Genomic DNA, 57,671 nt, shown 5'->3' on the forward strand with positions numbered 1-57,671 from the left:
ACCAAACCAGTCGCGCGCTTTCCGGCTGTTCAAGCCGGTTCTTGCCGGAGCAACGCTGCGGGAACGATCCATTGCCTGCCTCGGCGCCCTGATCGGTATTGCGCTGACCGGCTTCATATCGAGCATATTGCTGGGAAACGGGCCGCATCTTCCTTTGATCGTAGCACCGATCGGTGCGTCGGCAGTTCTGCTCTTTGCCGTTCCGACCAGCCCGCTAGCCCAGCCCTGGTCGATCATCGGCGGCAACACGATTTCGGCTTTCGTCGGTTTGGCCGTCACGCAGTTTGTCGATGATCCGGCGCTGGCAATCGGCCTTGGCGTGGCTCTGGCCATCGCTGCCATGTCCGTCACCCGCAGCCTTCATCCGCCCGGCGGCGCAGCCGCGTTGACCGCGGTTCTGGGTGGATCGGCGGTCGCCAAATGGGGCTTGCTGTTCCCGCTGGTGCCGGTTGCGCTGAATTCCTGCCTTCTTGTCGGGCTGGGGATTTTGTTTCACAAACTGTCGCGCCGGAAATATCCGCATGTGGCTGCCGCCGCGCCGGTCAATAAGCACAGCACGGAAGACCTGCCGCCTTCGGTCCGCATGGGCATCCGCGAGGACGACATCGACCGCGCCTTGTTGGCGTTGGACGAAAGCTTCGATATTGATCGCAACGATCTTGGACGTCTGCTGCGGCAGGTGGAGCTTGAAGTGTCCACTCGCTCGCGCGGGGACCTGACATGCGCCGATATCATGTCGCGGGATGTCGTCAGTATCGACGAAGGTGCAACCGCCAGCCAGGCGCGCGAGCTGATCCTGCGGCACAATCTGCTGACGCTGCCCGTGCGCACATCGGATGGGCGCCTGAAAGGCGTGATCGGTTTGCGCGAGTTGATGCATCCGGGCGATGACTTCAGAAACTACATCGTGGAGGCTCCCACCGCGTCACAGTCTGATCCGGTGATGAGCCTCGTACCGAGCCTCACCGATGGTCTGGCGCATGCCGTCGTGGTCATTGATGAAATGCGCCGCATCATCGGGCTCGTATCGCAAAGCGATCTTCTGAGCACGCTTGCGCGTTCGCGTCCCAATGAAAAGCTGGTGCCTCTGAGAGCGGCATGATCGGCCGGCCCGTGCTTCCCTATTGAATTGGAACGGTTTTCCGGGCAGGGTTTGCCGACCCGGAAATCTGCAGCAGGTGTTCATGTCGGTCCAGCGCGCGAGCTTCTATATTCTTCTGGCACTGGTCACCATCGCCTTTGCGTGGTTGCTGCTGCCCTATTATTCGGCAGTCTTGTGGGCTGTTATTCTCGCCGTGGTGTTCTCGCCGGTGCAACAGCGTCTGGAACGTTTGCTCGGGGGCAGGAAGAACATTGCGGCCCTGCTTTCCGTGTTGATGTGCATCTGTCTGGTCATCATTCCGATGCTGGCGATTTTCGGTTCGCTGGTTCAGGAGGGTAACTCCCTCTATCAACGCCTGAGCAGCCGCGAGTTTGACCTGAACAGTTATATTTCCCGCATCCTGGGTGCTTTGCCGGATTCGCTGGAGGAGTGGCTGACCCGGTTTGAATTGGGGGACTTCGCGGAATGGCGCTCGCGCATTTCCTCCGCCATCATGCAGGGCAGCCAGCTTTTCGCCGGAAGGCTGGTGAGCTTCGGCCAGAATACACTGCAATTCTTCATCGGTTTCGGCATCATGCTTTATCTGCTGTTCTTCCTGTTTCGCGACGGTGCGGAGCTGGGGCGGAAGATCAGGCAGGCCATTCCGCTCAACGACGATTACACCCGGCAGTTTCTGGAAAAATTCACCGCCGTCATCCGGGCGACCGTGAAGGGAAATATCATCATCGCCATCATTCAGGGAACGATAGGCGGGGTGACTTTCTGGCTTCTCGGCGTGGAAGCAGCCTTGCTCTGGGGCGTCATGATGACGTTCCTCTCCATGCTGCCGGCCGTCGGCGCCGCCCTTGTCTGGATACCGGCGGCGGCCTGGTTCTTTGCAAGCGGGGAGTGGATCAGCGGCGCTGTTCTGGTCTTCGTCGGCGTATTCGTGATCGGACTGGTCGATAATCTCCTGCGACCGCCGCTCGTCGGAAAAGGCACCCGCATGCCTGATTACGTCGTTCTGATCTCCACGGTGGGAGGAATTTCACTGATCGGGATCAATGGTTTCGTGGTCGGCCCGCTGATTGCCGCGATGTTCATCGCCGCATGGTCGCTTCTGGCAGAAGAGCAGAAGGGCAACGGTCCTGCCCAACTGCCGAAGAGCTGAACTCACGCCACCTTCAATTCCGCGATGGGAAGCCCGGTTTCGGTCATCTTGTTGTCGACGCCGTTTTCATCGAGGAAATGCTTCATTTCGGCATAGGTCTCGAACCAGGCCCGGTTATATTTGTCGAAAAGAGACTGGTCCCAGTAGTCTTCCAGCCGGAAGGGCTTGTCGCTGAAGACGTCGTAGCTCGGTATCTTGAAGGTCTCTGCAAATTCTGCCGTGCGGCTGTCATAGGTAAAGTAGATAGACGGAACGCCGTTGGCCAGCGCCATCAGGTTGCCGTGCAGACGATAACCAAGGACGAGTTGCTGCTTGCGCACGAGTTCCTCGTAATCTGCAACGACATCCGAGTAGAACATGCGATGGCGATAGAGGTTTTCTATCGTTTCGTCGAAATACCAGTCTGCTGTCCAGCGATGCGCCTTGAGGGCCGCAATGGCCTCTTCCTTCTGCTCCGCTGTTCCGAAGACCATCTTCTTTTCATCGATCTCGCCCTGCGCCATCAAGGTTACATCGAAGCGTTGGGCCATGGATTTGATGAGGCCGCGGTGCCGGGTCAGATATTGCTCGATATCCTGCGCATAGGCAGGGGACACCTCGCGGCGAACCGTAACGCCGACTTGCGCAACGTTTTCCAGCGGCGGCAGTTTGATGCGCAGATGCTGGTTGTTGCGGCGAAACGCGGTCGGGCAACCGATGACCCGCACATTGCGGATGCCAATGTCGTTGAGCACTTGGGCCGTATAAGCACCGCGCACACCGATGGACGTTGTGGAATCCGCGATAATGCGCAGGACCGCCTTCGTCTCTTCGGAAAGCTGTATTTCCCCTCTGACCGGCGCTTGCGCTCCAACGCCGAATGCGATGACCGGCAGTTTCAGCCGCTGCAATACCGGGATCGTGTCGCGCCAGTTCATATCCTTGTTGATGTAGTTCGAGCCACGCAGGATCACATAATCATATTCTTCGCGCAGCTGATCGATCTTTTCCGGGGAAAAATTGGTGATCGGGAGCTCGGAAGCCTTCTCGTAATCCATGAGCTTCAACGATGACTCGAAGACGAAGGCGTCGCCGATGTTGTGATAATGATTGATGCTGCCCTGAACGTCGGTATGACGATACCAGCGGACATTGTCGTGATCGTACACTTCTCCCGCAGGGATCATGACGAGGGCGCGTGCCATACGGTTTTCCTTCTGTTTCAATAAGGTCAAGCCAGGCTCAGCTTGCCTGTGAAAGAGCAGTTTGCGTAACTGCCGGTTTCTGTCTGCGCGGTTTTGACTCCCGCAACCGGTTATAGAGATCGAGGTGCTCCTTCGCGCAGTCGATATAATGGACCGGATTGCGGATGGATTGATGCAATCTGTCCCACACGCCCGGTTCGCTCAGCACTTCCGTAAAGCGGTCGGCCAGATCCTCGGCGCTGCGCACCCGGAAATGCAGGCCGTCTTCGCCGTCGCGAATCTTCTCCGCCATGCCGCCGATGTTCGAGCAAATGACGGGGCGTCGATGATGCAAGGCCTCCTGAATGACGATAGGTGAGTTTTCCCACCAGATCGAAGGCATGACCACCCAGTCCACAGACTGCATGAGGCGCGGCATTTCGGCATTCTGGTAAGCGCCATAGAAGCGCACGCGCGGACCAGCCTCCTCGATCAGTTTATGCATGCGCTCCTGAAAGGCGGGTGGCTGCTTCTCCAGATTGCCTCCGAAGATCATCAGCCGGGAATCCTCACCCCAGACCTGTTCCGGGACACGGGATACCGCATCGACCAGCACGTCTATGCCCTTGAAAGGATTGATCTGACCGAAAAAGGCAAAGCGGTTGCGGCGCGGGTTCGGCCCGGTCAGCTCACGTGGAAGGGTGACATCGCGGATGGCTATGCCGTTTTCGATGACTTCCATCTTGTCCGGATTGAGGCCCCATTCGAGATAGCGATTGGCGAGGAATTCGCTCGGTGAAACGAAGGCGTCGGCAAGTTCCAGCATGCCGCGCACAAAGCGCTCCCGCTTGAGAAAGCGCGCCGGCGGTATCTGCGGAAAACAGGCGTGGCAATCGATGGGGGACGCCTCGCTGCACAGCTTCGATGTGCCGGCTTTGACCATCTGGCCGTCATTGTTGCAGATGGACAGAAACTCGTGAAAAGTCACGAGAATGATCCGGTCCGGCAACGCTTCGCGGATGGCGTAGAGGGTCTCCAGCCCGAGGCCCAGGACATGGTGGAAATGCACGATGTCAGGGTCGTAGTCTCGGACGAAGCGCAGCAGGTCGCGGCGGATTTCATCGGTGTTCTTGTTCGACAGATAAAAATGGTCGTATTCGTCGGCATGAAACAGGATTTCATCGCTGGCGCGCCGCATGCTCATGAGTGCTGTCGTGCCATGTCGCGGGATCGGATGGGCCGCACGCGCCAGATAGACAGATTGCACGTCGGGAATGCTGTTCAACCCCTTGTGCAGATTGTAGGAAGCGATTTCACCGCCCCCAAGAGAGATCGAAGGGTGGGCGTGCGAGATGACGAGAACCCGGAGTTTATCGCTCATGCAAGTTCCTCCGCCTGAGCCTTGCGCCTGCCAGCGAGAATGGAGGACCAACGCGCATCGAAGACCTGCCGGTCAATGCGCTCGATGAGTGCGATGGTCGATGCCCTGTCGGTAACGGATGTGTCGTCCGCTCCAAGCATCTGGGCCGAAGGCAACCAATAGGAGCGCAAGCCTGATTGTTTCAGTTTCAATCCGAGATCCAGTCCCTTTTCGTGGGTGCCGAGATAGCCGCGCGTGAAGCCGCCGACCGAAAACAGCGCTTCGCGGGGAAGGATGCAGCACTCGAACGTCGCCGTTGCGACTTCCGTCAACGACATTCCCGATACGGCGTCGATGGGATAACCCGCATAGCGGCTGATCAGGGCCCGATCCGCCGACATGCCGGAGGGGGGACCCGCAACCCAGGTTCCAGCCCAACGGATTGAATCATCCTCATAGGCAAGGGTGGGTGACAGGACGCAGTCCTTGTGCGCTTCATAGGCGCTGACGAGCTTGTTCAGCCATCCGGCGCGGCGCGGCAGCAGCGATCCGGCCAGGAATATGACCTGATCCGTTGTAACCGTGCGGGCGCCGACTTCCAGCGCATCGTAGAGGTCCTCGGAACCGGTCGCTGAAACGAGCCGGATGCGCAGGCGGTAGAAATCCGCAAGGCGTCTGATCTGTACGCCGATGCGGTCGATGATCTCGCTTGCCGCCGCGATCACGATCGGGGCGATCCGGGTTTCCGGATCGAGCGCGAGCAGTGCAAGCAAGGCTTCGATCTCCTCGACGCGTTCATCGATGCCGATGATGATCGCAGGTCCCATCGCATCTTCGAAGGGGCCGAGATCGACAACGCCGAAGACTTCAGGCGCAGGGCGGCTGACTCCGCGCAGCAATGGAACGAGTTGCTGGTCCACGATATGGCGCAGAGCCCAAGCGTTCGGATCGGTTGCCCGGATTTGCCGGACGATGGCCTCGCGGGACGTGACGCGGGTGGGCGTCAACGGAAAAAAGGCACGCCGACCATCGCTGATGGCAAGTTCAAGGTAGAACGGGGAGGTGCTGTCACCGGCAAGTTCCGGGGCGAAGGCGACGAAACCATGGGCATGACGGCTGGGGTCGAGCCCGGCATTGAACGGCGGCTGATTGTCGAATTCGCGGGTTACGTCAGGCCTGTCTATACGGGTCCAGCTTGTGTCGATCTGGATTTCACCGCGATGGCGGCGCAGTTTCACGCTTTCCACATGGCTGTCGGGATCGAGCAGCCAGCCGGAAACAAGCATGCCACTTCCTTCCACACGGAAGACATTGTCTATTCCCATCCGGACGGGAAAGGGTAGGCCGGATACCGTGTCGGCGCCATCGAAGCGGTTGGCGGCAGACCGCATGCGCAGCAGAATGTCGGTCGAGCTGCGTACCCGTGGCAGGATCGCCCGTATGTGGCCCGGCGTCTCACGCGAGCCGGACAAGAGCCTGCGGTCATAGACTTCGGTAAAACGCCAGCCCCGCCGCCCGCGAAACAGAAGCCGTTCGATATCGGTCGGCTCGACCGGCTCATTGGCAAGCAGAAGCCCTGCAAATCCGGATGCTTCATCATTCAGGTCGGGCCGTGCAAAGACGCTGATCGCGCACTCCGCGAGGGATGGATTTTTGCCGCTGATCAGCAGCCGGGTGACGGCAGGCGTAAGGTCCTGTGCCCAGCCCTGAACGAAAATCTCGCCTTCGTCGCTCCCGCCGATGAGTTCGATACAGCCGTCGGAGCGGGCTCCGGCCTGCAACAGAACGGTGATCGCCGAAAGTTTCTTCCGGCTGATAGGGCCGGAGATCAGCCCTTCCACCAGTTCATCGATGACGCCCGGCAGGCTCGGTCCGGCCAGATCGCCAATCATGGCGACAAAATCCGCGATAGAAGCAGAACGCGACGCGAAATTGTAGCGAGCGACCTTCGCCCGATGCTGGAACATGATGGTCTTCAGGACGCCACGGCGCAGAGCAGCCGTTGGCACGATGGCGACGAAACCATGGGTTCCCGCAGGGGAAGGTTCCTTCAGCGGCCATGTGATCAGGCTTGTTTTCACGCTCATGGCAGGATCGCCATTGAGAAAGGCCGTGACCTGATCGTTTGCGGCGCTGCCGATGCCAAGCACCAGCACCAGCGTGTCTTCGATCACGCTGCCCACGACCATTTCGCCCTCCATCATCATGGGAGGACGATCCGGAGACCGGGAAGGTCTTGCAGCCGGCTGCTGTGCGACAGGTCTTTCGTCTTGCGCCATGGACGTCCCCTCAGGGCATGACTGCAAGGGTCAGAAGGGCACCGGCGACGAAACCAGCCAGCACGAACATCAGCATGAACAGAAGCTTGATGTCGCCGCTGCTGCGCTTGCGCACGTCTTCCATGCGCTGTTCCAATCCGGCGACAACACCGTCCATGCGCATGATATGCACATCAAGCTCGGTCATGCGCTGATGAAGATCGGTGCGCAGGCCATCGACGGAGCTGGCAATGTCCAGCAATTCCGCGGGAGCTGCATTGCCGGATGCGTCGAGGGTCGGCGCGACGCGCTGCAACGAACGCTGGTTGACCTGCAACTGGCGTTGCGCCGCCATCAGCATGTCGAGCTTGTCCAGAATGCGCGTCATGGGTGCTGCGATAAGCGCTTCGGCAGCCTGTTCGTCGGGCTTCGGCACGCGCAGTTTCTGCTCGCCGCCTGCGGCGTTGGCGGCAACGACGACGAGTTCGCCAGCCCGTGCAGCGGCGAATTGCGGCAGCATCACTTCAAAGGCGTGCTTGCCATCGCCGATACCATTGCGCTTCAGGTCGGGGCGATCCTTGTCGGCCGGAGCTTCAGCGATAGGCTTGTCATCCAGCAGAACACGGATCAGAAGCCGTTCGGTCGGGACCGAAGGATCGAAGGCCCAGCCATAGAGGCGGCCTTCCTCGATGGCGTCAACGCGTCCTTTCATGGCTTCGGTCCTTTGAGGTCCGGCGGCGGCATTGGGTGTTGCTGCCTGCTTTGCTTCCCCCTCGGATGGAATTTTGGTCGCGATGTTCATGATTTACCTCTCATGCTGCCTCGACACGCGCGATCCGCAATGTCCCGATCAGATCGAGATAGCGTGCTGCCGTGGTGTCGATGGTGTCCGGATGACGTGCATTCGCGCTGAGCGAGTGGCGCAGATCCGGGTTTTCCGCCATTCGACGCATCGCCTGGGCGAGCGCGAGCGGATCGTTCGGCGGAACGGTGAGGCCATTGACCTCATGTTCGATCATTTCGGCCATTCCACCGATATTGCTGCATATGACGGGACGGTTCTGTCCCTGCGCTTCCTGAATGACAAGCGGAGCGTTTTCCCACCAGATCGATGGCATGATGGCGCAATCGACGGTCTGGATCAGTTGGGCGATGTCATCGCGCTGATAAGCACCGCGCCGCTGGACGAAAGGATATGTCTCGGCAAAGAGCTGCTCGATTTCACTGACGAAGCTTTCGCTTTGAAAAGGCGCTGCACCATGTACGCGCAGTTCGAAATCGAAGCCTTCCGATATAAGCTGCCGTGCTGCTTCAAGCAGCACTGTTGCGCCTTTCCATGGATTGAGATTGCCGAAATAGCCGAAGACCGGCCTCCCGCGCTCCACATGCCGTGTTTCGAGGGAAGGGCGCTCCGGTTGACCATTGTGAATGACGCTGATCAACTCTTCCGCGAGACCCCATTCCACATAGCGTTGCTTGAGAAACTCGCTCGGTGAAACGAATGCATCGACAGCGCTCAGGAGCGATTTGATATGCCGTTCGCGCAGCACGAATTTATCGAGCGCAATGTCCTTGAAACAGGCATGGCAGCGGTCGGGACTTGCACCATGGCAGAGCTCCTTGCCCGTGGTGCGGACCATCAACCCATCATGGTGGCAGATGGGATAATAGTCGTGCAAAGTCAGCACGATACGGCAATCCGGCAAAGTGCGGCGCACAATATGCGGGAATTCGGCGCCGAGCAAAAGCAGATGGTGGAGATGCACGACGTCGGGTCGGAAGTCCTGCAGCAGTTCGACAATGTCGGGAACAATCCCGTAAAGGTCGATCTGGCTCATATAGAAGCGGTCGAAATGACCAGACCAGAGCAGGATTTCATCGCCGCCATTGCCAATGCTCTGGAAGCTTGTTCCGGGGCGGGCCTCGCGGTGCACCTTGTTGGTGGCGCCCATGAAGATGGCTTCGCAACCGGCGCGCTGATAGGCGCGAAACAGGTCGTGCGCAAAAATTTCCGTTCCGCCGGGATGAAGCGACGGGTGATTATGTGCCGCGATGAGGACACGTTGGGCCATCAGGCAGCACCTCGCGAAGCGATGAAAATATCCTGATAATGATCTGCCTCGATGCCGCGCCAGTGACCGAAGGATTTTGCTTCGAGCGACAGTTTTGCACCGGCAAGTGCACGGTCCAGAAAACCATTTTCAAACCCGACTGCCGCCAGCGGCGGCAGTTCCGGCACGAACCAGCATGGTCCGCTGCCATGGCGCTCGAATGCAAGTCGCTTGTCACGTTTACCGTGACGGTCGCGCGCCGCCACATCGTCCACGACGAATGCGGTCATGAACAATTTTCCGCCGGGAGCGAGAACGCGGGAAACCTGTTCGAGATAGGTTTTAACTTCGTCGGACGGCAGATGGGTGACGACCGACGTCATGATGACGAAGTCGAAACTCCTGTCAGCGAAAGGGAGGACGAGACTGAGCCCGTTGACCGCCCCTTTGGGATTATAGAGGTCATGTGCGATATCGATATGGCGGAACTCGAAGTTCGGGTAGCGCGACGTGATGTTCTGGCGGCACCAGTTCACGCCGCTTGCCACGGGATCGATGCCGGAATAGAGGGCTTTGGCCGGGTCGAGATATTGCGTCAGCGGCACCGCCATGCGACCGATGCCGGAACCGATATCGAGCACGCGCGCGTCGGGCCGAAGGCCGCCCTTGCGAATGAAATGCCCGAGAAACTCTGCTCCGACCGCGCGATAATCGCCATCGCCGACGAACACGCTGTTCGGATCGGGCGAGGGCAAGAAGCGGTTTTTCAATACCGACTGCATCAGCCAGTCGATCTGCGCATCCGGTATTGCTGGTTTGGCTTCCGGTTCTGGCTGTTTCAGCGCTACCACGTCCGTCAAGCGGCGCTCCTTTCAGATTTGGTCATGATGACATTCGACAGGTCGACAGTGCGCTCTTGTTCCTGCGGCAGAGCCATCAATTCGGTAATGTCGTCGTCCCAGCGCTGCGTATGGAGCCAGGAATTGTATTGGCTGGCGAGGCCGCGCATGTAATCCGCGCTGCGGCGGATCGAGCGGCGCTCGAAATGGTAAAGCGCTACGGAGGGCTCGTAGAATATCTGGAAGCCAAGCTGCCTGATCTTCAGGCAAAGATCGCTGTCCTCATAGTCGCCGATAACATAGTCTTCCGTATAGCCACCGACGAGATCGAAGATATCCTTGCGCGTTATGAGACAGGCGCCGGTAACGCCCGGCACTTCACGCGGACGGAGTGCCGGTGGATAGTTACCCGGCATGCCCTTGTAATAGTGATGGTTGAGCCAGATGCCCTGACGGTCGCGGGCGAAATAAAGCCCGCCATGCTGAAGCGAGCCGTCCTCGAACAGGAGGCGAGGGCCGATTGCCCCAAGCTTGGGCTGATCGAACAAAGGCTGGATCAGTTGCTGCAACCAGCCATGTTCCGCAGGCACGACGTCGGAATTCAACATCACGATGGTTGTTCCGGTCGCAATGCTGGCACCTGCATTGCAGGCCCGCGCATAGCCGCCATTGCGGTTCATGATTGCCAGCTTAAACGGCATATCGTGCAGAATGTGCAGCCCACCCAGCATGTGCTCAGTGTCGTCCTGAATTTCAGGAGAATCCAGCACGAAGATGAACTCTGCATTCTCCACCAGCCACGGGTCTGTCGCCATGGATGAAAACTGGAAACGCAGGAAATCAAGGTTGCGATAGAGCGGAATAACGATGGACGCGAGCGGGGAGGCAGGCGTTGTTCCAAATTCCTTCACCTCGGATATGTGCACCGTTGCAGCGAGCTTCTTTTCAACTTCGGTGAGGGCCGGTCCCAGAATATGGGAGAATACGTGCGGCCTTGCCTGTTGCGGCGGCACGGATCGCAAAATGCGGTTGCGCTGCGCTGATGGCTCGAAGGGCTGCGGTGCGGGCACCAGAGGAGCGGTCGCGCCGGAAGCAAGGCGCAACTGAAAACGTGGCTGCAAGAGGGGGCCAAGATTCTGCACGGAAGGAAGCCAGGCGACGAAACCCGTCACATCCTGCTGGGGGACGTCTTCGCGCTTGGCCACCTTGCCGGGAAATTTGTGGAAGTTCGGCTTCAGCGACAATGCGCTTCCGTTCTCCGGGAGATATTCGATATCCGCAAGCATGGCGGCGGGATCATGCATCCATCCACCCACGATCAGTCCGCCATCGAGCGCCAGAGCGAGATCGATTTCAGCGGCCGGATGGGTGGCAGACTGTGCAATCTGGCGGACGGGCAGCGGCGTGCGCGTTTGCAAATCAATGGCGACTGCCGCACCCGCAGGGCTTAGCTTGCCGAGCTGGCGAACAAGAAATTCCCGCAATGCGCCATTGCCCTGCCATTTGGTCCACCATTTGGCAAAATCCGTTTGTTCGCTAACGCTCGCAAGCTTGCGAACGGCGACACCTTTCTGACCCGTGAGCACCAGCAGCAGCGATGAGGGCAAGTCTTGCGCTGCTTCCAGCAGAAGATGGCATGGCTGCCAGGCGTTGCGCGCTTGCCTGCCCACCACAAAGCGTGGTGGAATGACCATCACGCTGCCGGAAGTGATGCCATAGATAGCCGAAATCTCGCCCAGCATCGGGTCGACCGCTGTTTCAAGGAGGTGATGTCCCTGAACAGGTTCGCCGCAATGCTGGGCCTCGCGCGGTTCCGGCGTCAATGCGAAAGTCAGGTCCCGCACGAGGGATGCGAAAGTCTGGTTTCGCGAAAGCCGGAAAGTGCTGCGCCACGTGGTCAGAATAGTGGTGAGAAGCTTGATATGTCCGGGGAGCGTCAGATCGCTTACGACATATTCAACATCGAAAGGGGCGAGTTCCTTGGCCGGATATACGACCGCATGCGCCGTCGGGCCAAGAGACCCCGCCGAGAGCGAAAGTTTCGTGGGTTCACTGCCGGTACGCATGGCCCAGAACATGCGCAGGCCGCCATTTTCGAGCGGAATGCCGACGCTCAGCAAGGGGACCGGCTGAACCGGCATTTCAAATGTGCATTTGGTGGTCGTGCGAGCCGGGCCTGGAATATCCCAGATGACCACAGCCACATCGGCGCAAAGACGGCAAATGGAGAGGTTCTCGGTTTTGCTTTCAATGTCCGCCGAATGGTCGAGGTTCAATGTGTGGCCCTTTCATTCTTGCAGAAAAGTTCAGCTTGCAGGAGGTCCGGATACCCAACGGGGAAGTTGGGTATCCGGCGAAGTCGAAACGTGCCCGGCGGGAGGATTGCCGGGCACGCTCTCAATTGTTCAATCAGTGAACAGTGAAGTACTGGTCGGGATGAGCCTGTACATCGTCTGCATTGGTGTTCACGAGGGTAACGGTGTCGCCATTGCCGAGGTCGACAACGACATTGCCACCAACCTGCGTGACACGGTCGGCAAGATCGTCTGCGGAAGAGATATCAAGACCATTGATACCCTTCTGAATCTGCAGAATGTCTTCGCCGGGATTGAAGTCGAGAATGACGTCGTTTCCGCCGCCACCATTGAACAGGAATGTATCGCTGCCATTTCCGCCGATGAGAACGTCGTTTCCAGCACCGCCATCAAGGATGTCGTTGCCGTTCCCACCGTAGAGAATGTCATTATGTGCGCCGCCATAGAGCAGGTCGGAGCCGTTGCCGCCCTGGAGAATGTCATCTCCATTGCCGCCATACAGCACGTCGCTGCCATTGCCGCCGCTCAGGACGTCATTTCCTTCATTGCCGAAGAGAATGTCGTTCCCGTTTTCGCCGAACAGGGTGTCGTTACCCGTGCCGCCGAAAAGGATGTCATTCCCGTTGCCGCCGAAGACGGTGTCGTTACCATCGCCTCCGAATACGAGATCATCACCGCCATGGGCACGGATGAAATCGTCAAAGCGGGAGCCGAACAACACGTCGTCGTAGGCGCCGCCTTCTAGAGTGGCCATCTGCTTCTCCTTGTGTTCCTGTAGGGGTTTCCACAAGCCGGAATGCTCCGACCATTATGCTCTTAGTAGTCTGCTCTGCATTATGTGGAATTGCAACATCGTCATTTGGTATAATTACGGCATGTGTAAGTAACAAATTATTACCATTAATTTATATTTCAGTTCTGTAAACATAAATATGAAATCTATTTGCAGTCATTATAATTTATATTTGTTTTGTGTTTACGCAGAAATTGATTCTAAATTTGAATTATCTGGCCAAGAAGAGGGGAATGTGAAAATATTTCAACAAGATGACGCCGCGCATGTCATTTCATGCGCGGCGACGCTTCTTTCGGGAATTTCAACCTATGATCGAGTTTTACTTTTCAATTCTCTGGATATTAATCTTCGCGGAAGGCCCGGTTCAGGCTGTCCGTGATGGGGGAAACCAGATAATCGATGGCGCGACGTTCCTTATGCACGATGATGATTTCAGCCGGCATACCGGGATAAAGCCGGGCGGTCGGATTTGCGGCGAGCGATGCCGGAGTGATTTCGGCACGTGCCACGAAAAATGCGGTATCGGTCTTCTCATCAAGTGACTGATCGGCGGCGATATAGGTCAGCTTGCCATCCAGCGGCGCCATTGACCGCTGATTATAGGCGGTCAGGCGGATTTGCGCACCTGCGCCAACCGAAATGCTGTCGATATCACGCGGGCTGATCTTCATTTCGACGACGAGGGGTTCGTTTTCAGGAACGATATCCATGATCGCTTCGCCCGGTGCGATGACGCCGCCCGGCGTACGCAGCCGGATGTTGGCTACAATCCCGTCTTGCGGCGAGCGGACTTCCACGCGCCGCATCACATCCTTGGCCGCGACGATACGTTCCTGCACATCGGAAAGCTCGACCTGGCTCGATGTGATTTCGCCTGCAATTTCGGATTGGAGATCGCTTTCGATTCCAGTCAGGGCAAATTCCGCCCCGGCTTTCGCCTGCTCGGCTTTCGCCTTGTCACCGGCATACTCGCCTCTGTCGCCGGCGAGCTGGCTGAGACGCGTATCGATTTCCGTAAGCTTCGATTTCTGGGCAAAACCCTTTTCGACGAGGCTGGCAATCGCCTTGCGCTGATCGCTGATGAGTTCGATTTGCCGGTCCGTCGCGGCTATCTGCGCGGTCGATGCCTTGGCTTGCTCCGTATATTGCTCGATAGTTTTCTGCTGTATGTCGATCTTGCTCAGTTTTTGGGCAAGTCGCTTCTGAAAGAAGATGTTTTCGGCGCGAATGGCATTCTGCGCGTTTTCACCGCCCTCGGCAAAGCTGGCGGGAAAGCTGATCTCCTTTTCCCCCGCCTGTTCGGCGCGCAGACGAGCGAGTTTTGCGATCAAGCCGATGCGCCTGCTTTCAAGGGACTGGAGGTCGGAACGCGCCTTTGTGTCGTCCAGTCGCAGAAGCGGTTGGCCGACCTTGACGACATCGCCTTCCTGCACCAGCAGGCGATCAAGAATGCCGCCTTCGAGATGGCTGATGGTCTTGCGTTTGGAATCGACGATGACCGTGCCCATTGCTACCGCCGCACTTCCAAGATTGGCAGAATAGGCCCAGGCGAAGAACCCTCCGAAAGCGACGCCGATCGTTGCGAGGCCTGCAATGATCAGCCCACGCAGGGGCGATCTTGAATCCTCGCGCTCCAGATCGAGCGCCCATTCAGGTTTGACGCTGCCAAAACGGGTAAGAGCTTGGTGATCAGACGATTCTGCCCGCGGCGCGAGCAGGCTGGAAACACGACGAGGAATAATCGATTTGCCCATCATGCGTTTGCTGCTCCCATTTGCGGGCCATTATTGGCAGGTGTCAGTGAGGCGACCACATCCGTGCGCGGCCCGAACTGCGAGATACGGCCGTTTTCGAGCACAAGCAGTTTGTCGGCGACCTGCATGATAGATGGCCGATGTGCGATCATGATGACAATGGCGCCATCGTCGCGCGCGTGTTCGACCGCCCGGATGAGCGCGCGTTCGCCGACCGCATCGAGATTCGAATTGGGTTCATCGAGAACAATCAGCCGCGGGCGATTGTAGAGGCAGCGTGCAAGGCCGATTCTCTGGCGCTGCCCCCCGGACAATGTCAGGCGGCCGTCGCCCACCGGGGTATCGTAGCCAAGCGGCATGCGGCCGATCATTTCATGCACATCGGCCAGACGTGCGGCTTCCAGCACGCGATGCGGATCGCTGTCACCCATGCGGGCGATATTGTCCTTGATCGTTCCATCCAGCAGCGAGACGGACTGTGGGAGATATCCCGCAATCTCACCGAAAGAACCGCGTTCCCAGAGATAGACATTGTTTCCGTCGAGGAAAACGCCGCCGGAGGTGGGTTTGACGATGCCTATCAGCAGTCGGGCAAGCGTCGATTTGCCTGCGGCTGATGGGCCGACAACCCCAAGGACTTCACCCGGCGAGATCGAAAAGGAGATGCCCTTGATGATGGGGACATCCACGCCGGGTGCGGCATAGATGAGCTTGTCGATCACGAGGTCGCCGTTGGGGCGCGGCGTCGGCATGGTCTGGCGTACAGCCAGGTTTTCCGAAAGCAATGACTGGACGCGCTTCCAACTGGCGATTGCACTGACCCACTGGCGCCAGTTTTCCACGATTCGGTCAAACGGCATCAGCAGGCGACCGATGATGATGCTGGTCGCGATCATTGCGCCGGGCGTGATTTCCTGCTGCATGGCAAGCAGCGTGCCTATGCCGAGCGATCCGATCTGGATGATGAAACGCGCCGTGCGGGCAATCGAGGAGAGGGCACGGGCGCGGGTTCCGCCAAGATCGAGCACTTCAAGCGCCTGAACCTGCATCGTGCGCCAGCGGCGAGCGAGGGCCGGAAGCATGCCCATGGCTTCGATGACTTCGGCATGCCGCAAGCTGCTGCCGATCTTGGACACCGCTTCGATGTTCGCCTGGTTCGCCTCCTGAATGAGATTTCGGGTAAGGAGGTCGGTCAGCACGCCGCACGCAATCAGGATAATGACGGCGACGAGACCGATCACGCCCAGCATGGGGTGGAGCAGGAACAGGACGCCGAGAAAGATCGGCGACCACGCGGCGTCGAGTGGAGCATTGATCGCCGGTGAGGTGAGGAAACTGCGCAACTCGTTGAGGTCGCGAAGCGTCTGAGTCGCTTTGGGCATACCCTGATTCACGGATGCCTGCACCGCTGCCGTCAAAACCGCCAGATTCAGGCGGCGCACAAGTGCGCTGCCCATGGCCTGAAACGACAGGGAGCGGATGAATTCCAGCACCCCGAACACGAGCATGGCGCCAATGGCGAGCACGGTCAGCATGGTGAGCGTGTCCATGCTTCGGCTGTTAAGCACCCTATCATGAACCTGCAACATGTAGAGAGGTACAGTGAGTTGTAGCAAATTGATACAGGCGCTCAGCACCACTGCATAAAGTAGTCCCGACAGGAAAACGCGGCGGGCCTTGAAAATCAGGCCTTTCGGCGTAGTTACCGAATCGTCCTGCCCCTTTTTGTGTGCAGGGCTCTTGCCAATCGAGTTGATTTCGCGAGTATCATTCATACGCTATCTGCCTTGGAATGGTCACAGGTGGCGGATATCCCTAAAAACTGTGTGCTAGTTCTCAAGATCAGTAAAGTAATACTGCAGAGAATGTGACAGAAAAAAGGTTCTTACGGCGGGGAAATGCGAAAGGAGCAAAGAAAATATAACTGCAAATTTCTTCAAAATTTGAAGTAAAATTGAAAATGGAGAGCAAAAGATGCAAAAACTTCTACACGAGGGAGTGGAAGTCGAAACATCAGTCGATGGCTTTACTGCCGTTGATTTTCCTGAAGTTACCGCCGAAAAACAGGAACGCAGACATCCGGTTCATACAGTCGTTATCACGCATTTCGAGCTGGCCCGGATGATAGAACGAGTGAACCGCCGCTTTGTAAGCTTGCTGAAAACCGAGCTGACGAAGTTAGGCGTGGAAGATATCGGTCCGGCCCAGACCCTGGTTCTGATGGCTATAGGCGATGTCGAGCTCACTGTGGGTGAACTATTGGATCGCGGGCATTATGTCGGGTCCAACATTTCCTATTATCTGAAACAGCTTACCGATGGTGGATATGTCGACCGTGTAACCTCGCAGAGAGATAAACGGTCTGCCCGTATTCGCCTGACGGACAAGGGTGAAAGGCTGTGTGCAAGCTTGCGGAATGCGAGCCGGTCCTACAACCATATCCTCACCCGCGATGATGACGATCTTCGCAATCTGGAGATTGCCTATCAGACACTGCACAGACTGGAACTCGTGTGGGGTAATGCCGCACGGTTTGGCATTTGATGTGTTGCGATTATTTTCGGCTGCCAGCCGAACACGTTTCGTAACATGCGTATAGCATTTGTGCACAGGCGCGGTTTCGGTCAGTTCGCTGCGTTAGCCGAGAATCTGGCTACGAGTGGACATGATGTAAGCCTGATCTGCGAGACAGTGGACCGTCGCCTCCCAGCGGTCCGCGTCATTCGCCACCGAGTAGAATCTGGTCCTCGCACCGGCGGTGCGATGGCCAGATATCTGGAAGTACCCGATCACCACACGAGGATCGGGTACCGTGTGGCCGAAACCCTGGAATCCATGGCCCATCATGGTCAGGCACCCGATATCGTCGTCGGTCATATTGGCTGGGGCAGCATGATGTTCGTCAAGGACGTGCTGCCCTCAGTTCCCGCACTTGGCTATTGCGAGTTTTTCTACCGCGCCAATGGTGCCGATGTCGGTTTCGCACCGGGCGACCGGCCCGATATTGAAACCCGCAAGCGCCTGCGCCTGCGTAACATGGCGCAGCTGGTTACCCTTGAGGGTATCGACGGCGGATTCAGCCCGACGCATTGGCAAAAGAGCCTTTATCCGCGTTCCGTTCAGAACCGCATTGCCGTGGTTCACGAAGGGGTCGATACCAAACTCTTCTATCCGGATCGTCACGCAACGATCCAGCTGCCGGACGGACGGACGCTGAGGGCAGGAGAATCGCGCGTAATCACGTTTGTCGCGCGCGATCTCGAACCCTATCGCGGCTTTCCTCAAGCGCTGGAAGCTGCGGCCAAGGTCATCCGGCAGAACGATGATGCGATCTTCGTTTTTGTTGGCGGCGATGGCGTCAGCTATGGAACCCCGCCGCCCGGCGGCGGCTCGTGGCGCGAGCATCTCGTCAGGAATCTTGATCTGCCGCCGGATCGAATCGTGTTTGCCGGCACGATCCCGCATGCCCAGTTGCGGAAACTCTATCAGATATCGACTGCCCACATCTATCTGACTTATCCGTTTGTCCTGTCCTGGTCGGTCGTGGAAGCGATGGCATGCGGCGCACTCATCATCGGTTCGGATACGCCCCCCGTGCGGGAGTTGATCCGCTCGGGCCAAAACGGGCTGCTTGTACCGTTTTTTGAGCCGGACGTGTTGGCGGAAGTGATCATGAACGTGCTTCGAGACCCCGATGCATGTCTCCAGATGAGAGCTGCAGCACGACGAACCGTGGAAACCCGGTTCAGGTTGTCGGATTGTTTACGGCAGCAAAAAACCTTGATCGAGGCAGTATTGAACGGGCGGTAGCTGGTATGTGGCGACAATCGGGCGTGCAAGTCCTGTAACGTAAATATAAAACTCCGTGTTTCTGCGTGTTTACGCTGTTATTGTAATATATATGAACATTGTTTCAAATTTTGAATTAAACTCGTTCCAAATATTCGTAATATTATCATATAGTTGATGCTATAAGACTGTTGACAATACATAGACTGTATTTTCTCATTGCAAGTGCAGGCCGAGACTCCCAAGTCGGCCATCACACAATGGATGATTATGTTGAGCACACCACTTCCTGCGATCTCGGCGCGGAAATCCCGCCGATATGCCATTGCTTCGATGCGTGATCGTGAAGCGCTGGAAGCGACGTCTCTGGGCGAGCTGACCACCTTTGTCGAAGGAGACGGAAAACGCCTTCGTCTGGCGAATACATTTCCACTCATTGCTGTCGCCGCCTCGCAAGAGGGCGAGAACGAACTCAAAACGGTTCTGCAGCAGATTTATCGTCTGAGCACCATTCCGGAACTACCCGTTGTGCGGGTCGATGAAGCGTCCCCCGAAACAGCTCCGCTGCTGGTTACGCAGTTGCTTGAGAGCAGCCTGGATCGCCTTGTCGGCCATGTCAGCAAGGTTCACACCGAGCTCGCCATGCTGCGCCGCGAGCGCGAGACCATGTTTGAGAATTATCGGGCGATTGAAGACGCATTCCACGCCCGCAACTGGGATTCCTCGACGGAGATTTTCAGCCATGCTCCTCTGGTCGATCCAAAGGATGAGGGGTTTGCGCGCCTGCTGCGCGAATCGGAGATCGAACAGCTTTTTCCGGTTTCGAGCTATGCCGTTTCCGGTTTCGCCCTCCATTTCCGCGATCTGCCGGCCAATCGCAACGGCCAGCTGATCGTAACGCTGGACTATCTGGAAAATGGCGAGGGAATTGCCGAGTGGCTGGTGCCCTACAGCGCGCTGCATTCGGAATGGAATTTCTTCTCGCTTCCCAAGGCATGCGACGGCAGCCATCGGACGCTCCGGCTTCGCATCTCCGCCTCGGGCGGTGTGCCGCCGGAACTGTCGCTGGGCAATGTGATCGCCAACGAGCGCTATGCGGCGCGTGCCCGTATTCCGCACGCCGATCTGGACATGCGCCCGCTGGCATTGAGGATTTTCACCGGCTTGCCGGGTGTGCGCCCGGCATCGTTGCCGAACGCCATCGTGCCGACTGCGTTGATCAATGGTCGAAAGGTTGACGACTACCGTCTGCCGGTCGAATTGCTGCGCAACGTGGCCAACGTGTCCGTTACGTCCATTAGTCCGGACTTTCCGACTGTGCGTTTTCTGGAACATGAGGATGCCATCGGCTGTCATCCGCTCGAGGAGGGCGTCACTGCGGCTGCCATTCGCCGTGTGGTTGCTCCGGGTACGGTCCGCGTCTCCGCGCGAGCTGTGATTGACCATCCGGAGGGCAAGCCCTGTGCCGTCGGTCTGTTGCTGGTCAATCTGGCATCAGACGTGAAGGAGGAAATCGACGCGATTTCCAATCTTGATCGACGACGCCAGCAGGTTTTGTTCAGCGGTTGGTCGGAGGTCGCGCCCAATCGCCCGATCGATATCAATTTCATGCTTGAGGGACCGGTCGACCGGACGATGGATCTCGTTGTGCTGAGCAAGGCCGCTGCCGATTCCGTCGATTTTTCCTGGCTCAAGGTCTTCAACTTCCGGCTGGTCAAGCACATTGAGGCCGGGCCAGCTCAGGAATTAGCCAAAGAGGCCGCGAATGTACGATAGGTCCAAGGATTTGATCGTCGTTGCCATGCCGCTTTACGGCCACGCGGCGCTGGCGCTTGAAGCACTGGAAACCATTCTTGCATCAGAAACGGTTTTCCGTACCCAGATCGTGGTGTCGGTAGATGGCGATCCGCGCCGCGAAGTGTTCGACAGCCTGACGCTCTATGCGGCAGCGCATTCCAACATCCATATCATCTTTGGCGAAAACGCCGGTCCCGGCGGCGCACGTAACCGCGCCGTCGACTATATTCTTGAAGAAATGCCGGACGCGAAGGCGGTATACTTTGTCGATGCAGACAACCGCGTGCAGCCGCACACCATTGACACGCTCTATCGTCAGCTGCTGGCGTCAAATGCCGGCTGGGTCTACACCAATATCGACACTTTCTCGGTCAATTGGCGCGCACATTATGGCAACAGCTACTCGCGCCTGATCCACTGCATCACTGACAATATCTGCGATACGGGGTCGATGATTTCAGCGGATGTTTTCCGTAGCGGTGTCCGTTTTGATGATGATCGCCAGAATGGTTTTGAAGACTGGGAGTTTTGGCTTTCGGCGATCGAGGCGGGGTTTGTCGGGACGCCATGCCACGATACCGGCTTTGAATATCGCCTGCGTGCGGAAAGCCGTTTCAAGGAAGCCAATCGCGACCGCTCAGGCTCGATCAGTTTTCTGCGCAAGCGGCACAAGGCGCTGTTTCGCCGTCCGACGCTCGTAGGTTTCGAGCATGATGAGTGCCCGCGCTACGGCGTGATCCGCGCAGGCGAGGGGACGGTCAGCCTTTTCACCGATCTCAGCCTTGGCACTACCGATCTCAAGTTCGATGATGCGATCCGTGCCTTCTGGGGCAGTGTGTCCGAGCCGGATAATTTCCATTTCCCGCCGTTTCTTGCCTCGTCCAACACAGAGACGCTGAAACTTCTGGCGCGTTCGCGCCTGTTGCCGAATATCCTGTCGCGGCTTGAGAAGCTGGCGGAACAGGCCAACATCGTCTTTGTGGAACTCACCAATGTCGAGGACGAGCGGCGCATCGACACCGAAATCATGCCGTCGGGTACGCGGCAGCCACATGCCGACCTGATTTTCGTTTCGACCCGGCTCATAAAGGAAATCATTGAAAACGATGCGCTCGATTGGTTCGCTTCGTTGGGTACGCAGCAACTATGGCCCACATCGGCGCGCATGAAGGTGCGCTTTCCGTTCCCGCGCGTTCGCCAGCGCCGCGCTCTCTCACGGCCAGAACAATCAATGCTCAATCTGGTGACGTCGATTGCAACAAGCCCGCTGAAGCAGAGCGCGGCCACACGCTGGACATGGCGCCCCCGTCGCCTGCCGGCCCTTTCCGAAATGTACCAGGTGCTGCGCAATGAACTTGGCGGCGGACCCGTTCTGCCGCTTGCGCATAACCCCGCAAGGAAAAAGACCGCGGCCGTTCTCGTGCCGAATGCTTCTTTCGGCGGGGCGGAAAAGGTCGCTTATGCCGCCGGGCGGGAGCTGAAGAACCAGGGGTTTGAAACCCATCTCTTCGTGCTCGGCAATGAGCGGATGGACGTGCTCGATGAGTTCGACCAGTCCTTCGATTATCTGCATTTCTGGAAGGATGGCATTCCCGCCTGGGGAGACACAAACCGCTTCCTCGGTCAGGACTTCATCACCGAAGATCATCCGCTCGACTGGAGTATCCTGCGCGGCCAGCTTTCCGGTTTCGATCTTGTCGTGAACAACCACGTCATGGCCGCTCACCCCCTGATGGGTAAGCTTCGCTCGGAAGGCACCCGCACCGCCTGCTATCTGCATGTGGTGGACGAAACGGTCTTCCGCCGTCAAGCAGGTCAACCCTATGCTGCGATCGCCTTCGAACATGCCTATGACGCTTTTCTCACTTGTTCGGATCAATTGAAAATTTATCTGCACAGCTTTGGCGTACCGTATGAAAAAGTGTTTTCGGTGCCAAACGGGGCCAGTTTTTCAATCGATACAAAACAGCGGGCGCAAGTCACCGCCGCGCGCAAGCAGGGGCGCCAGGGCGAGCCCATGCGTATCCTTTACATGGGACGGCTCGACCGCCAGAAGGGTATCGACCGTTTGCATGATGCAATCGTCAAGCTGAAAGAGCAGGGCATTCCTTTTGAAGCGCAGGCCATCGGCGGCGAAATTCTCTCCGACGATCCGAGCGCATCGTGGATGACACGTTTGAAGGATGCGGGCGTGAAAGTCTCGCCGCCGGTTTTCGACGGCAAGGACATTGCCAACCATCTGGCCTGGGCCGATGTTCTCCTGATGCCGTCGCGCTGGGAAGGCGCGCCGCTGATGATCGCCGAAGCGCAGCAACTCGGCTGCGTGCCGGTCGCCACGGCGGTCGGCGCCGTCGATGAGCTTATCAATCACGGACGCGATGGCATTCTCATCCGCAATGGCAACGATGCGCAGATCGTCTCAGACATGACACGCATTCTGACGATCCTTGCACAGGATCGCGAAGCCTTGATGCGGACCGCCGAAGGCGCTCTCGCTTCCGCAGCACATCGCACATGGAGCTCGGCGTTCTCCGAATTTACCGATTGGGCGAACGAAATAAGCCCCGTTTATCCGAAATCCCGGTTCTCCCAGCCGGATGTTGCAGACGATGCCAGCGCGACCGCCGTTCTCCCCGGCCGTGCAGTTGCCTGATTATACCAGAAAGGTCGACCTATGAGCCGCCCAACCAACCCAAGAATCCTCGTTACGGGCATTCCGAGCCATCTGACCCGCCTCATTCAGCGTGCGGATAAGGCGCAGGTCTATTATTCGGAGAAGCAGCGGGATTCCGAAACCCGGGATAATTTTATCCAGGAGCTGAAGAACATCAGCAATACCGGCAATTATCTGATCGGCGAAGGTGCGATGACAGCGCTTTTGCCGTCTGCCAAGCACATTCCGTTCTGGCACCTCTACAATTGCGTGAACAACGGAACGGGGCTTGAGGAGGTCAACAAGGAGTTTGATATCTGCGTCTTCACCTGCGCAAACCTTCTGCGCAAGGGCTTGTCGGCGGATGCAGAAGCGCTGGTTCTGTCGAAACTCGACATGCCTGTCGTAATGCTCGGCATCGGCATCCAGAACCGCCCCGACATTGAAGGCGGGGACGGCCTGCCAGCGGGTACGAAGAAGCTTTTGGAAGTGCTGAAAAGCCGCGAACACTATTTTCTCACGCGGGGTGAAAATGCAGCCGGCTATCTCCGCGATCAGGGCTTTTCCTATGTCCGCCCGGTCGGTTGTCCGTCGCTTTATTTCCGTCCGGACAATATGCGCAAGGCGATCAGTCGCCTGCCAGACGTGAAGGTGGGCGAGGGCCGTACCGTCTTCACCGGCTATATGGGAGCGGAACTCGAAACTATCGGCGATATGAACGCGCTCGGTTCCGATGATGGGCGTTCGGCTTATGTGGTTCAGGATGAGCTCTTGCATTTCGACATGCAGCTTGAATCGGATGCGAATGGCCGCGCCTATGACTCCACTACGGGCGAACTTGTCGGCCCGTTGACGTATAAGGGCTCGGGCGATCTGAAAAAGAAGGTGAGTGTTCACGCCTTCCTCGATACCAATCAATGGCGCGCCTGGTGCTCGACCATGGACTTTTCTTTCGGTCGCCGTTTCCACGGCAATATCATCTCCATGCAGGCGGGCGTGCCGAGCCTGATGGTCGCTGTCGATGACCGTATGCGCGAGATGCTGAATTTCTCCGGCCTGCCGAAGATCGATGCCCGCGATCTCAACGCCGCCAACGACAGGCGGGCTTTCGTCAGCGACCACATCGCTTCGATGAACATTCCCGAAGTCATCGAAACTTACTCGGCGCGAGAACGCAATTTCCGGAGCGTGCTTTCAGAAATCGGCATCGGCTGATCTCAGGCACTCTTCACCAGTTTTCTTAATTCCAGCGAAGATGGATCACCATGCGCATAATGATCACCGGCATCCCGTCATATCTGATGCGGACCGTCGAAAGCGTTTCCGGGGCAAGAGTGAAGCATCGCCCCTATTTCGAGCCCATCCGCACCAAGAAGGATGTGATCGATCAGGTCAAGAAGATTGCCAATACGGGCAATTATCTCATCGGTGAGGGCGCGGCCAACGCAGTGCGCGGCCACGATGTGACCTACGTTCCCTTCTGGCATCTGGCCAACAGCCTCAATTCGCCGGACACCTATGCAGAACTCAATGAGAATTTCGACCTGTGCCTGTTTGCCTCCGCCAATCTTTTGCGACCCGGCTATGCGGCGACGACGGAATCCTTCGTCTTTGAAAAGCTGAACATGCCAATCGTGGTCATGGGCATCGGCATTCAAAAGAAGGAAAACCTGAAGGCGGAGTTGCCGGAAGGCACGCGCCGTTTCCTCGAAATTCTGCGCCGCAAGGAAAGCTTCTTCCTCACGCGCGGGCATTTCACCGAGGAGTTTTTGAAAGATGCGGGCATGAAATACGTCCGCCCGACCGGCTGTCCCTCGCTTTATTATGCGCCGGACCAGATGAAACGCTCGCTGAGCCGCCTTGCCGACCCAACTCTTGCCGATGCGCAGAAAATCTCCTTTGGCGGTTATCTCGGCAGCGTTGCCGATACGATTGTCGATGCGCATGCGCTCCTCGAAAAGGACAGCGTTGCAAGCTATGTCATTCAGGACGAGGTGATCGTCTACAACATGAACATGGCAGGGGAAGACCATGCCGAAGCCTATGATCAGGCGGCAAGCCGCATCACCGCGACCGTCGATTACAAGCATATGGAAAAATGGCAGCGCAAGAACGAGCTGCTGGTGTTCTTCGACACGCATAAATGGCGCAGTTGGATCTCCAGCCAGGATTTTGGCCTGAGCCGCAGATTCCATGGCACGATCATCGGCATGCAGTCGGGTATTCCGGGCCTGATGATCGCAGTCGACGACCGCATGCGCGAGATGCTGGGCTTCGTCGGTTTTCCGCATATCGAAGCGAGCGTCTGGAACCGCGAGCCGCAGAAGAAAGCCTACCTGCGCGACTTCCTTTCCAAGATCGACGTGCCTGCGGCCATCAACCGTTATTCGGAATGCGAGGCCAATTTTAACGGTGCGCTGAAAGATATCGGTATCCGATGATGAAACTTCGCGAGAGCACCGGGGGCAGGAAAGGGGTAGTGGCGGCTTTCTTGGCCGCTGTTCTGCTCGCGGTTGCGCCCGACGGTGCTCTTGCGGATACGCGCTTTGGCGTCAACCGGGTGAATATGGCCTGGCTCAAGCCAGCCGAGCGCGAGCAGATATTCGATCAGATGGTGGAGAACGGGGTAGTGGCGGTTCGATTGTCGCTCACCCGACCGCTCGATCAAAGCATCGATGCCGCACGCCTTGCTCACGAGAAGGGTCTGGCGATCCTGCTCGAAATCTCGCTCAACAATGCGGATTTTTATCCGGATGGAACAAAACCTCGGTCGGGGCGCGGGCGTATATGGGACATGTATCGGCTTTCCGACATATCTCCTGAGCGGTTCCGGAATGCTATGGCGGATGCCTTGCAGAAGATCGATGCGCTGGGGGTTCCTCTTGTGGCGGTTGAACCCGGAAACGAGATCAACTGGGGCGCCTATAATGGCGACCTTGCCATTCTGCCCAAGGAGAAGATGAAGACCGCGCGCTCGTTGACCGAGATGGAGGAGCTTCCTCTGGTCGAAAAGGGTGCGGAAAAATACGTCGAACTTTTGCGCATTTTGCGGGCGGAATTAGCGAAAACCAGGCACAGCGCCAAGGCAAAGGTCGTATCTGCGGGTCTGTCCGATATCCCTTTCATCGATGCAGACCGGCGCGGGATAGACACTGTCGAACCTGCGTCTTTTACCGATCTTTTGAAGAAATATGGTCTGGACGACGTTGCTGACGGCTATGGTATTCATATCTATCCCGGCAGCAGCGGGACGCGCGCTGCTCGGGCAAAACACATCAATAATGCGCTTTCTTTTTGCGGTGGTGTGGACGGCAAGCCTTGCTGGATCACGGAATGGGGTTTTGCCAATACATCAAAAGCCTGTCCTGCCAATGACGATAATCGCGAGCAACTGGTCGAAAAGACGCGCGACCGTTTTCGACAGATGATGGACAGCGGCCAGATCGCCGCTGCTTATTATTTTGATTGGGATGCAAGCACTTACGGTGTTTGGCGTTGCGGTGCGCTGACGCCAGCGGGTAAAGCTGCAACGGGGACGAAATGAAACTCAAGACTGTAATTATCGGCGGTTCGAACACCGTCATGCTTCCGGGCTATCTGCCCACACTTCTATCGACGATGGCGCGGCGCGGTGTGGAACTTGATATTGTTGCCGATCTCGCGGTGGGGGGCACGACGAGTGCGCTCGGCCTTTATCAACTCAAGCAGTTCGAACAGCTTGAAGATTGCGAACTGCTGTTGATTGAATATGCGATCAACGATGCCTTCGTATATGGGGATGAGCGGCGGCCATTCCGCCATTGGGCCCGGTTTTACGAAGGGATCATTCGCTACGCGCTCGAACGCAATCCGAATTTGCGGGTTGCAACGCTTGTATTCGGCGCTCGCAATGGCTCGTTTCTGAATTCAGTTCCGTCGATCGACGCGGGGATCAATTATATTTCGCAATGGTATGGAACGATCTCGTCGATATCTCCCGAATGCTGATGCAGCAATATGGCCGCGATGTCGTGGGTAATCCGGCCTTCTATCTCGATCAGGGTCACTATGCGCGACCGGTTTCGACGACTATCGTTGCGAATTTGATTGCGGATGTTCTTGAACCGGCCCTTTCTGTTCCGCATCGCGCAAAAGCACTGCCATTCGCCATCGATCCGGACCATTTCGCGAATGCGCGCGCCTTGAGCGGCCAGCAATTGTGCAAGCGGCTGGGGCGTGTTCCGGTTCAATACAGCAATCGCCGTTTCTCGATCTCAGCACTCGATCTTGGCGCGGATAAAATGCGCTTCGAGGTTGAGGGCGGACAACTGCTTGCGTTGGGTTACGTCTGCGATCCCCGCATTCCGCCGCTTGACGTGACGACGGGCGGGGAGGTTCATCGTGCTGCCATGATGAAGGGAGGCGTTCGCGACGGAACCTACAAATTCCTCGTTTCGATGCTGAGCTTCGAGTTTCTCTACGGCGCGAAACTGCTGGAAGCACGGGGGAATGTTGCGCTCACCCTGTCGGGTGCTGAAGAGGGCGTGGAACATAAGCTGCATGTTCCGAAAGACAGCACGCATCATGAGGAACTGCCCGAGCAACCGGTACTTCCGATCACCGGCATCCTGTTTTCCGGCAATTTAAAAGTCATGTCGCTTGAGAAGCAGGCTCCGGTGAACCCAGTGCTATCAGAAGCCGCCCAGTAGGTCGTTATTCAACAAAAATGCTGACGCTTGCGGCCCGCCCCGCTGCATCGACTACGGTCAGTGTCGAATATCCGGTTCCGTCCGGTCGCCAGTTTGTCGTCCTTCTCCGTTCGATCTCGGCGATCGGCTTGCCATTGGCGAGCCAGCGGAACGGTGCGCGTCCGCCCTGCAATTTTAGCACCAAGGGTGACGCATTGTCCGTCAGCGCTTTCAGTTCCACATGCGCGCCATCGGGCGGAAACACGATGCGCGGCGCAGGCTCAATCGAGGCTTTGACAACCGGCAGGGGATCGCTTGCGGATGAAAAGCGTATTTGCGTCACCGGAAGATCGGCACGTGCAGTGCGAAACGCGCCGGCTGGCGCACGCGGAAGCGGTACGGAAGCGATGCCTGAGCGCACAAAGGCATCAAACAGGATGGGTGCCGCCGAAACATAGCCTGCAAGGCCCGGCACCGAGCCGCCATCGGCACGGCCGACCCAGACACCCAGCACATAGCGGCCATCGTAGCCGACCGACCAAGCATCGCGATAACCATAGGATGTGCCGGTCTTGTAAGCGATGCCTAAACGTTTCGCCCCTTGCGGCGGTACGACACCGGCCAGAATATCGCCAATCTGCCAAGACGCCTGCTCGGTGAGAATGGGGGCGGAGGGCTGCACAGGCTCCGAGCTTTCGGTGCCATCACGCAAGGCCGTGCCGCGACCCCCATTCGCAAGCCCGGTATAAAGCTGCACCAGATCCCGCAGGCTGATCCCCGCGCCGCCAAGGCCGATAGCAAGTCCCGGCGCTTCGCCCTTAGGCAGTTGCAGATTGACACCTACCTGACGAATGCGCGTCGTCAGCCGTGCAGGGCCGACCGCATCGAGCAGGCTGATAGTCGGCACATTGAGGGACATTTGCAGCGCCTGACGGATACTGACATCGCCCTGATAGCTCATATCGAAATTGCGCGGACGATAGCCTGCAAAATCCAGCGGGCGGTCTTCGATGATGGTTTCCTGCGCAATCAGTCCCTGCTCGAAGGCCAGCCCATAGATGAAAGGTTTTAACGTTGAGCCGGGCGAGCGCATGGCGCGGGTCATGTCGATCCAGCCCTGCCGCTTGCCATCGAAATAGTCAGCGGAACCGACTTCACCCAGAATGTTGCCATTGCGGCTGTCGGCCAGCACCATGGCAACCGAGACTCTCGGCCCAAGTTTCGCTGCGGCTTCCCGCGCAACCGCTTCCAGTCCTGCCTGCACGGATTTTTTGAGCGTGAGATGATGGCGTGCTTCGGTGGGAGCCTGCTTCAGCGCCAGATCGGCAAAGTGGGCGGCCAATGAAGGCAAGGGATGACGAGTAGCGGATATGCGCTCACGCGATGCGCGGTCAGCTTCCTCTTCCGTAAACACCTCCGCCGAAACGATGCGTTTCAATACACGATCACGTGCTGCAACTGCATTCTGCATCGCCCGATCCGGGCGGCGACGTTCTGGCAGTTGCGGCAAGGCAACGAGCAAAGCTGCTTCCGATATGGTCAGGCGCAAGGGCTCCTTGCCAAAATAGGCTAATGACGCGGAGCGCACACCTTCCAGATTGCCGCCATAGGGCGCGAGTGTCAGATAGCGTTCGAGGATTTCGGATTTGCTCAGCCGCCGTTCGATCTGGATAGCGCGGGCCAATTGCCTGAATTTGGAACCGAAGCTGCGGCTTTCGCGCGGCTCGATCAGGCGCGCAAGCTGCATGGAAAGCGTCGATCCACCGGATACAATGCGGCCGCTGCCGGCAAGCTGCATCGCAGCCCGTGCAAGAGCCCGGAAATCAATGCCGCCATGATCGTAAAAACGCTTGTCTTCATAAGCGATGAGCATTTTCAGGAAATTTGGATCAACGTCCTCAATCCGGGTGTTAAGCCGCCAGTATCCGTCCGGCGTCGCATAGGCCCGCAGCAGCGAGCCGTCGCGATCCATGACCTCGGTGGAAATGGTCAGCCGTTCCGGCAAAGGCGGAGGATATGCGCGGTCGAGCCAGTCCAGCCCGACCACCGTTCCCAAAGCGGCGATGCAGAGGAACACGGCGCCGCCAATGGCTGTTTTCCATCGCCTTTTCATCTCTTTGGACATGATTTATGTTTAGCCATGATCTTGTCCGAAAACCGGTCCCACTTTTGGGATTGCTTACGGCGCTGCCACCTCCATCATGCCGGTTGCCGTGCGCGCTGCAAATTGCGGACGATACATGTCCTCAACCGTGGCCGCCGGATGGGTGTAAAGACCCGGCGTCACCGCACGCACCACATAGGCCAGTGTGATCGGCCTCTTCGTGCCTGCAGAGCGGTCGAAAGCCGCCACAAAGCGATCATTGCGGAATTCGAGATGCGCTGCCTGCGTGCTTTCAAGCCATGGAAAATTGCCGAGATTGGCACTGGAAACGAGGCCTGGATTATCGATCTCGAAACCAGCTGGCAGGAGGTCTGTCACGAGCAGACGTGACTGCCATTCCTGCAAATCGTCAATTTTCAGGACAACCACATAGCGCTCATTCTGGTTGACCCCGGTGACATTGGCTGGTTCACCGTCAAGCGTATAATAGGTGCGCTCGATATTGAAACCTTCGCCACCCGCAGGAAGAGATTGGGCCGGCGGCGCTACGGCGGTCACGACTGCGTCGACCGAGCCTTGTCCTTTGTTCGTGACAATCAGCGGCTGCGCTTCCAGGGTTGCACCATTGAGGCGTTCTGAGAATGCACCTTGATGCGCGGTGCCATTGATGTCGAGGCTGATTGCTCCATTGTCTTCCTGCAGGCCGCGTGCGGCAAGCAGCATCCATGCCTGATCCTGCGTGCTGAGATAACGCGCCTTTTCACGCTGGAACTCGACCAGCGTGATCAGCGACGGCAGCACTTTCGGCGCAGGCTTGGTTTCCGAAGCAAGCGCAAGCATTGCAGCACCATCACGCAGCGGCGAACCGTAATCGGAGCGATTATAGTCGAAACTGGATTGGCTGGTTGCAAGCTGGAGCGACGCATCGAAGACGCGTTCGGAACGCGGCTGATCACCATAAAGGGCGAGTGCTGCGCCAAGCTGTGCGACTGCCATGGGGCTCGCGAAGTTTTCAAGCTGAGTATCGGCATAATAACGCAGGTCGCCGACTGATGCCTTCTTGTTGCGCGCCAGAACGTAAAGCGCATAGGCAATGTCGTTACCGCGTTCTGTCACATCGGTTGTATAGCCGAGAGCGTTTTGCAGATTGGCGAGCGCAGAGAGCATTGCCTGCTGCGGCACGTCATACCCCTTTTCACGAGCACGCGTGAGGAAGTCGGTCACATAGGCGTCCATCCAGAGATCACCCGAACCCGGCGACCACAGGCCGAACGAACCGCTTGAAGACTGGTTGTTCAGCACGCGGAAGATGGAATCCTGGACGCGTTTCTTAAGTTCTTCCTGACTTTCCAGACCCGCTGCCGCTTCCGTACCTGCCGCCATTTCGCTCAAGTAAAGCAGCGGGAGAGCACGGCTGGTGGTCTGCTCTGTGCAGCCATAAGGATAGCGGTCGAGCGCCATCAACAGGGCTGGGACATCAAAGGCCGCGCTACGCGTGACACCGACGCTGACAAAGGCACCGTCAAGCAGGCTCTCTGACAGAAGGCCGCCATCGACCTTCAGGCTCCCGCCATTGGCTGCGAGATTGACGACATGGCGGCTCGTGACCGGCAGATCCACCGGACGCACCGGCAATGCCAAAGCCTGTTCAACATTGAGACCCGCATCGTTGGAAAGCCGGATCGTCACACCACCGGCACCCGTGGCGACAGCATTGAGCGGAACGGTGATCGACTGCCGCTTCCCGCCAGCTAGCGCGATGCTTTCAGGATAGGAGCCAACTTGAACCCCGAGATTATCGGTGGTCTCGAGGCTCACATGATAATCGCCATCCGGCGCATCCGTATTGGCGATATCGAAGCGGATATTTGCCTGATCGCCGGGCGCCATGAAGCGCGGAAGGCCAGCAGTGATAACCACCGGATCGCGAATGATGACGTCGGTAACCGCGTGACCGACGGCCTTCTTCGACCATGCGACAGCCATGACACGCGCAGTGCCGTTGAACTGCGGTACGTCGAAGCTGATCGTCGCCTTGCCATCGCTGTCGAGTTCTACCGGACCGGAGAACAGCGCTAGCAGCTTTTCGGTGGGGGGGCTGCCTTCGGCTGCCATATTGCCACCATCACCACCCGTGCGCAGCTTGCCGGTGACGCCGAGCGAACCATCGATCAGGCGACCATACATATCGCGCATTTCAAGACCCAGCTGACGCTGGCCGAAGAACCAGTTTTCAGGGTTCGGCGGCTGGTAGCGTGTCAGGTTGAGAATGCCGACATCGACTGCCGCAACCATGACATAGGCCTGCTCGCCACCCGCATTTTCAACCGAAACCGGAATGGAAAGTGTGGAACGCGGAGCGATCTTTTCAGGCGGGGTCAGCTTGACCGCAAGCTGCTTGTCGGCAGGATCGACCTTCAGCCATTTAAGACCAATCGCTCGCGTAGGCATGCGGCTTTCAGCGGCCTCGCCCGGACGGAACAGCGTTGCCGTAACATAGGCGCCCGCACCCCAATCCTCACCCACCGGAATATCGATGGTCGTGCCACCTTCCGGAACGCTGGCCGTGATGGTCTTGAGCAGCTTTTCTGCACCGATGGTGATGAGCAACTCACCGGCAAAACGAGGCGAAACTTTCAGTTCTGCCGTGTCACCCGCCGCATAATGTTCCTTGTCGAGCGCAATTTCCAGCCCATCCGGTGTTTCGGTCGAGGTCGAACTTACATACCAGCCCGCATCGAATTCGTAGCTGCTAGCCGGGCCTGAGGCGTCGGTAGTTTCTACTTCCAGACGGTAACGACCCCAATCGACCGGCAGGCTGATTTCAGCCTCACTATCGGTTTTCAGATCGATCTTGCCGTTGGCAATCGCCTTGGTGAAGGTGACCGGCTCATAGTTCCAGCTGTTGCCATTGCGATACCACTGATAATTACGCTCGATCTTGACCAGCGACCATTGCGCGCCGTCAAGCGCCTTACGATCACCCTTGCTGTCAGAGGCGATCAGGCTGAACTTCGCGGTTCCACCCTGCGGGACTTCATCGCCAGCGAAATTCGGGCGAATGCCGATGAGATCGGTTTCCGGCTGAATGGCAATGTCGATCTTGCGTTCAACAGCACGACCACCGGTTTCGCGCATACGAACTGTCACGGCCGCGTTTACGAGACGCGTCGTTGACGGCATTTCGTCGACCGCAACCGTGAAAGTAGCCTTGCCGTTTTCATCGACCTTCGACAGACCATCGAGCGGAAGGCGGGTGGCTTCGCCCTGTTCTTCGTCAGCGAGGCCGAAATAATAGCCCTTGAAGCGGTCCCATTGGCGCTTGGTCGAAAGCGTGACTTCACCTTCGAGTGCAAGGCCCGCGGCAGGGGCGCCATAGAGGAAACGACCATCCACGGTGATATTGGCGGCTTCGCCTACTGCAATTTCCGGCTTGTCGGACGTCAGATCGAACTCGATCCGGTCCGGAACGAAATCTTCAACCAGAAACATCTGCGTGGCAATCGCAGGCTGCTTGGGATCGGTATAGATCGAAACATTCCAGGTGCCGCGCATGGCGTTCGACGGCAAGGTCAGGTCGACGGCATGACCACCGGCGAGTTTGCTGTCGGAAACGAGACGGCGATCTTCCACACCATCGGGACGCGTGAAGATGAAGGTGAGCGGCAGATCGTCAATCGCCGTTGCGGTCTCGTCACGCGCAAGCGCACCCACATGCACGACTTCGCCCGCGCGATAAATGCCGCGCTCCGTCCATGCATAAAGATCAAGCGCTTTCGGCACTGCACGGCCAGACACACCACGATCGGAAAGATCGAAACCAGCGCGCGCCATATCGAGGAATGTGAAATCGTCGTCATTCTGACTGGCCATCAGAACCGCTGGCACCATGCCGTTGATGCCGCGTGTCAGGCCAGGCGTAAACGTCGCACGGCCATCGCTGTCGGTCGTCGCTTCGCCCAGCACTTCATTGTTGCGTGCAAGCAGCGTCAGCTTCACGCCTTTAAGCGGTTCTGCGCTTTCCAGCGAACGGGCGAATACATTGATGCCGTCCTGTCCGGTATAGGTCGAAAGGCCGATGTCGGAGACGACGAACCACTGGGTTGCCTTGGTGCCATATGCATCATCGGGCTTCTGAACCAGCGGTTCGGCAGTCAGTACATAGACGCCGGGCTTGCGTTCGGGCAGCGCCTCATCAACCGGGAAGCTGGTTGTGGCTTCCTTATTCAGCTGATTGCCTGCAACCTCGATCTCGCCCTCCCAGACGGGTGCGCCCAACTGGTCGGATACCGTGCTGATGTCGTAGCTGTCGAGCTGGCGCAGGAATTGATAACCTGAAAGAAGTTGAGCGAGCGAACGGTCGCCGACGCGGTAGAGCTTGACCTTGGCTGCATCCAGATTGACGCTGACCAACGGAATGCCGCGACGCGCCTTGGCAGGCAGCACGAAGCTGTCGCCGGTAAAACGCACCGATGGAGCACGGTCCTGCACATAGATCGAAAGATTGACCGGCGCTGGCAGCACTTCGCCGACAGTCGACGGCAGACCCTGGCGGAACGTCACCGTATAATTGCGGCCATGCTCCAGTCCCTCGACGCAAATCTGGCGATCCTTGGCTTCAACTGCCTGCGGTGCGCCATTGTCGAGCGTGACGAAGCTCGAATAGTCGACTCCGCTTTTCACCAATTCTTCGGAGAACTGCGCGCAGATGCGCGGCGCGGCATTGTCATTATCGACTGTGTTGTTGACGATACGGAAGCCTTTACGGGCTTTCAGGTCTTCATAGGCCGCACGAACGGATGCGGAATTGACGAGATCAAGGCTCGCTTCATAGGCTTGCAAGGCCGGGCGGGATGCATCGCGCTTTTCGAGCGCCTGGGCCATGATGGCAAGCGCTTGCGCGCGCTCCTCTTTGGTGCGCGAAGTCTGGTAGGCAAACCAGGAGGCGGACGTCGCATCGCGTTGGAATTTTGAACGTTCCTGCCCGTTGGATGGCTCGGTCGCAAGCGCCGACAGCGCATAACCGGCCCAGATTTCGCTTTCATCAGGGGACATGCTGACAGCCAGGCGGAACTTTTCCATCGCCGTGCGAGGGTCGCCATTCAACGCTGCAGACGCGCCATCGCTCTTCAACGAGCGAAGGCTGTCGGGGCTTTCGAGGCCAGCCAGTTCGCGCTTCAAGCGTCGGGCTTCGTCAATCAGATTGGCGGCAAAAAAGGAGATGGTTGGCGGAGCGCCAATATCTTCAACTTCGCGGGCTGCTGTGGATTGGGTTACAACCTTACCTGCGATGGAACCAACGGACTGATTGAGCTTGTTGAAATCAGACTTCAGAAAGCACCATTTGACCTTCGGATTGTAGGTGAAGGCGAGGCAGGCGTTGTCGCCCAGACAAATGCTTTTGCACTGGTCAAGGGAGACATTTTTCTCTGTTCGCAGGTCGAAGCCGAAATAATCGCTGTCTTTGGTTATCTCTATCTGCCGACTTTCGGCGGCTTGCGTGCTGTGTGGAGCTGCCAAAAGGCAAGCTGCGACTGCAAAGGCCCGTAAAAGCCGGTTGTAACCAATAAGCATTTGCATCCCCTCACAACGACCGATGCCAATTCCGATTTATTTAGAAAAGGCGAAAAGAATCCGGCTCATGTGAAGCCTCACCGCGACAAACTGTCAAGGCGAATAGGGATTATCTACAACTATTAGGATAGTTTTAGGGGAAATACGTTCTGCGAGATACCTGCCTCGCAGAGCATGTCCGTATTTCAGATGAACCCACCATTGGCGCGTAAGGTCTGGCCGTTCACCCAAGCGCCGTCGGGTCCTGCGAGAAACGCCACTACGCCTGCGATGTCCTCCGGTGTGCCGAGCCGTTCGAGCGGGCTCATCTTCGCCATGCGAGCAACGACTTCCTCTGATTTTCCATCCAAAAAGAGGTCAGTCGCGGTGGGGCCGGGGGCGACGGCATTGACGGTGATGTTTCGACCGCGCATTTCCTTGGCCATGATACCCGTCAGCGTTTCGACGGCGGCCTTGGTCGCTGCATAAATACCGTAATTTTCCAGTTTCAGGCCAACCACACTGGTCGAAAAATTGATAATGCGTCCATTGTCGCGCAGGCGCCTGCCTGCCTCCCGCATAGTATTGAATGTCCCTTTTAGATTGACCGATACAGTCTTGTCGAAATCCAAATCTTCGGTAGCAGCGAGAGGTGATAGGGCCATGATACCGGCATTATTGATGAGGACGTCAACTCCTCCGAATGCGGTTTCGGCGGCATCGAACATTTTCTTTACCGCGACGGGATCGGCAACATCGGCCTGTGCTGATAGCGCGACGCCTCCCGCAGCCTTGATCCTGGCCACCACGGCGTTGGCCATCGCAGCGTTGCCGGCATAGTTGACGATAACCGTAAAACCATCGCGCCCCAGACGTTCGGCAATGGCGGCACCGATGCCTCGCGATGCTCCGGTGACGATGGCAACCCCGTTTTTCATATCTGACATTCTGTGCTCCGATCACTTAGGTCCGTTTTGTAAGCACCAACAAGATCGCACTTTTCTCTAGCCGTTTAATCGGGCATTATTTGGTATCACTATCCGAGAAGAGCGAACAATCAGATGGACAGGTTCGACGCGATGCGGGTCTTCACCCGCGTATTGGAACGCCGCAGTTTTACCCTGGCTGCCGAAGATCTCGGAATTCCGCGTTCCACCGTTACCGACGCGATCAAGCAGCTTGAAAGACGACTGGGTACGCAGCTGTTTCTACGGACCACCCGACACGTCAATCCAACGCTTGATGGTCAGGCCTATTACCAGCGTTGCACAGCAATCCTGGCTGATGTGGAGGATGCCGAAGGCGGGTTTTCCGGAGCTGCGCCCAAAGGCCTGCTTCGAGTTGAGGTTCAAGGAACACTGGCCCGCCATTTTCTTTTTCCCGAACTGCCAGCCTTTCTGGAAAAATATAACGAGATCGAATTCTATATGACCGAGGGAGACCGGTTCGTCGATCTGATTCGGGAAGGTATCGATTGCGTTCTGCGCGTTGGTGCGCTGCAAGACAGCGACATGATTGCCCGGCGCGTTACGGTGCTGGATGAGATCACCGTCGCATCCCCTTCTTATATCTCGCGATTTGGGCACCCCCAACACCCCGACGAGTTGGGCGAAGGTCACCGAATGATCGGTTTCAGGGCGAGCGGTAGTATTACGCGCATGCCGCTGGAATTCATGATCGACGGAAAATTGCGCACCGTCACGATCCCTGCGTCACTCACGGTCAATGCCGCCGAGAGCTATACGGCTGCTGCCTGTGAGGGGCTGGGGATCATACAGATTCCCCGTTATCATGCGATGAAGCACATCGGTGATGGAAAACTGGTGCAGATACTCACCGCTTGTCCTCCAACTCCATCACCAGTCTCTGTCATATACCCCCGGGACCGTCAGCTTTCTCCGCGGGTCAGAGTATTTATCGACTGGTTGGTGACGATATTTGCCCGTCAGGACGTCGAAGCGCATTAACCTTCCATTAAGAATTTGGAGCAGGACAGCCATTTCCGTGTTAGAATAGTGCCTGCAGAGATGCAGAATGCACATCGCTACGCACTATGGGAGAGGGCAGAGATGAGCAACATTCTATTCTGGACCGCTTTGGTAATCGTCCCCGTGCTTTTGGGTACTGCCTACGCCTATCTGCAATCCATTCGCCACCGGGATGACTTCTAGGGACTCACATCCCTGTTTGCGTCCGACTTGGCGAGCAGAAGGTCGCGCGCACTTGCGTGGACCTGATGTCGATTCTTCGCCAGTTTTTTGATTCAATCCATGCGCTGCTACTGCACCCGACCCGAAAGCGCATTGGGGCTCCATTCTTCCAGATAAAGTTAACCTTTGTTTCGTTTGGAATCTCTGCAATTTACATTTGATGCGCTTGTTGGATTTCAATTAAGGATGGCAAAATTTGCGGGTGTTGGCATTCCCCTATTCAGGGGGATTCGGACTTATTACATATAGAAATCAAACATTTAGCATAAAAAGTATACAAGGAGTCAGTATACTCAAAACCGGTATGTGCCATAAATAAGGGTTGTTTGGTTATCCTTGTTTGGTTGAAGTAGTTTTATTTTCTGTCTGATATTTCACGTTGCTTAATGTAAGAAAATGTCCTTCTATTGTTGCGGGCAAGATATGATCAATAGTTGAGGTGATGCGTTGCCGTAATCTGGGCTCCTGCGGCTTCATCTCGACCGACACAAAGCTCGCCCCGGATCAAATTGCAGCCCTCATCAAGTCGGGGGCGATCACCGGTTAAGGGTAAGGCCGTCTCGGGTTGAAACAGAACGATGAAAAACAATGGCGACCGAAACGGATCGCCAGAAAATTGGAGGAGGGAACGACGGCAATGGGTAGACGTGCATACGAAAAGCTCGCGAGAATCTGTGCATCCCTGAACACATCCGAGCAGGAGCTGGCTCATTCTCTCGGTATTTCGCGAGTTGCCCTGAAGGCGATAGATCGGACTGATGCGCCTCTTTATCTGCGATTGGCGTTGGCCGCCCTGGTCTCGGAAATGGACCCGGATGAAGTGCTGAACCCCAAGCGTGGGAATTCGGAAATGGAAAGGCCGCTTCACCTCTTGTCGGCAGGATAATTGTCAGAAGTCTTGAGTTTCAACGGTGTTGTTGTGACAAAATCTTTCGCCTTGCTGCTTTTGATTGGACTGATTTGTTATCCGCAATTGGCTGCCGCGTCCTGCACGCGAGCAGCCGGCGCCGCGGATTTGATGACGCAACGCCAGCTTTCAGCCCTGCGCGCAATGGAGCGGAGCCGCGGCTGCAAGGGGGGCGACGAACGTGGAGGTTTCTTCAATCCGTGTCGTGATCTTGCCCAGCGTATTGCTGAAATCCAGCGGCAACTCGCGTCCAGTTCGCTTTCTTCTAGGGCGTGTGCCGAACAGCCGGTTGCGCCGCAAACTGCAAAAGTAAAACTCGACCGGCCGAAAACGTCTTCGGTCACCACGCCCGGCAAGCCGTGGGTTCCCAGCGGTGTGAAGGGCGCCTTGACCTATTGCGTGCGCTTGTCGGACGGTTATCTTTTTCCGGCTCCGCATTCGCAGTTCCAGAAATCCGACAATGTGACGGAGACATTGGCGCAATGCCGCTTTATCTGTCAGGGGGAGAATGTCGATCTTTATATTTTGACCGATCCGAATGGCGAAACAGCGGACATGGTTTCCGTTTCCAACGGCAAGTCCTACATCGAGCTTCCAACTGCCTACAATTATCAAGGCGGCAGCGATTTCAAAAAGTGCGATTGGGCTGGTTATGTCAACAAGATCAGCGAATTGCGAGCCAATAGCAAAGGCAGTCATGCATTCAAAAACGTGGTCGTGCCCATGCCGGACACGCGACCGACACGCAATGACGAGGTCGCGATTTCGGCAACGTCTTTTGCTCCCATGAGTGACCGCAATGTACGTGTGATTGGTCCTGCATTCATTTTCGACGAAGATGCGGCGCAGGCAAAGTCCGCTACCTACTGACTGCCAGCAGCCAGTCTTCTGACGGTCAATTTGAATGAGACGTGTCGCGATTGGGACTGAACCACACGCGTTCTGTCTGTAACCTCCCAGAAACGGGCGTTCCAACGTATGCTCGGAAAACTATCGATCATTGCATTGTTTGAAATCTGTCAGTGTTGTTCGACCTGGAGGAGGTAGACATGAGCAAGAACCGTGGCGTCGTTTATTTGCGGCCCGGGACAGTCGAAGTACGCGATATTGAAGACCCAGTGTTGGCGGCACCGGACGGGAGGAAGCTGGACCACGCCGTTATACTGAAGGTAATTTCCACCAATATTTGCGGCTCAGATCAGCATATGGTCCGGGGACGCACCACTGCCATGCCTGGTCTTGTGCTTGGCCATGAAATTACCGGTGAAATTATCGAGAAGGGCAGCGATGTTGAAATGCTCGACGTGGGCGACATCGTTTCGGTGCCATTCAATGTCGCTTGCGGACGTTGCCGCTGCTGTAAATCCCAGGACACTGGCGTTTGCCTGACGGTCAACCCGTCGCGTGCCGGCGGCGCCTATGGTTATGTCGATATGGGAGGCTGGATTGGCGGACAGGCCCGCTATGTCATGGTTCCCTATGCGGATTTCAATCTGCTCAAATTTCCCGATCGCGAACAAGCGATGGAAAAAATCCGCGACCTGACGATGCTGTCCGATATCTTGCCAACTGGTTTTCACGGTGCCGTCAAGGCTGGCGTCGGAGTCGGCTCGATTGTCTATGTCGCGGGCGCGGGGCCAGTCGGACTTGCCGCCGCCGCATCCGCACGCATTCTGGGAGCTGCGGTCGTCATGATCGGCGACTTCAACAAGGAACGTCTGGATCACGCACGGAAAGTCGGGTTCGAACCGATCGATCTTTCAGCCAGCGACCGTCTCGGCGACATGATCGCTGAGGTCACCGGCAGTAACGAAGTCGATAGTGCTATCGACGCCGTTGGTTTCGAAGCACGGGGCCACAGCGGCGGTGAACAACCCGCAATTGTGCTTAACCAGATGATGGAGATCACCCGCCCGGCAGGGGCCATCGGTATTCCGGGGCTCTATGTCACTGAAGATCCGGGAGCCGTCGATAATGCCGCAAAGCAAGGTAGCCTGTCCCTGCGCTTCGGCCTCGGTTGGGCCAAGGCGCAGTCGTTCCATACGGGGCAGACGCCAGTGCTCAAGTACAATCGCCAGCTGATGCAGGCTATTCTTCATGGACGTCTCAACATAGCCGATATTGTCAACGCTCAGGTGATATCGCTTGAAGATGCGGCAAAGGGCTATGAGAGCTTTGATCAGGGCGCTGCCAAAAAGTTTGTTCTCGATCCGCACGGCTTGGTGACAAAGGCCGCCTGATTCAATCGGGTTTGAAAAAACATGAGAAGGCGCCCAAACGGGCGCTTTTTCTGTTGAGATTGCTTGCATCTGTAACGTTACAGATTCTTCAGATTCTGACGCTTCGATAGCCGTTCGTTCGGAAATGGCACATACTGTAATGCTTTGTTCCAAGAAAAATGCTATCAGAAAAATACCGTTACAACAACCACTTAATCTTCCCACAGATGTGGAATCTCTGAAGATGCGCACATGAGGGGTTGCAAGTGAGACCTTTTTGAATACCATACCTGTAACGTTTCAGATTTGGGAGGAGATGGAATGTTGCTTCAAAGAGCAAAGACGCTCACCGCATCCGTTTGTCTGGCTATGACAGCGTTGACAATGGCAGGTTCGGCCTCGGCGGCCAATCTTGAAGTCACCCATTGGTGGACATCCGGCGGTGAAGCTGCGGCGGTCAAGGTTCTTGCTGAAAAATTTGATGCGCTCGGCGGCGACAAATGGGTCGATGGAGCGATAGCCGGTAGCGGCTCTACCGCACGCCCCATCATTATCAGCCGAATTCTGGGTGGCAATCCGATGGGGGCGACGCAGCTCAATCATGGACGGCAGGCTGAAGAGCTGGTGCAAGGCGGCCTGATGATGGACCTGACCGAGCTTGCTGAAAAGGAAGGCTGGGCTGATTTCATTCGCCCTAAGAGCCTCCTGGAATCCTGCACCTTTGAAGGACGTCTTTACTGCGTTCCGCTGAATATTCATTCCTGGGAATGGATGTGGGTCAATCCGCAAGCATTTCGTGATGCCGGAACAGAACCGCCCAAGAATTGGAATGATCTTGTCGCTGCGGCTCCCAAGCTGAAGGAAAAGAACATCGTTCCTCTCGCAACCGGTGACGGCTGGCAGGTGAACGGCATACTGACCGTGCTGACGACTGCGATTGGCGGCAAGGACCTTTACCTGAAGGTCAACAAGGACAAGGATGCCGATGCGGCGCGAGGGCCTGAAATGAAGAAGGTCTTTGAAGCGCTGGCGCAGGCACGCGAACTGGCTGATAAGGGTTATGTTGGCCGCTCATGGAACGAGGCGACCAATATGGTGCTGACCGGGCGCGCAGGAACGCAAATCATGGGGGACTGGGCGCAGGGTGAGTTTGGTACAGCCGGAAAGGTTGCAGGCAAGGATTATGACTGCTTGCCGGGACTCGGTGTCCATCCATATCTGGATACTGGCGGCGACGCGATCTACTTCCCGAAGAACAAGGACCCGGAAGTTACGAAGGCGCAGCTAAAGCTGGCCAGCATGCTTGTTTCCAAGGATACGCAGATCGCGTTCAATCTTGCCAAGGGTTCTCTGCCGATCCGTGGCGATGTCGATCTTGAGGCAGCCTCGACTTGCATGCGTGCGGGCATCGAGATTTTGAAGAACCCGGATAACATCGTTCCATCAGTGGAGCAGTTACGCGCACCGGACACGCAAGGACAGATCGAAAGTCTGGCGGCTGAGTTTTTCTCCAATCCCGATATGACCGTTGATGACATTCAGGAACGTTTTGCGGAGATTATCGAGCAGGCACAATAGTCTCGGTCTGGTCTTGCGCCTTCATGAGGATGGCGGTGCAGGACCCCGAAAACCGGGATAGGGAGGAATATCATGGCCGTCATCGAAGAGGGCAATCGTCGAAAGCCGCCGGGAATATTTCGCAATCTGAATGCGAAGGTTGCAGCCCTTCCGATGATCGCGACGGTTCTCGTGGTCTTCATTGGCTGCACGCTCTGGACAGTCCTTTATTCCTTCACATCCTCCAAATCGCTGCCGATGCTGAACTTTGTCGGCTTCGATCAATACACGCGCCTGTTCTCTGCCACCCGCTGGCATGTGTCGGTCCGCAATCTTGCGATCTATGGTGTCTTGTGCATGGGCTTTTCGCTCGTGACAGGCTTTGTCCTTGCGGCATTGATGGACCAGAAGATTCGTTTCGAAAATACGTTCCGCACAATCTTTCTCTATCCCTATGCCCTGTCGTTTATCGTGACAGGTCTTGTCTGGCAGTGGATATTCAATCCTCAACTCGGACTGGAGAAAGTGGTCCGCGATATAGGTTTTGAAAATTTCCATATGGCGATCCTGTCGAGCCGGACCTACGTCATTTATGCGATTGTCATTGCCGGGCTTTGGCAGATGACAGGGCTCGTCATGGTCCTGATGCTGGCGGGGCTGCGCAGTGTCGATGAGGAAATCTGGAAGGCCGCACGAGTTGACGGCATTCCGAAATGGAAAACCTATCTGTTCATCATCCTGCCGATGATGCGCCCCGTCCTGGTGACGACCATCGTGTTGATCGCGACCGGCATCGTCAAACTCTACGATCTGGTTGTCGCCATGACCAATGGCGGTCCCGGCATCGCATCGGAAGTGCCGGCAAAATACGTCTATGACTTCATGTTCGGCTGGGCCAATCTGGGGCAGGGGCTTGCTGCATCTACGGTCATGTTGACTACAGTTTTGATCATCCTCGTTCCGTGGACGATGTTTGAGCATAGCCGGAGAAAAACGCGATGACGGAAGCTGTTCTGAACGGGAGGGTACGAGCCGGACCCGAAGCTGCAACGGACCAGACGCGTCCTGCGGCGAAGCAGGTCTCCCAGCCCTGGGGGCGTAAACCGAAACGGCGCTTTGCCCCAGCAACCATCATGCTCTACAGTGTGCTGATTGTTTCTGCCGTCTATTACCTTCTGCCGCTTTATGTGATGATTGTCACATCCCTGAAGGGTATGCCTGAAATTCGGCTCGGTAACATCTTTGCGCCGCCGGTCGAAATCACGTTCGAACCTTGGGTCAAGGCATGGAGCCAGGCTTGCACCGGCCTTTATTGCGAAGGGATCAGTGCAGGTTTCTGGAATTCCATCAAGATCACCGTGCCGAGCGTGATCGTTTCCATCGCGATCGCATCGGTAAATGGCTACGCGCTGGCAAACTGGAAGTTCAAGGGATCAGAAATCTTCTTCGCCGTGCTGCTGTTCGGGGCGTTCATTCCGTATCAGGTCATGCTCTATCCGCTCGTTATCATTACACGCGAGCTGGGAATTTTCGGCACCCTGACCGGCGTTGTCTTCATCCATACGATTTTCGGCATGCCCATCCTCACGCTGCTGTTCCGCAATTATTTCGCCGGTTTGCCGCCGGAATTGTTCAAGGCGGCGCGTGTGGACGGGGCAGGCTTCTGGCGAATTTTCTTTCAGATCATGCTGCCGATGTCACTGCCAATTTTCGTAGTTGCGATCATTTTGCAGGTAACTGGCATCTGGAACGACTTTCTGTTTGGCGTGGTGTTCGCCGGAACGAAGAATTTTCCGATGACCGTGCAGTTGAACAATATCGTCAATTCCATGCAGGGCGTGAAGGAATACAACGTCAATATGGCAGCCACGATCCTTACCGGTGCCGTGCCACTGCTCGTTTACTTCCTCTCCGGCCGTTATTTCGTTCGCGGTATTGCCGCTGGCGCAGTGAAAGGATGAGTTCATGAATTCAAGCGTTTCCATCCAGGACCTGTCGCTTGGCTTCGGCACGGTCAATGTGCTGCAAAATCTCAATCTGGAAATCGGGGAAGGCGAGTTTCTCGTGCTTCTTGGGCCATCCGGTTGCGGAAAGTCGACGCTGCTCAATTGCGTGGCTGGTCTTCTCGATATTTCCGAAGGCAGCATCTTCATCAAAGGCCGAAATGTCACCTGGGATGAGCCAAAGGATCGGGGCATCGGCATGGTGTTTCAATCCTACGCGCTTTACCCGCAGATGACTGTCGAAAAGAACCTTTCTTTCGGATTGCGCGTGGCCGGTCTGCCGAAGGGGGAAATCGACAAACGCATCAAGCGTGCTGCCGAAATTCTCCAGATCGAACCCTTGCTGCAACGCAAACCCTCGGCATTGTCTGGTGGTCAGCGTCAGCGTGTTGCGATCGGTCGTGCATTGGTGCGCGACGTCGATGTGTTCCTGTTCGACGAACCGCTTTCCAATCTCGATGCAAAATTGCGCTCCGAGCTGCGCGTCGAGATCAAACGCCTTCATCAGAAACTCGGCAACACGATGATCTACGTTACCCACGACCAGATTGAAGCGCTGACGCTGGCGGATCGCATTGCCGTGATGAAAGGTGGCGTGGTTCAGCAACTGGCCGACCCGCTGACGATCTACAACCGCCCGAAGAACCGGTTTGTCGCGGGTTTCCTGGGCTCGCCATCGATGAATTTCTTCGCTGGTGAAATTGCGGTCGCAGAAGGAAAGGCCGTATTCCACATCGGACAGACAGCCGTAGGGCTGGACGGATATGACGGAGCGCTACAGCCGGGCCGGAAGGCAACACTCGGTGTTCGTCCGGAACATGTCAGGCTTGAGGTCGAGGACGGATTCGAGGCGACGGTCGATCTGGATGAACCGATGGGCGCCGATAGTCTGGTCTGGCTTCGGCTGAACGGGCATCCGCTTTCCGCGCGCGTGGAAGCCGGAAAGCGTTATCGGGCAGGAGACAAGGTCAGGATCGGCTTCAAACCCGATACCCTGTCGCTTTTCGATGCTCAAACGGAGGAGAGGCTTTAGATGAACAGAGAACAACGCTCCCCTTAACAGCCTCCAGCAAGAGGCGACCATTGGATTTTGGCTGACGGATCGGACACCGCGTCGATCCGCACGGGTGCATTTTGCTCTGAAAAACCAACGCAATTCTGGAACGAGTTCAAAGGATAAGGACATGAACGGATACTCCTATCAGCTTTACAGCTCTCGCAATTTCCAGCCGCTGGAGCGCACACTCACAATGTTGCGTGACCTCGGCTACCGGCGTGTAGAGGGTTACGGGGGGATTTATGGTGATCCCGTTCGATTAAAGAAGGATCTCGACGCTTTGGGGCTTTCCATGCCCACCGGCCATTTTGGTCTGGATATGCTGGAAAATGAAGTGAGCCGCGTTCTGGAGATTGCCAAGGTTGCCGATATGAAGGCGATCTTCTGTCCTTATCTCGATGCAGATCGCCGCCCGGATAGTGTCGCTGGCTGGCAGGAGTTTGGTAAACGCCTGGTCGCGGCCGGTGAGCCTTATCGCAAGGAAGGCTATGCCTTTGGCTGGCACAACCACGATTTCGAGTTCCGGCCCTTGGCTGACGGTTCCGTGCCGCAGGAACATATTCTCAATGCTTCGCCCGATCTGGCCTGGGAGGCCGATATTGCCTGGATCATCAAAGGCGGAGCCGACCCGCTTGAATGGATCGAGCGTTACGGAAACCGGATACTGGCTGTTCATGTCAAGGACATCGCGGTGAATGGAGAAAAGGCCGACGAAGACGGTTGGGAAGATGTTGGTCACGGAACCATCGACTGGTCTGCCTTGTTTACGGCTTTGCGCAAGACGCCTGCCCGCTATTTCATCATGGAACACGATAACCCGTCGGACGATACCCGGTTTGCGAGCCGTTCCATCGAAACCGTAAGAACTTTCTAAGTTGGAGAAAGAAATGACCAGGACACTTGGTGTCGGGATTATCGGCTGCGGTAATATATCGGCTGCATATCTGCGGCTGTCGCCTATGTTTCGAAACATCGAAATGATGGCTTGCGCAGATATCAATCTTGCGGCAGCAAATGCGCGCGCAGAAGAGTTCGGCGTAAAGGCACAGACTATTGAGGAACTGCTTCGGAATGATGACGTAGACATCATCGTCAATCTGACAATTCCAGATGCCCATTATGCCGTAACCAAGCAGATACTGGCCGCAGGCAAACATGCCTATTCGGAGAAGCCGCTGGTTCTTTCAATGGAGCAGGGGCTGGAACTGAAGGCACTTGCCGATGGCCGCGGTCTCAAAGTGGGGTGCGCTCCGGACACGTTTCTCGGCGGCGCGCACCAGTTGGCGCGGCGCGAAATCGATAGTGGAAATGTCGGCCGCATCACTTCAGGCACATGCCACGTCATGAGCCACGGTATGGAGCATTGGCATCCGAACCCGGACTTCTTCTTCAAGCATGGCGGCGGCCCCATACTCGATCTCGGGCCATATTACATCGCGAATCTCGTCAATCTCATCGGGCCTGTGAAGCGTGTCGCGGCTTTGACTTCCATGGCGACACCGACGCGGACAATCAGTTCGGAGCCGCGCAAAGGTGAAACCATTCCCGTGGAAACACCGACAACCATTCACGCACTGTTGGAATTCGAGCAAGGCGCAACAATAACGCTTTCAGCGAGTTGGGATGTGTGGGCGCACCGCCATGCGAACATGGAACTATATGGCACCGAAGGATCGCTCTATCTGCCGGACCCAAATTTTTTCGGTGGGGAAGTCCAGATAGCGAAGCCGGGTGAGCCAGCCGAACCAGTCGAAAACTGGGAACACCCCTTTGGCATCCCCAATGAGCAGCACTCGCAAGGCATGATGGCCAACTATAGAGCGGCAGGATTGGCAGATATGGCGGCCGCCATCCTGGATGGTCGCGATATGCGCTGTTCGCTGGAACGCGCCCTGCATGGGGTCGATGTCATGCTGGCCATTCTGAGATCAGGTGAAGAAAAGCGTTTCATCGACATTGAAACACGATGCACGCGCCCGGAAGCACTCGATATCGCTGCCGCAGAAGCCTTGCTTCAGCCGGAAGAAAACAGAAAGAAACGGGCGGCAAACTGACTTTGCATCGCTCCTCCCGAGCGATTGGAGGCTATCCCGATCTCGCGGGATTGGGGTGGCCTCCACCCATCTAGCCTATTGTCTGCAGGGACTTGATGTCCTTGCCGTTGATCCGGCCCAGAATGGCTTTACCAAGTTGTTGGCCGGCAAGCTTGAAACTCTCTTCAACAACAATCAGCCCCGGACGAAACCAGTGCAAAATCTCGGTCGACTGTTTGGCTGCCACATCCACTTCATTGCCGATGTTCATTCCCGCATCTTCGATACCTGCAACGATTGCTAATGCAGCAGCACTGCCGGAGCAGATGATGCCGTCCGGCCGATCTGCTCTCTTCATCAGTTGAGCAACATGCAGCCGCAAGTCCTCAAGGGACGTATCAAGATCAACCCCTTCAAGTGGGGTTCCGCTGCAATGAAAGGTCCGCAGCCCCTCATAAAATCCACCCACCATATGCCGGTAATAGGTGAGGTGCGCTGGCGGAGTCAGCAGGGCAAGCCGCCTTCGCCCGAGCGCCGACAGTTTGCCGACCATCTCCAGGGCAAAAGTGAAATTATCAAAGTCATGATAAGGATGTTCGATGCCCGTATCGGTGCGTCCGTGGGTGGCGAACGGAAAATCATGTTCGGTCAGATAATGGACGCGTTGGTCGTCCGGTTCTGTGCGTGAGAATATAATTCCGTCGGCTGAACCTGTCTCGACGATATAGCGGATTGGCTCGATGGGTGCCCGTGAATGAAAATAGGGCGTTAGAATGAGATGGTACTGCGTTTCGGCCAATACATCCGCAACACCATGAATGACCTGACTGGTAAAACCCATGATTTCATCTTGCGTATTAAGGACCAGCGCAATGACGTTTGTTTTACCGGTACGAAGGCGTACACCTGCACGATTGGGGCGATATCCGATCTGCCTCGCGATCAATTGCACGCGTTTGCGGGTTTCGGGGCCGATTTCAGGGGCATCCTTCAAGGCGCGGGAAACCGTGGTTACGCCCAGGCCAGTCATGAATGCTATTGTCTTCAGCGTGGGACGTTCGTTTTCGAGGAACGATTTGGCTGGATTTGGCGGCTTGGAAACCGGCAGGCTCCGTTTTTCATTCATGCGCATTTCGTCCGGCGGCGAGGAACGATGTGGACAGGCAAACGATAGAAATCGCTTTATCTATCAATAGCTTGTTTTGATGGACTTGTCATCTTTTATGACCCGATATCGCTAACTTCCGACACAATTTCAGTCCAACTATTCTGCGCGACAGGTGCCCACGAAGTCATATTCTTCGCAATCGGCGCAATGGTCCCCATCAGTTTGAATTGCTTCGTCCTCTGTGCTGATTTGACTAGAATGTCATGGTATTTATTCAGTATAATATGACAATTCTCAATATGTCATGATGGAGTCGGTAGACGCATGTGGGAACCTATGTTGGAAATGCGCAAGGGCGTCACCAAGCATCGACTTCTGACAGAAAAAATTGTCGATGATATTGAAAAGGGCATTCTTCAACCCGCCATGCGTATGCCGACGCATCGGGACCTGGCTCACAAGCTCGGACTTTCGGTGCAGACCGTCAGTATCAGTTACAAGGAAGCTGAACGACGTGGTTATCTGCGCGGCGAGGTTGGTCGGGGAACATATGTCTGCAACCGGGTGACAGAGCGAGCGGACCGGTTCATGCTCGATCGTGATCCTAGCGGAACGGCGGATCTGTCGATCATTCGGGCGGTCTATACCGAAGCACACGAGAATGCCTCGCGCCGTCTGCTGGAAGAATTGAGCCAGTCGGACAATGCGAGTTTCATGCGCCCCTGCCGTCCTATAGCGGGATTGGACAGACATCGTGCTGTCGCGCGGGATTGGCTGCGCAATCTGTCGGTTGATGTCGACCCGGGCCGGATCATCCTCACCAATGGTGCCGCGCATGGCCTGTTTCTCGCTGTTGCCGCCGTCGTTCAGCCCGGGGAAGTAGTGCTCACGGAAAGCCTGACCGACCATGGCATCATAGGTCTTGCCAATGTGCTCGGATTTACTTTGCGTGGACTCCCTATTGATGAACAGGGCATTCTACCGGATGCTTTTGAAACCGCCTGCAAGGCCGGTGATGTTCGTGCGCTCGTGATGATCCCGACACTGGGCAATCCGACCAGTCATCTGATGGGCGCAGGGCGTCGCATCGCGATCGCAGAAATTGCCCGACGATACGATGTCTGCGTAATCGAGGATGAGGTTTACAAACCCATCCTTGAAGAAAAATTGCCGTCCATGCCGGAGTTGCTGCCCGATCTTGGCTTCTTTGTTACAAGTTTCACCAAGACGGTTATGACGGGCTTGCGTACCGGTTACCTCGTCGTTCCAACGCAATATTCCATTCGGGTTACATCTATTTTGCGCGTCACAAGCTGGAGCGGTGTCAATCTTATGGGTGAGATGGCCAGCCGCTGGATCGAAGATGGCACGGCGACGGAATTGATTGAAATCCAGCGCAGCGAGTTGCGATCCCGTCAGGCGCAGGTAACCGATATTCTGGGTTCGCATGTGGCGGGCAACAATCCGTTGTCGTTATGCGCCTGGCTGAAAATACCTCGCAACTGGTCTGAGGATGGGCTGGTGCGCGCGCTTGCCAATAAAGGCGTTGCGGTCACGCCATCGGACCCATTTGTTGCGGGTGCTGATCGAGGAAATGGTGGTATTCGCATCTGTCTTGGGGGACGGCTTTCGCGCCCGGCATTGCAGACGGCACTTGAGACCATCCGCGAGACCTTTGCGCAATTGCCGCCTGTCTACGATGTGGGATCGATCGCCTGAAAGCCTGTTTCTAAAGCACTGAACGCAGGAACTCTTTGGTGCGTGCCTCGCTCGGGGTCTGGAATATCTGTTCGGGGGTGCCTTGCTCGCAGATGCGCCCCTTATCGAAAAAGCAAACGCGATCAGATACTTCCCGGGCAAACCGCATTTCATGCGTGACAAGGAGCATGGTCAGGTCATGCTCCTGTGCCAGCCCGCGAATGACTGACAGCACTTCGCCCACGAGTTGCGGATCAAGAGCGGACGTGGGTTCGTCAAACAACAATACGCGTGGGCGCATGGCAAGAGAACGGGCGATGGCGACCCGCTGCTGCTGGCCACCGGATAGCTGCGAAGGATAGTGGTCTTTCTTGTCGGTCAAGCCCACGAGGGAGAGAAGGTCGAGTGCGCGGGCTTCTGCTTCGGCGCGCTTCATGCCCAGAACATGAATCGGGGCCTCGATTATGTTTCGCAACACCGACATGTGCGGAAACAGATTAAAGCTCTGGAACACCATGCCAACATGAGACCTGATTTTGCGCAAATGGCCTTCACTAGCCTGAAATTGCCCTTTGCCGTTCGGCTCGTGATAGGACATGTCTGCAAGTTCGAGTGTGCCTTCCTGAAACGGCTCCAAGGTCATGAGGATACGGAGAACTGTTGATTTCCCTGAGCCCGAGGGGCCGATGAGGGTGACCTTCTCGCCTGATTTGACGGAAAAATTGAAGCGATCCAGCACTGTCAGCGCTCCGAAGCGCTTGGTTACGTCCTGAAAGAGGATAATTTCCTGGGTCATTTGAGAGCGATCCCGTTTTTTGGAAGTGTGCGTTCGAGCAGGCGTATGAGTGCCGAGCAGATCAAGGTCAACACCAGGAAAATCAGGCCTACCATCGACAGCGGGACCAGATATTCGAAGGTGCGGTCGCCGATCAGATTGGCGAGGTTCAGCATGTCGACGATGCTGACGACCGAGAGCACCGGGGTCTCCTTCAGCATGGAAACCAGGTAATTGCCCATGGCCGGGATGATCCGGGGTATGGCTTGCGGAATGACAATGTCGCGATAGGTGCGCCAGGGCGTGAGATTTAATGCGCGTGCGGCTTCCCATTGTCCTCGCGGGATCGCTTCGATACCTCCGCGATAAACTTCCGACGTATAAGCCGAATATTGAAGACCAAGTGCCAGAGCGCCGGTCAGAAATGCAGGCAGAACAATGCCGTATACGGGCAGCACGTAATAGAGGAAAAACAGCTGCACCAGCAGTGGTGTATCACGCAGGAACTCCACTACAACCGTCGTTGGCCAGGATATGATCTTGTATGGGCTGCGACGCAGAAGCGCAAAGACAAGGCCAAGGACCAGCGCAATTGCAAAGCCCGCGGCAGCGGCTTTCAAAGTCACGGTGAGACCAATCGCCAGAATTGGCAGAATGGAAATCGCGAACGAGAGAGTGGACGAGGTGTCCCAGGCATAACCGTAGATCATGCGAAACCTCCGGCCATGGTCTGGCGTCTCAGACGCCGCTCCAGCCAGCGAATGGCCGCTGACAGCACGAGCGCCATTGCAAAATAACCGAGCAGGGTCAGCGAATAGATTGTCACGCTGTCGAGCGTCAGGTTTCGCAGGCGCTGGGCGTGGAAGGTGAGGTCGCTGATCGCAATGAGCGAAGCAAGCGCGGTGTCCTTGAGGTTGTGAATGGCAAGGTTACCGAAGGCCGGCATCATTTCGACTACCGCTTGCGGAAGAATGACATGAAACAAGGTATGACCCTTGCTGAAATTGAGCGCCCGGGCGGCTTCATGTTGTGCTTCCGGCACCGCCTGTAAGGCACCGCGAACCACTTCTGCGCCATAGGCACCGATATTGAGACCAAGGCCCATGATACCCGTTGTAATAGGATCAAACGAAATGCCGATCAGCGGCAAGGCATAATAGAGCCAGAAAAGCTGCACGAGCAGAGACGTGCCGCGGAATATCTCGATATAGATCACCGCAATCGTGGAAAGGATCGGTCCACCCGCAAATCGGGCAATTCCGGCGGAAAATGCCAGTATGGTGCCAATGGCCATCGAACTGAGGGCAAGAATGGCAGTGATTTGCGCTCCCTTGAAAAGGGCGGGAAGGTAATCCGTCCAATGCATATGATCGTCTCCCGATTGAGATGAGACAGTGCCCGCCGAGCCCTGAGTGGTTCGGCGGGCGCAAATCAACTTACTTTGCGTTGCAGAGGCTGGCTGTATCCACTGTTCGTGCAGCTTCTACGCTTTCCTCACTAAGCCCATAAGTCATCAGGATTTTTTTGTAGTCGTCTGTCTTCTTGAATTCGATGAGCGCCTTGTTGAAAGCTTCATAGAATTCCTTGTCTTCCGGACGGAAGCTGAACGCGCCGAAGCTTCTCGCAGATTTGCCGTTCACAACCGGATCGGTGAACGGATGCGCCTGTTCCAGTTCCGGTGAATTGTCGACCAGTTTGGCGACCGTCAGTTCCGTTGCAGCATAGGCATCTGCACGTCCGGTCTGGACCGTCGATGGTGCATCGGCATTGCCCTGGATCATGACGATCTGGGATTCGTCGATACCCATTCCATGCAGGAAGTCGATCTGGTCCGCACCGGAAACGATTGCGACTTTCAGCGATGGATCTTTCTTGATGTCTTCATAGGAATGAATGTTCTTTGGGTTGCCCTTGGGAACCAGAAGGCCTTCACCGTAACTCGAATTGGCGACGGTGAACTGGACCTGCTTGCAGCGGTCCGGCAAGACATTCTGCTCCGCCGCGACGAACTCGAACCGCTTGGCCTTCAGACCGGGAATGAGCGAGCCGAACGGGGTAACAGTCCAGTCGATTTCCTCAATTCCAAGTTTCTTGAAGATCGCTGCGGCGACGTCAGGGCCTATCCCCTTGGCGGCACCGCTCTCGTCCATGTAGCCGTAAGGCACCTCATTGGCCGTCGCCCCCCGAACAAAGCCAGCACCCTTGAGATCATCGATGGTGACAGCTTGCGACGGAAGCGTGAGAGACAAGACCGCAACTGCCGAAAACAGAGCGGAAAATGTAAGATGTTTCATGCGCATCGTGTTCACTCCTCTTTATGAACGCCGGTTGTTTTATTGTCCGGCTTGTCAGTTGGCGTTAATGATCGGCTTATCCCGGAGACGGCTCCTCACTGATCGTAGCAATGACCGACAGGCAGTCCCCCATTTTGATGAGACCCGGAAAATGCCGGGCTGCGAGAATTCCATCGAGCGCGGCACGGTATTCCTGCGGAGCAACACCTGTCCGGGTTACGATATGAATCCGCGCAATGACGTCGCCTTTGCGTATCTGAGCTCCGAGATCAACCAAAGGTTCAAGTAAACCCTCGGTGTCGGCAAAACCGAAACATTCCTGCGATGGCATATCGAGCCATGTTGTTGGCGACAGCTCGACCTCTCCGTGCAGAATGCCTGCATGGCGCAAAAGGTTGCGAATGCCGCGCTTGGCTATGGAAGCAGTGCGGGCGGAGATCGTACCGCCGCCGGAAAGCTCGGTCGTGACAAACACCTTGCCGGCTTCCTCTGCTATCGTGTCGTACATGCCGACAGCGTCAATCTCGATCATCCGCATCGAGAAAGGCGCCGAAAAGGCTTTGACCGCCGCAAAGCAGCGGAGTTCCTGTGCCGTATCCGGCAAGGCATGTGCGGCTGCGTAAGGCAGGAAATCGAGTGTTCGCCCTCCGGAATGGAAATCCATGACGATATCGGCCGCTGGCAGGAGGTAGCGGGTGAAATAGTCGGCAATCTTTTCAGTAACTGTGCCATCCGGACGGCCCGGGAAGCTGCGGTTGAGGTTGCCCTTGTCGATAGGAGATGTTCGCGTTCCCGCAAGAAAGGCCGGATAGTTCATGGCCGGAACAATGATGACGCGGCCTCTGATCTCTTCCGGTTTCAGATTGGCTGCGAGATCATAAAGAGCGACCGGCCCTTCGTATTCATCGCCATGATTGGCGCCGGTTAAGAGCGCGGTCGGACCGTCGCCGTTGCGGATGACGCAGATCGGCAACATCAGCGATCCCCATGCGGAATCGTCTCTGGACCATGGCAGCCGCAGATGTCCGTGCTGAACGCCGTCGCGGTTGAGGTCGACAGTGGGCGTGATCGGGGAGGGACGTGAGGGAGGCGAGGTGTGCATCATCGCAACGTCCTAATCCTTGACCACGAGCTTGCGCGGTACATTCGAAAGACATTCCACGCCGGTTTCAGTGATAACGATGCTCTCGGTGATCTCCAGCCCCATGGTTTCCAGCCAAAGGCCCGTCATGAAATGAAAGGTCATGCCCGGCTGCAACTCGGTGCGGTCGCCGGGACGCAGGCTCATTGTGCGTTCGCCCCAATCCGGCGGATAGGACAAGCCGATGGAGTAGCCGGTGCGGTTGTCCTTGATAATTCCGTATTTTTTGAGCACGGCGAAGAAGCCATTGGCTATATCCTCGCATGTATTGCCGGGTCGAGCAGCCGCGAGTCCTGCCTCCATGCCTTCGAGCGTGGCCTTCTCGGCATCAAGAAAAGCCTGCGTCGGCCTGCCCAAAAACACAGTACGCGACAGAGGGCAGTGATAGCGCTTGTAGCAACCGGCGATCTCGAAGAAGGTGCCTTCTCCGGTCTTCATAGGCAGATCGTTCCATGTCAGATGCGGTGCAGAAGCGTCGGGTCCGGAAGGCAGCAGAGGCACGATGGCTGGGTAATCGCCGCCGAAACCCTCAACGCCGCGTGTGCCTGCGTCGTAGATTTCCGCAACCAGATCGCATTTTCGCATGCCCGGCTCGATTTTATCGACGATACGCCGATGCATGGCTTCAACAATCCGGCCAGCTTTGCGCATATAGTCGATTTCCGTCGGGCTTTTGACGGCGCGCTGCCAGTTGACCAGTCCTTGCGCATCCCTGAAGCGGGCATTCGGGAGATGTTTCTGCAAAGCGTGATGGGCCGCAGCCGTGTACCAGTAATTGTCCAGCTCAACGGCAATGGTCTTGCTGCCACAACCCTTTTCCTCCAATATCGATGCCAAAAGATCCATGGGGTGGCGTTCAAGCGACTGCACGTAATGATCGGGGTAGCCGATGATGTTGTCGTGGCTGATCCACGCGGTGCGTTTCGCGCCATTTCCATCCTGACCGCGACCGTACCAGATCGGTTCCCCTTCCATCGAGAGCACAACGCATTGATGCACGTAAAAGGACCAGCCGTCATAGCCGGTCAGCCAGTGCATATTGGATGGATCGGTGACGATGATGACATCGAAGCCTGCCTTCTCCATTGCGCGACGGGTTTTTGCTATCCGCTGATCATATTCCGCGCGGGTGAAGTTGAGTTCCACACTCATCGACTGGCTCCTGCAGTTTTGGTTGAATCGATTTTCGTGCCTGCATCGCGCAGGCTGGCGCGCTCTGTCGCAAGACGAGCGATGGCCGTGTCCTGAACGCCCGTCCCGGTGAGGTCACAAAAGGTTATGTCCTCTGCCTTTCGTTGGAAGGTAGAGGCATTGAGAGCGATCTGCCCGAGTTCTGGAAAAATCGCATCCGCCGCGACAATTCTCGCCGAAATCGCATGATGCAACTCACCGAGCCTGCGCGTTTGTGAGAGGCTGTCCGCGACATAGATGACCGGTCGAAGGAAAAGGGCCGGATCAATCTCGTTCTTGTGTTCGGCATCCGAACCCATTGCGGTGATGTGCTGGCCGGACACAAGCCATTCGGCCTTTATGAGCGGCGTTTCGGATGGCGTTGTCGTCACGATAATATCCGCGCCCTCGCAGGCGTGTCGTGCGTCAGCGATTGCTGTCACCGGTATTCCGAACTTCTCTGAAAAGCTTCGCGCTGCTTTTTGTGCACTTTCGAAGTTGCGTGCCCAGATTCGCGCCTCGGAGATCGGGCGCACGAGTGTCAGTGCTTCAAGCTGCATTCCTGCCTGCATGCCTGCACCGAAGATCGCAGCGACACGGGCGTCTTCCCGTGCCAGCTGTTTTGCCGCAACAGCACCGGCTGCCGCAGTACGCACATCTGTCAGATAGCCATTATCCAGCAATAGAGCCTCGACAAGCCCGGTCTTCGCCGAGAACTGGATCATCAGCCCGTTGGTAGAAGGCAGACCGATCGAAGGATTGTTGAAGAAACCGGGGCTCACCTTGATGGCAAAACTGTCAAGTCCGGGAATGTAGGCCGTTTTCACGTCAACTTCGCCACGTTGGGCGGGGATGTCCAGTCGAAGTATTGGCGGCATGTTGACACCGCCTCCGGCGAGTGCCTGAAAAGCATTTTCCACACACGCCACGCTTGCCATGTCGAGGGTAATGATCCGCCTTAAATCAGCTTCGGTGAGAATTCTCATTTCAGCCATCAGCGAGCCCTCCGATAGCGGTCTTCCACGATTGCGCGGTGCTGTTCAGGATCGATGTTGCCGCCGGAGATAACGACGGCGGCCGGTCCGGTTGGCTTGATCTTTCCGCTCAACAAGGCCCCAATGCCGACGGCCGCAGCACCTTCGACGACTTCACCTTCCCGCGTCGCGGCATGTCGGATTCCTGCTGCAATCTCCTCTTCATCGAGCAGGACCACTTCGTCCAATAGCGAGCGGCACATCTTAAACGTCCAATGATTGTCGAGCCCGATACCGCCGCCCAATGAATCTGCAAGCGTCTCCAGCTCCTCGACATTGACCGGTCTGCCAGCTTTGAGGCTGGCATCCATGGCTGCGCCACGAGACATGGAAACGCCGATGATACGGCAATGAGGTCGCCGGGCTTTCACAGCTGCGGCGATGCCTGCCGCGAGCCCTCCGCCTGAAAGAGGAATGACAACAGTCTCAATGTCCGGCTGGTCATCAAGGAGTTCCAGGCCGACTGTGCCCTGTCCGGTAATAATGCGCGGATCATCAAAGGGCGGAATGACGTTCATTCCTTCTTCGTTAGCCAGTCGCGCCACCTCTTCCATGGCGTCATCCTGCGATTTCCCAACGATGCGCACATCCGCACCAAGATCGCGGATTGCATCGACCTTGTTACGCGGCACCAGCGAGGAGAGGCAAACGGTCGCGATCAATCCTTGTTCCGACGCAGCGTGCGCAACGGCACGTCCGTGATTGCCGGTCGACGCCGTCACAAGTCCACGTCTGCGATCATCGGATGACAGGCAAAGGACAGCGTTGGTCGCACCACGCAGTTTGAAGCTGCCCGTCGTCTGTCGATTTTCCAGTTTGAGATAAACCGAGGTCCCGGTGAGTTCGCTCAGATGCTCGGAGCGCGTCAGTGGCGTTTTCGCGACGAGGCTTTTCAACCTGTCACGCGCTGCTTCGATAACCTCAAGGTCAATCGTTTCATTCGTCACTCGTGGCACGGCGCTGCCTCTCATAGCGTCATGACGACAGGGAATGCAGTGTTGAACTCCGTCAAACGCTGCGATGGACGAGCGGACAAAAGGCGCAATGATACACCGCGTGCGAAACCGTATGTCCGCATCCTCGTTCCCCATATGTCTGATTTTTTGTTCTTGGC

General features: G+C 56.6%; 44 protein-coding genes (1 of these 44 running past the window's edge). 22 read left to right on the plus strand and 22 right to left on the minus strand.

The annotated features are described in order from the left end of the window. Together ACS5UA_RS16630 and ACS5UA_RS16635 are read left to right on the plus strand one after the other, a co-directional pair. A protein-coding gene (locus ACS5UA_RS16630; protein ID WP_273771015.1) for an HPP family protein crosses the window boundary here: on the plus strand, positions 1-1,102 show its 3' portion. Its footprint begins 20 nt before the window's first position; only the last 1,102 of its 1,122 coding nucleotides appear in the window; its start codon lies off the left edge, out of view; the stop codon is at positions 1,100-1,102. Positions 1,103-1,184: 82 nt separating this feature from the next. Beyond that, entirely contained in the window at positions 1,185-2,252 is a 1,068-nt protein-coding gene (locus ACS5UA_RS16635; protein ID WP_025092035.1) for an AI-2E family transporter, read from the plus strand. Between the two features lie 2 nt (positions 2,253-2,254). Here the strand turns inward: ACS5UA_RS16635 and ACS5UA_RS16640 are convergent, their stop codons facing one another. From ACS5UA_RS16640 to ACS5UA_RS16685, 10 genes are all read right to left on the minus strand, one after another. Next, complete coding sequence (locus tag ACS5UA_RS16640; protein ID WP_273771014.1) at positions 2,255-3,436, minus strand: polysaccharide pyruvyl transferase family protein; 1,182 nt, start codon at positions 3,434-3,436, stop codon at positions 2,255-2,257. 37 nt (positions 3,437-3,473) lie between these two features. Beyond that, entirely contained in the window at positions 3,474-4,796 is a 1,323-nt protein-coding gene (locus tag ACS5UA_RS16645; protein ID WP_273771013.1) for a glycosyltransferase family 4 protein, read from the minus strand. After that, positions 4,793-7,054: a glycosyltransferase family 2 protein gene (locus tag ACS5UA_RS16650; RefSeq protein ID WP_443101525.1), complete on the minus strand. Its 2,262-nt coding sequence runs from the start codon at positions 7,052-7,054 to the stop codon at positions 4,793-4,795. Before ACS5UA_RS16650 ends, ACS5UA_RS16645 begins: the two co-directional genes overlap by 4 nt. A 10-nt stretch (positions 7,055-7,064) precedes the next feature. Next, on the minus strand, positions 7,065-7,835 hold the full coding sequence (locus ACS5UA_RS16655) for a hypothetical protein (RefSeq protein ID WP_273771011.1): 771 nt from the start codon (positions 7,833-7,835) through the stop codon (positions 7,065-7,067). A gap of 10 nt (positions 7,836-7,845) precedes the next feature. Further along, on the minus strand, positions 7,846-9,105 hold the full coding sequence (locus ACS5UA_RS16660; RefSeq protein WP_273771010.1) for a glycosyltransferase family 4 protein: 1,260 nt from the start codon (positions 9,103-9,105) through the stop codon (positions 7,846-7,848). Beyond that, positions 9,105-9,944 carry a class I SAM-dependent methyltransferase gene (locus ACS5UA_RS16665; protein WP_273771009.1) on the minus strand — a complete coding sequence of 280 codons (840 nt, stop codon included), beginning with the start codon at positions 9,942-9,944 and terminating at the stop codon, positions 9,105-9,107. The genes ACS5UA_RS16660 and ACS5UA_RS16665 overlap by 1 nt, the downstream gene beginning before the upstream one ends. Continuing rightward, positions 9,941-12,199: a glycosyltransferase family 2 protein gene (locus ACS5UA_RS16670; RefSeq protein WP_273771008.1), complete on the minus strand. Its 2,259-nt coding sequence runs from the start codon at positions 12,197-12,199 to the stop codon at positions 9,941-9,943. The genes ACS5UA_RS16665 and ACS5UA_RS16670 overlap by 4 nt, the downstream gene beginning before the upstream one ends. A gap of 133 nt (positions 12,200-12,332) precedes the next feature. Continuing rightward, positions 12,333-12,992 carry a calcium-binding protein gene (locus tag ACS5UA_RS16675; protein WP_006470323.1) on the minus strand — a complete coding sequence of 220 codons (660 nt, stop codon included), beginning with the start codon at positions 12,990-12,992 and terminating at the stop codon, positions 12,333-12,335. A gap of 383 nt (positions 12,993-13,375) precedes the next feature. Next, positions 13,376-14,791, minus strand: coding sequence for an HlyD family type I secretion periplasmic adaptor subunit (locus tag ACS5UA_RS16680; protein ID WP_176072949.1), 1,416 nt, complete (start codon positions 14,789-14,791; stop codon positions 13,376-13,378). Beyond that, complete coding sequence (locus tag ACS5UA_RS16685) at positions 14,788-16,563, minus strand: type I secretion system permease/ATPase (RefSeq protein ID WP_273771007.1); 1,776 nt, start codon at positions 16,561-16,563, stop codon at positions 14,788-14,790. Before ACS5UA_RS16685 ends, ACS5UA_RS16680 begins: the two co-directional genes overlap by 4 nt. Before the next feature lie 199 nt (positions 16,564-16,762). On the opposite strand from ACS5UA_RS16685, the gene ACS5UA_RS16690 reads away from it, so the two are divergent. From ACS5UA_RS16690 to ACS5UA_RS16730, 9 genes are all read left to right on the plus strand, one after another. Beyond that, positions 16,763-17,332 (plus strand): MarR family transcriptional regulator, encoded by a 570-nt coding sequence (locus tag ACS5UA_RS16690; RefSeq protein ID WP_006468694.1) that lies wholly within the window; start codon positions 16,763-16,765, stop codon positions 17,330-17,332. 45 nt (positions 17,333-17,377) lie between these two features. Further along, entirely contained in the window at positions 17,378-18,598 is a 1,221-nt protein-coding gene (locus ACS5UA_RS16695; protein WP_273771006.1) for a glycosyltransferase family 4 protein, read from the plus strand. A gap of 249 nt (positions 18,599-18,847) precedes the next feature. Then, positions 18,848-20,353: a DUF6212 domain-containing protein gene (locus tag ACS5UA_RS16700; protein ID WP_273771005.1), complete on the plus strand. Its 1,506-nt coding sequence runs from the start codon at positions 18,848-18,850 to the stop codon at positions 20,351-20,353. Then, positions 20,343-23,027: a glycosyltransferase gene (locus ACS5UA_RS16705; RefSeq protein WP_273771004.1), complete on the plus strand. Its 2,685-nt coding sequence runs from the start codon at positions 20,343-20,345 to the stop codon at positions 23,025-23,027. Before ACS5UA_RS16700 ends, ACS5UA_RS16705 begins: the two co-directional genes overlap by 11 nt. A 21-nt stretch (positions 23,028-23,048) precedes the next feature. Next, positions 23,049-24,242 carry a polysaccharide pyruvyl transferase family protein gene (locus tag ACS5UA_RS16710; RefSeq protein WP_273771003.1) on the plus strand — a complete coding sequence of 398 codons (1,194 nt, stop codon included), beginning with the start codon at positions 23,049-23,051 and terminating at the stop codon, positions 24,240-24,242. Between the two features lie 50 nt (positions 24,243-24,292). Next, a complete protein-coding gene (locus ACS5UA_RS16715) occupies positions 24,293-25,468 on the plus strand; it encodes a polysaccharide pyruvyl transferase family protein (RefSeq protein ID WP_273771001.1) in 1,176 nt (391 codons plus the stop codon). Then, positions 25,468-26,571, plus strand: coding sequence for a glycoside hydrolase (locus ACS5UA_RS16720; protein ID WP_443101530.1), 1,104 nt, complete (start codon positions 25,468-25,470; stop codon positions 26,569-26,571). Before ACS5UA_RS16715 ends, ACS5UA_RS16720 begins: the two co-directional genes overlap by 1 nt. After that, positions 26,568-27,014: an SGNH/GDSL hydrolase family protein gene (locus tag ACS5UA_RS16725; protein ID WP_443101526.1), complete on the plus strand. Its 447-nt coding sequence runs from the start codon at positions 26,568-26,570 to the stop codon at positions 27,012-27,014. The genes ACS5UA_RS16720 and ACS5UA_RS16725 overlap by 4 nt, the downstream gene beginning before the upstream one ends. Continuing rightward, on the plus strand, positions 26,975-27,715 hold the full coding sequence (locus ACS5UA_RS16730; protein ID WP_443101527.1) for a hypothetical protein: 741 nt from the start codon (positions 26,975-26,977) through the stop codon (positions 27,713-27,715). Before ACS5UA_RS16725 ends, ACS5UA_RS16730 begins: the two co-directional genes overlap by 40 nt. Positions 27,716-27,719: 4 nt before the next feature. Here ACS5UA_RS16730 and pbpC read toward each other — a convergent pair whose 3' ends face one another. The 3 genes from pbpC to ACS5UA_RS16745 form a co-directional block, all read right to left on the minus strand. Beyond that, positions 27,720-29,819, minus strand: a complete 2,100-nt coding sequence (pbpC, locus tag ACS5UA_RS16735; protein WP_273770997.1) for a penicillin-binding protein 1C — start codon at positions 29,817-29,819, stop codon at positions 27,720-27,722. Positions 29,820-29,873: 54 nt separating this feature from the next. Next, a complete protein-coding gene (locus ACS5UA_RS16740; protein ID WP_273770996.1) occupies positions 29,874-35,378 on the minus strand; it encodes an alpha-2-macroglobulin family protein in 5,505 nt (1,834 codons plus the stop codon). A gap of 179 nt (positions 35,379-35,557) precedes the next feature. Next, positions 35,558-36,298, minus strand: a complete 741-nt coding sequence (locus ACS5UA_RS16745) for an SDR family oxidoreductase (protein ID WP_273770995.1) — start codon at positions 36,296-36,298, stop codon at positions 35,558-35,560. A 114-nt stretch (positions 36,299-36,412) separates the two neighbouring features. Here ACS5UA_RS16745 and ACS5UA_RS16750 point away from each other — a divergent pair, with 114 nt between their 5' ends. From ACS5UA_RS16750 to ACS5UA_RS16795, 10 genes are all read left to right on the plus strand, one after another. Continuing rightward, positions 36,413-37,318 carry a LysR family transcriptional regulator gene (locus ACS5UA_RS16750; protein ID WP_273770994.1) on the plus strand — a complete coding sequence of 302 codons (906 nt, stop codon included), beginning with the start codon at positions 36,413-36,415 and terminating at the stop codon, positions 37,316-37,318. 808 nt (positions 37,319-38,126) lie between these two features. After that, positions 38,127-38,447, plus strand: coding sequence for a hypothetical protein (locus ACS5UA_RS16755; protein WP_006468708.1), 321 nt, complete (start codon positions 38,127-38,129; stop codon positions 38,445-38,447). A gap of 132 nt (positions 38,448-38,579) precedes the next feature. After that, complete coding sequence (locus ACS5UA_RS16760; RefSeq protein ID WP_235694466.1) at positions 38,580-39,338, plus strand: DUF2865 domain-containing protein; 759 nt, start codon at positions 38,580-38,582, stop codon at positions 39,336-39,338. Between the two features lie 179 nt (positions 39,339-39,517). After that, a complete protein-coding gene (gene fdhA, locus ACS5UA_RS16765) occupies positions 39,518-40,708 on the plus strand; it encodes a formaldehyde dehydrogenase, glutathione-independent (RefSeq protein ID WP_006472269.1) in 1,191 nt (396 codons plus the stop codon). Between the two features lie 300 nt (positions 40,709-41,008). Further along, positions 41,009-42,265 (plus strand): ABC transporter substrate-binding protein, encoded by a 1,257-nt coding sequence (locus ACS5UA_RS16770; protein ID WP_273770993.1) that lies wholly within the window; start codon positions 41,009-41,011, stop codon positions 42,263-42,265. 72 nt (positions 42,266-42,337) lie between these two features. Further along, on the plus strand, positions 42,338-43,246 hold the full coding sequence (locus ACS5UA_RS16775; protein WP_006468712.1) for a carbohydrate ABC transporter permease: 909 nt from the start codon (positions 42,338-42,340) through the stop codon (positions 43,244-43,246). Further along, positions 43,243-44,205: a carbohydrate ABC transporter permease gene (locus tag ACS5UA_RS16780; protein ID WP_273770992.1), complete on the plus strand. Its 963-nt coding sequence runs from the start codon at positions 43,243-43,245 to the stop codon at positions 44,203-44,205. The genes ACS5UA_RS16775 and ACS5UA_RS16780 overlap by 4 nt, the downstream gene beginning before the upstream one ends. A gap of 4 nt (positions 44,206-44,209) precedes the next feature. Next, positions 44,210-45,280: an ABC transporter ATP-binding protein gene (locus ACS5UA_RS16785; RefSeq protein ID WP_021585655.1), complete on the plus strand. Its 1,071-nt coding sequence runs from the start codon at positions 44,210-44,212 to the stop codon at positions 45,278-45,280. A gap of 151 nt (positions 45,281-45,431) precedes the next feature. Next, the gene (locus ACS5UA_RS16790) at positions 45,432-46,178 is read left to right on the plus strand and encodes a sugar phosphate isomerase/epimerase family protein (protein WP_273770991.1); all 747 of its coding nucleotides are present in this window, start codon (positions 45,432-45,434) and stop codon (positions 46,176-46,178) included. A 13-nt stretch (positions 46,179-46,191) separates the two neighbouring features. Next, the gene (locus tag ACS5UA_RS16795) at positions 46,192-47,358 is read left to right on the plus strand and encodes a Gfo/Idh/MocA family protein (RefSeq protein WP_273770990.1); all 1,167 of its coding nucleotides are present in this window, start codon (positions 46,192-46,194) and stop codon (positions 47,356-47,358) included. Positions 47,359-47,428: 70 nt separating this feature from the next. On the opposite strand, the gene ACS5UA_RS16800 is transcribed toward ACS5UA_RS16795, so the two are convergent. Further along, complete coding sequence (locus ACS5UA_RS16800; RefSeq protein WP_183515021.1) at positions 47,429-48,463, minus strand: LacI family transcriptional regulator; 1,035 nt, start codon at positions 48,461-48,463, stop codon at positions 47,429-47,431. A 306-nt stretch (positions 48,464-48,769) separates the two neighbouring features. On the opposite strand from ACS5UA_RS16800, the gene ehuR reads away from it, so the two are divergent. After that, positions 48,770-50,164: a MocR-like ectoine utilization transcription factor EhuR gene (ehuR, locus tag ACS5UA_RS16805; protein WP_273770989.1), complete on the plus strand. Its 1,395-nt coding sequence runs from the start codon at positions 48,770-48,772 to the stop codon at positions 50,162-50,164. Positions 50,165-50,174: 10 nt separating this feature from the next. Here ehuR and ehuA read toward each other — a convergent pair whose 3' ends face one another. The 8 genes from ehuA to eutB all read right to left on the minus strand — a co-directional run bounded on the left by ehuA (position 50,175) and on the right by eutB (position 57,528). Then, positions 50,175-50,939, minus strand: coding sequence for an ectoine/hydroxyectoine ABC transporter ATP-binding protein EhuA (gene ehuA, locus ACS5UA_RS16810; protein WP_273770988.1), 765 nt, complete (start codon positions 50,937-50,939; stop codon positions 50,175-50,177). Next, positions 50,936-51,628: an ectoine/hydroxyectoine ABC transporter permease subunit EhuD gene (ehuD, locus tag ACS5UA_RS16815; RefSeq protein ID WP_176072935.1), complete on the minus strand. Its 693-nt coding sequence runs from the start codon at positions 51,626-51,628 to the stop codon at positions 50,936-50,938. The genes ehuA and ehuD overlap by 4 nt, the downstream gene beginning before the upstream one ends. After that, positions 51,625-52,284, minus strand: coding sequence for an ectoine/hydroxyectoine ABC transporter permease subunit EhuC (gene ehuC, locus ACS5UA_RS16820; protein WP_273770987.1), 660 nt, complete (start codon positions 52,282-52,284; stop codon positions 51,625-51,627). Before ehuC ends, ehuD begins: the two co-directional genes overlap by 4 nt. Before the next feature lie 70 nt (positions 52,285-52,354). Beyond that, positions 52,355-53,218: an ectoine/hydroxyectoine ABC transporter substrate-binding protein EhuB gene (gene ehuB / locus ACS5UA_RS16825; protein WP_113464354.1), complete on the minus strand. Its 864-nt coding sequence runs from the start codon at positions 53,216-53,218 to the stop codon at positions 52,355-52,357. Positions 53,219-53,288: 70 nt separating this feature from the next. Further along, positions 53,289-54,317 carry a N(2)-acetyl-L-2,4-diaminobutanoate deacetylase DoeB gene (doeB, locus tag ACS5UA_RS16830; protein ID WP_273770986.1) on the minus strand — a complete coding sequence of 343 codons (1,029 nt, stop codon included), beginning with the start codon at positions 54,315-54,317 and terminating at the stop codon, positions 53,289-53,291. Between the two features lie 9 nt (positions 54,318-54,326). Then, complete coding sequence (gene doeA, locus ACS5UA_RS16835; RefSeq protein ID WP_253176370.1) at positions 54,327-55,505, minus strand: ectoine hydrolase DoeA; 1,179 nt, start codon at positions 55,503-55,505, stop codon at positions 54,327-54,329. Further along, entirely contained in the window at positions 55,502-56,518 is a 1,017-nt protein-coding gene (locus ACS5UA_RS16840; RefSeq protein WP_273770984.1) for a cyclodeaminase, read from the minus strand. The genes doeA and ACS5UA_RS16840 overlap by 4 nt, the downstream gene beginning before the upstream one ends. Next, positions 56,518-57,528: a hydroxyectoine utilization dehydratase EutB gene (gene eutB, locus ACS5UA_RS16845; RefSeq protein ID WP_273770983.1), complete on the minus strand. Its 1,011-nt coding sequence runs from the start codon at positions 57,526-57,528 to the stop codon at positions 56,518-56,520. The genes ACS5UA_RS16840 and eutB overlap by 1 nt, the downstream gene beginning before the upstream one ends. Positions 57,529-57,671: the final 143 nt, after the last annotated feature.

The organism is Brucella sp. RRSP16 (assembly GCF_052246815.1).
Taxonomy (GTDB): Bacteria; Pseudomonadota; Alphaproteobacteria; order Rhizobiales; family Rhizobiaceae; genus Brucella; species Brucella intermedia.

Bases quoted from the DNA above. Each gene is read 5' to 3' on its own strand.
- fdhA (WP_006472269.1), top strand. From the start codon at position 39,518: ATGAGCAAGAACCGTGGCGTCGTTTATTTGCGGCCCGGGACAGTCGAA.
- doeB (WP_273770986.1), bottom strand. From the start codon at position 54,317: ATGATGCACACCTCGCCTCCCTCACGTCCCTCCCCGATCACGCCCACT.
- ACS5UA_RS16740 (WP_273770996.1), bottom strand. From the start codon at position 35,378: ATGCAAATGCTTATTGGTTACAACCGGCTTTTACGGGCCTTTGCAGTC.
- ACS5UA_RS16690 (WP_006468694.1), top strand. From the start codon at position 16,763: ATGCAAAAACTTCTACACGAGGGAGTGGAAGTCGAAACATCAGTCGAT.
- ehuB (WP_113464354.1), bottom strand. From the start codon at position 53,218: ATGCGCATGAAACATCTTACATTTTCCGCTCTGTTTTCGGCAGTTGCG.
- ACS5UA_RS16675 (WP_006470323.1), bottom strand. From the start codon at position 12,992: ATGGCCACTCTAGAAGGCGGCGCCTACGACGACGTGTTGTTCGGCTCC.
- ACS5UA_RS16680 (WP_176072949.1), bottom strand. From the start codon at position 14,791: ATGATGGGCAAATCGATTATTCCTCGTCGTGTTTCCAGCCTGCTCGCG.
- ACS5UA_RS16635 (WP_025092035.1), top strand. From the start codon at position 1,185: ATGTCGGTCCAGCGCGCGAGCTTCTATATTCTTCTGGCACTGGTCACC.
- ACS5UA_RS16770 (WP_273770993.1), top strand. From the start codon at position 41,009: ATGTTGCTTCAAAGAGCAAAGACGCTCACCGCATCCGTTTGTCTGGCT.
- ACS5UA_RS16645 (WP_273771013.1), bottom strand. From the start codon at position 4,796: ATGAGCGATAAACTCCGGGTTCTCGTCATCTCGCACGCCCACCCTTCG.
- ACS5UA_RS16685 (WP_273771007.1), bottom strand. From the start codon at position 16,563: ATGAATGATACTCGCGAAATCAACTCGATTGGCAAGAGCCCTGCACAC.
- ehuR (WP_273770989.1), top strand. From the start codon at position 48,770: ATGTGGGAACCTATGTTGGAAATGCGCAAGGGCGTCACCAAGCATCGA.
- ACS5UA_RS16695 (WP_273771006.1), top strand. From the start codon at position 17,378: ATGCGTATAGCATTTGTGCACAGGCGCGGTTTCGGTCAGTTCGCTGCG.
- ACS5UA_RS16660 (WP_273771010.1), bottom strand. From the start codon at position 9,105: ATGGCCCAACGTGTCCTCATCGCGGCACATAATCACCCGTCGCTTCAT.
- ACS5UA_RS16725 (WP_443101526.1), top strand. From the start codon at position 26,568: ATGAAACTCAAGACTGTAATTATCGGCGGTTCGAACACCGTCATGCTT.
- ACS5UA_RS16800 (WP_183515021.1), bottom strand. From the start codon at position 48,463: ATGAATGAAAAACGGAGCCTGCCGGTTTCCAAGCCGCCAAATCCAGCC.
- ACS5UA_RS16840 (WP_273770984.1), bottom strand. From the start codon at position 56,518: ATGGCTGAAATGAGAATTCTCACCGAAGCTGATTTAAGGCGGATCATT.
- doeA (WP_253176370.1), bottom strand. From the start codon at position 55,505: ATGAGTGTGGAACTCAACTTCACCCGCGCGGAATATGATCAGCGGATA.
- ACS5UA_RS16655 (WP_273771011.1), bottom strand. From the start codon at position 7,835: ATGAACATCGCGACCAAAATTCCATCCGAGGGGGAAGCAAAGCAGGCA.
- ehuC (WP_273770987.1), bottom strand. From the start codon at position 52,284: ATGCATTGGACGGATTACCTTCCCGCCCTTTTCAAGGGAGCGCAAATC.
- ehuD (WP_176072935.1), bottom strand. From the start codon at position 51,628: ATGATCTACGGTTATGCCTGGGACACCTCGTCCACTCTCTCGTTCGCG.
- ACS5UA_RS16700 (WP_273771005.1), top strand. From the start codon at position 18,848: ATGTTGAGCACACCACTTCCTGCGATCTCGGCGCGGAAATCCCGCCGA.
- ACS5UA_RS16640 (WP_273771014.1), bottom strand. From the start codon at position 3,436: ATGGCACGCGCCCTCGTCATGATCCCTGCGGGAGAAGTGTACGATCAC.
- ACS5UA_RS16745 (WP_273770995.1), bottom strand. From the start codon at position 36,298: ATGTCAGATATGAAAAACGGGGTTGCCATCGTCACCGGAGCATCGCGA.
- ACS5UA_RS16650 (WP_443101525.1), bottom strand. From the start codon at position 7,054: ATGGCGCAAGACGAAAGACCTGTCGCACAGCAGCCGGCTGCAAGACCT.
- ACS5UA_RS16720 (WP_443101530.1), top strand. From the start codon at position 25,468: ATGAAACTTCGCGAGAGCACCGGGGGCAGGAAAGGGGTAGTGGCGGCT.
- ACS5UA_RS16775 (WP_006468712.1), top strand. From the start codon at position 42,338: ATGGCCGTCATCGAAGAGGGCAATCGTCGAAAGCCGCCGGGAATATTT.
- ACS5UA_RS16795 (WP_273770990.1), top strand. From the start codon at position 46,192: ATGACCAGGACACTTGGTGTCGGGATTATCGGCTGCGGTAATATATCG.
- eutB (WP_273770983.1), bottom strand. From the start codon at position 57,528: ATGAGAGGCAGCGCCGTGCCACGAGTGACGAATGAAACGATTGACCTT.
- ACS5UA_RS16790 (WP_273770991.1), top strand. From the start codon at position 45,432: ATGAACGGATACTCCTATCAGCTTTACAGCTCTCGCAATTTCCAGCCG.
- ACS5UA_RS16730 (WP_443101527.1), top strand. From the start codon at position 26,975: ATGGTATGGAACGATCTCGTCGATATCTCCCGAATGCTGATGCAGCAA.
- ACS5UA_RS16760 (WP_235694466.1), top strand. From the start codon at position 38,580: ATGACGCAACGCCAGCTTTCAGCCCTGCGCGCAATGGAGCGGAGCCGC.
- ACS5UA_RS16710 (WP_273771003.1), top strand. From the start codon at position 23,049: ATGAGCCGCCCAACCAACCCAAGAATCCTCGTTACGGGCATTCCGAGC.
- pbpC (WP_273770997.1), bottom strand. From the start codon at position 29,819: ATGTCCAAAGAGATGAAAAGGCGATGGAAAACAGCCATTGGCGGCGCC.
- ACS5UA_RS16780 (WP_273770992.1), top strand. From the start codon at position 43,243: ATGACGGAAGCTGTTCTGAACGGGAGGGTACGAGCCGGACCCGAAGCT.
- ACS5UA_RS16785 (WP_021585655.1), top strand. From the start codon at position 44,210: ATGAATTCAAGCGTTTCCATCCAGGACCTGTCGCTTGGCTTCGGCACG.
- ehuA (WP_273770988.1), bottom strand. From the start codon at position 50,939: ATGACCCAGGAAATTATCCTCTTTCAGGACGTAACCAAGCGCTTCGGA.
- ACS5UA_RS16750 (WP_273770994.1), top strand. From the start codon at position 36,413: ATGGACAGGTTCGACGCGATGCGGGTCTTCACCCGCGTATTGGAACGC.
- ACS5UA_RS16715 (WP_273771001.1), top strand. From the start codon at position 24,293: ATGCGCATAATGATCACCGGCATCCCGTCATATCTGATGCGGACCGTC.
- ACS5UA_RS16705 (WP_273771004.1), top strand. From the start codon at position 20,343: ATGTACGATAGGTCCAAGGATTTGATCGTCGTTGCCATGCCGCTTTAC.